The sequence below is a fragment of the Rhodococcus sp. IEGM 1351 genome (assembly GCF_030056875.1).
Classification (GTDB): Bacteria; Actinomycetota; Actinomycetes; order Mycobacteriales; family Mycobacteriaceae; genus Rhodococcus_F; species Rhodococcus_F opacus.
In genome coordinates this window covers 1-57,671 of sequence record NZ_JASHKU010000015.1, presented here as the reverse complement: position 1 = coordinate 57,671, position 57,671 = coordinate 1, and the positions used below count along the sequence as shown (strand labels likewise).

The 57,671-nt window shown below is 65.0% G+C and carries 51 protein-coding genes and 7 pseudogenes (1 of these 58 running past the window's edge); 40 read left to right on the top strand and 18 right to left on the bottom strand.

Annotated elements, in window-relative coordinates:
* Window positions 1-276, bottom strand: partial view of a primary-amine oxidase gene (locus QM806_RS24945; protein WP_120661036.1) — the start only. 1,662 nt of this gene lie to the left of the window's left edge; the window shows 276 of its 1,938 coding nt (coding positions 1-276); the start codon lies at window positions 274-276; its stop codon lies off the left edge, out of view.
* A gap of 454 nt (window positions 277-730) precedes the next feature.
* On the opposite strand from QM806_RS24945, the gene QM806_RS24940 reads away from it, so the two are divergent.
* The 6 genes and pseudogenes from QM806_RS24940 to QM806_RS24915 all read left to right on the top strand — a co-directional run.
* Window positions 731-2,203, top strand: a complete 1,473-nt coding sequence (locus QM806_RS24940) for an APC family permease (RefSeq protein ID WP_081315496.1) — start codon at window positions 731-733, stop codon at window positions 2,201-2,203.
* A complete protein-coding gene (locus tag QM806_RS24935; protein ID WP_120661035.1) occupies window positions 2,200-2,949 on the top strand; it encodes an IclR family transcriptional regulator in 750 nt (249 codons plus the stop codon). Before QM806_RS24940 ends, QM806_RS24935 begins: the two co-directional genes overlap by 4 nt.
* 114 nt (window positions 2,950-3,063) lie before the next feature.
* Complete coding sequence (locus QM806_RS24930; RefSeq protein ID WP_242322934.1) at window positions 3,064-3,564, top strand: site-specific integrase; 501 nt, start codon at window positions 3,064-3,066, stop codon at window positions 3,562-3,564.
* A gap of 9 nt (window positions 3,565-3,573) precedes the next feature.
* The gene (locus tag QM806_RS24925; RefSeq protein WP_310794471.1) at window positions 3,574-4,095 is read left to right on the top strand and encodes a site-specific integrase; all 522 of its coding nucleotides are present in this window, start codon (window positions 3,574-3,576) and stop codon (window positions 4,093-4,095) included.
* Window positions 4,096-4,347: 252 nt separating this feature from the next.
* Entirely contained in the window at window positions 4,348-4,755 is a 408-nt protein-coding gene (locus tag QM806_RS24920) for a hypothetical protein (RefSeq protein ID WP_283293174.1), read from the top strand.
* A gap of 231 nt (window positions 4,756-4,986) precedes the next feature.
* Window positions 4,987-5,223 (top strand): annotated as a pseudogene (locus tag QM806_RS24915) (alpha/beta hydrolase); the annotation flags it as partial.
* A gap of 460 nt (window positions 5,224-5,683) precedes the next feature.
* Here the strand turns inward: QM806_RS24915 and QM806_RS24910 are convergent.
* Both QM806_RS24910 and QM806_RS24905 read right to left on the bottom strand, forming a co-directional pair.
* Window positions 5,684-7,237, bottom strand: a complete 1,554-nt coding sequence (locus tag QM806_RS24910) for a serine hydrolase domain-containing protein (RefSeq protein WP_120661033.1) — start codon at window positions 7,235-7,237, stop codon at window positions 5,684-5,686.
* The gene (locus QM806_RS24905) at window positions 7,237-8,778 is read right to left on the bottom strand and encodes an alpha/beta hydrolase (RefSeq protein ID WP_218960826.1); all 1,542 of its coding nucleotides are present in this window, start codon (window positions 8,776-8,778) and stop codon (window positions 7,237-7,239) included. The genes QM806_RS24910 and QM806_RS24905 overlap by 1 nt, the downstream gene beginning before the upstream one ends.
* Before the next feature lie 1,338 nt (window positions 8,779-10,116).
* Here QM806_RS24905 and QM806_RS24900 point away from each other — a divergent pair.
* Window positions 10,117-11,370, top strand: a complete 1,254-nt coding sequence (locus tag QM806_RS24900; protein ID WP_120661031.1) for an acyl-CoA dehydrogenase family protein — start codon at window positions 10,117-10,119, stop codon at window positions 11,368-11,370.
* Here QM806_RS24900 and QM806_RS24895 read toward each other — a convergent pair.
* The gene (locus tag QM806_RS24895) at window positions 11,328-12,419 is read right to left on the bottom strand and encodes a helix-turn-helix domain-containing protein (RefSeq protein WP_240960814.1); all 1,092 of its coding nucleotides are present in this window, start codon (window positions 12,417-12,419) and stop codon (window positions 11,328-11,330) included. The genes QM806_RS24900 and QM806_RS24895 overlap by 43 nt on opposite strands.
* Before the next feature lie 179 nt (window positions 12,420-12,598).
* Here QM806_RS24895 and QM806_RS24890 point away from each other — a divergent pair, with 179 nt between their 5' ends.
* The 8 genes from QM806_RS24890 to QM806_RS41455 all read left to right on the top strand — a co-directional run bounded on the left by QM806_RS24890 (window position 12,599) and on the right by QM806_RS41455 (window position 22,699).
* On the top strand, window positions 12,599-14,293 hold the full coding sequence (locus QM806_RS24890; protein ID WP_120661030.1) for a sigma-54-dependent Fis family transcriptional regulator: 1,695 nt from the start codon (window positions 12,599-12,601) through the stop codon (window positions 14,291-14,293).
* A 166-nt stretch (window positions 14,294-14,459) separates the two neighbouring features.
* Window positions 14,460-15,953, top strand: coding sequence for an aldehyde dehydrogenase family protein (locus QM806_RS24885; protein WP_167118325.1), 1,494 nt, complete (start codon window positions 14,460-14,462; stop codon window positions 15,951-15,953).
* A gap of 909 nt (window positions 15,954-16,862) precedes the next feature.
* Window positions 16,863-18,512 carry an AMP-binding protein gene (locus tag QM806_RS24880; RefSeq protein ID WP_120661027.1) on the top strand — a complete coding sequence of 550 codons (1,650 nt, stop codon included), beginning with the start codon at window positions 16,863-16,865 and terminating at the stop codon, window positions 18,510-18,512.
* Between the two features lie 655 nt (window positions 18,513-19,167).
* The gene (locus QM806_RS24875; protein ID WP_133984288.1) at window positions 19,168-20,397 is read left to right on the top strand and encodes an IS256 family transposase; all 1,230 of its coding nucleotides are present in this window, start codon (window positions 19,168-19,170) and stop codon (window positions 20,395-20,397) included.
* 449 nt (window positions 20,398-20,846) lie between these two features.
* The gene (locus QM806_RS24870; RefSeq protein WP_120661026.1) at window positions 20,847-21,206 is read left to right on the top strand and encodes a Zn-ribbon domain-containing OB-fold protein; all 360 of its coding nucleotides are present in this window, start codon (window positions 20,847-20,849) and stop codon (window positions 21,204-21,206) included.
* A 166-nt stretch (window positions 21,207-21,372) separates the two neighbouring features.
* Window positions 21,373-21,579 (top strand): hypothetical protein, encoded by a 207-nt coding sequence (locus QM806_RS41465; RefSeq protein ID WP_167118305.1) that lies wholly within the window; start codon window positions 21,373-21,375, stop codon window positions 21,577-21,579.
* Window positions 21,580-21,728: 149 nt separating this feature from the next.
* On the top strand, window positions 21,729-22,274 hold the full coding sequence (locus QM806_RS41460; RefSeq protein WP_147437019.1) for a hypothetical protein: 546 nt from the start codon (window positions 21,729-21,731) through the stop codon (window positions 22,272-22,274).
* A gap of 110 nt (window positions 22,275-22,384) precedes the next feature.
* Window positions 22,385-22,699 carry a Mu transposase domain-containing protein gene (locus QM806_RS41455; RefSeq protein WP_349307608.1) on the top strand — a complete coding sequence of 105 codons (315 nt, stop codon included), beginning with the start codon at window positions 22,385-22,387 and terminating at the stop codon, window positions 22,697-22,699.
* A 283-nt stretch (window positions 22,700-22,982) separates the two neighbouring features.
* On the opposite strand, the gene QM806_RS24860 is transcribed toward QM806_RS41455, so the two are convergent.
* Both QM806_RS24860 and QM806_RS24855 read right to left on the bottom strand, forming a co-directional pair.
* Window positions 22,983-24,077, bottom strand: coding sequence for a HoxN/HupN/NixA family nickel/cobalt transporter (locus QM806_RS24860; protein WP_120661024.1), 1,095 nt, complete (start codon window positions 24,075-24,077; stop codon window positions 22,983-22,985).
* Between the two features lie 438 nt (window positions 24,078-24,515).
* A complete protein-coding gene (locus QM806_RS24855; protein WP_259465739.1) occupies window positions 24,516-25,430 on the bottom strand; it encodes a helix-turn-helix domain-containing protein in 915 nt (304 codons plus the stop codon).
* A 545-nt stretch (window positions 25,431-25,975) separates the two neighbouring features.
* On the opposite strand from QM806_RS24855, the gene QM806_RS24850 reads away from it, so the two are divergent.
* The 12 genes and pseudogenes from QM806_RS24850 to QM806_RS24795 form a co-directional block, all read left to right on the top strand.
* Window positions 25,976-26,431, top strand: a complete 456-nt coding sequence (locus QM806_RS24850; RefSeq protein WP_120661022.1) for a phenylacetaldoxime dehydratase family protein — start codon at window positions 25,976-25,978, stop codon at window positions 26,429-26,431.
* A gap of 19 nt (window positions 26,432-26,450) precedes the next feature.
* Window positions 26,451-28,004, top strand: coding sequence for an amidase (locus QM806_RS24845; protein WP_120661021.1), 1,554 nt, complete (start codon window positions 26,451-26,453; stop codon window positions 28,002-28,004).
* On the top strand, window positions 28,001-28,699 hold the full coding sequence (nthB, locus tag QM806_RS24840) for a nitrile hydratase subunit beta (protein WP_120661020.1): 699 nt from the start codon (window positions 28,001-28,003) through the stop codon (window positions 28,697-28,699). The genes QM806_RS24845 and nthB overlap by 4 nt, the downstream gene beginning before the upstream one ends.
* A 2-nt stretch (window positions 28,700-28,701) precedes the next feature.
* Window positions 28,702-29,313 carry a nitrile hydratase subunit alpha gene (gene nthA / locus QM806_RS24835; RefSeq protein WP_120661019.1) on the top strand — a complete coding sequence of 204 codons (612 nt, stop codon included), beginning with the start codon at window positions 28,702-28,704 and terminating at the stop codon, window positions 29,311-29,313.
* On the top strand, window positions 29,310-29,723 hold the full coding sequence (locus tag QM806_RS24830; protein WP_120661018.1) for a nitrile hydratase accessory protein: 414 nt from the start codon (window positions 29,310-29,312) through the stop codon (window positions 29,721-29,723). The genes nthA and QM806_RS24830 overlap by 4 nt, the downstream gene beginning before the upstream one ends.
* A 633-nt stretch (window positions 29,724-30,356) precedes the next feature.
* Window positions 30,357-31,406 carry an ABC transporter substrate-binding protein gene (locus tag QM806_RS24825; RefSeq protein ID WP_120661017.1) on the top strand — a complete coding sequence of 350 codons (1,050 nt, stop codon included), beginning with the start codon at window positions 30,357-30,359 and terminating at the stop codon, window positions 31,404-31,406.
* 2 nt (window positions 31,407-31,408) lie between these two features.
* The gene (locus QM806_RS24820) at window positions 31,409-32,443 is read left to right on the top strand and encodes a FecCD family ABC transporter permease (RefSeq protein ID WP_120661016.1); all 1,035 of its coding nucleotides are present in this window, start codon (window positions 31,409-31,411) and stop codon (window positions 32,441-32,443) included.
* On the top strand, window positions 32,440-33,228 hold the full coding sequence (locus QM806_RS24815; protein WP_120661015.1) for an ABC transporter ATP-binding protein: 789 nt from the start codon (window positions 32,440-32,442) through the stop codon (window positions 33,226-33,228). Before QM806_RS24820 ends, QM806_RS24815 begins: the two co-directional genes overlap by 4 nt.
* A 230-nt stretch (window positions 33,229-33,458) precedes the next feature.
* Window positions 33,459-34,556, top strand: a complete 1,098-nt coding sequence (gene oxdA, locus QM806_RS24810) for an aliphatic aldoxime dehydratase (protein WP_120661014.1) — start codon at window positions 33,459-33,461, stop codon at window positions 34,554-34,556.
* A 180-nt stretch (window positions 34,557-34,736) separates the two neighbouring features.
* Complete coding sequence (locus QM806_RS24805) at window positions 34,737-35,063, top strand: ArsR/SmtB family transcription factor (RefSeq protein ID WP_283293172.1); 327 nt, start codon at window positions 34,737-34,739, stop codon at window positions 35,061-35,063.
* Between the two features lie 51 nt (window positions 35,064-35,114).
* Complete coding sequence (locus tag QM806_RS24800) at window positions 35,115-36,506, top strand: substrate-binding protein (protein WP_283293171.1); 1,392 nt, start codon at window positions 35,115-35,117, stop codon at window positions 36,504-36,506.
* A 243-nt stretch (window positions 36,507-36,749) separates the two neighbouring features.
* Window positions 36,750-37,317: pseudogene (locus QM806_RS24795) on the top strand (IS110 family transposase); the annotation flags it as partial.
* Between the two features lie 94 nt (window positions 37,318-37,411).
* Here QM806_RS24795 and QM806_RS24790 read toward each other — a convergent pair.
* The 3 genes from QM806_RS24790 to QM806_RS24775 all read right to left on the bottom strand — a co-directional run bounded on the left by QM806_RS24790 (window position 37,412) and on the right by QM806_RS24775 (window position 39,618).
* Window positions 37,412-38,542, bottom strand: a complete 1,131-nt coding sequence (locus QM806_RS24790; RefSeq protein ID WP_259465736.1) for an FUSC family protein — start codon at window positions 38,540-38,542, stop codon at window positions 37,412-37,414.
* A 328-nt stretch (window positions 38,543-38,870) separates the two neighbouring features.
* Window positions 38,871-39,047, bottom strand: coding sequence for a hypothetical protein (locus tag QM806_RS24780; protein ID WP_240960820.1), 177 nt, complete (start codon window positions 39,045-39,047; stop codon window positions 38,871-38,873).
* 37 nt (window positions 39,048-39,084) lie between these two features.
* Window positions 39,085-39,618: an STAS domain-containing protein gene (locus QM806_RS24775; RefSeq protein ID WP_269592658.1), complete on the bottom strand. Its 534-nt coding sequence runs from the start codon at window positions 39,616-39,618 to the stop codon at window positions 39,085-39,087.
* 613 nt (window positions 39,619-40,231) lie between these two features.
* Here QM806_RS24775 and QM806_RS41760 point away from each other — a divergent pair.
* From QM806_RS41760 to QM806_RS24760, 4 genes and pseudogenes are all read left to right on the top strand, one after another.
* Window positions 40,232-40,558: pseudogene (locus QM806_RS41760) on the top strand (GAF domain-containing protein); the annotation flags it as partial.
* A gap of 518 nt (window positions 40,559-41,076) precedes the next feature.
* Window positions 41,077-41,523 (top strand): Hsp20/alpha crystallin family protein, encoded by a 447-nt coding sequence (locus QM806_RS24770; RefSeq protein WP_054247983.1) that lies wholly within the window; start codon window positions 41,077-41,079, stop codon window positions 41,521-41,523.
* 115 nt (window positions 41,524-41,638) lie between these two features.
* On the top strand, window positions 41,639-41,965 hold the full coding sequence (locus QM806_RS24765) for a hypothetical protein (protein WP_054247982.1): 327 nt from the start codon (window positions 41,639-41,641) through the stop codon (window positions 41,963-41,965).
* Between the two features lie 637 nt (window positions 41,966-42,602).
* Window positions 42,603-43,064: a CinA family protein gene (locus tag QM806_RS24760; RefSeq protein ID WP_037206929.1), complete on the top strand. Its 462-nt coding sequence runs from the start codon at window positions 42,603-42,605 to the stop codon at window positions 43,062-43,064.
* A gap of 289 nt (window positions 43,065-43,353) precedes the next feature.
* On the opposite strand, the gene QM806_RS24755 is transcribed toward QM806_RS24760, so the two are convergent.
* Window positions 43,354-43,656, bottom strand: coding sequence for a hypothetical protein (locus QM806_RS24755; protein ID WP_005263763.1), 303 nt, complete (start codon window positions 43,654-43,656; stop codon window positions 43,354-43,356).
* A 354-nt stretch (window positions 43,657-44,010) separates the two neighbouring features.
* Here QM806_RS24755 and QM806_RS24750 point away from each other — a divergent pair, with 354 nt between their 5' ends.
* The 6 genes and pseudogenes from QM806_RS24750 to QM806_RS24730 all read left to right on the top strand — a co-directional run bounded on the left by QM806_RS24750 (window position 44,011) and on the right by QM806_RS24730 (window position 47,148).
* Entirely contained in the window at window positions 44,011-44,406 is a 396-nt protein-coding gene (locus QM806_RS24750) for a hypothetical protein (RefSeq protein ID WP_054247981.1), read from the top strand.
* Window positions 44,407-44,491: 85 nt separating this feature from the next.
* A pseudogene (locus tag QM806_RS41755) lies at window positions 44,492-44,665 on the top strand (hypothetical protein); the annotation flags it as partial.
* A 104-nt stretch (window positions 44,666-44,769) separates the two neighbouring features.
* Window positions 44,770-44,997: an FAD-dependent oxidoreductase gene (locus tag QM806_RS24745; RefSeq protein ID WP_240482966.1), complete on the top strand. Its 228-nt coding sequence runs from the start codon at window positions 44,770-44,772 to the stop codon at window positions 44,995-44,997.
* 55 nt (window positions 44,998-45,052) lie between these two features.
* The gene (locus QM806_RS24740) at window positions 45,053-45,757 is read left to right on the top strand and encodes a hypothetical protein (protein ID WP_043790449.1); all 705 of its coding nucleotides are present in this window, start codon (window positions 45,053-45,055) and stop codon (window positions 45,755-45,757) included.
* A gap of 180 nt (window positions 45,758-45,937) precedes the next feature.
* Window positions 45,938-46,345, top strand: coding sequence for a YciI family protein (locus QM806_RS24735; protein WP_167118311.1), 408 nt, complete (start codon window positions 45,938-45,940; stop codon window positions 46,343-46,345).
* A 167-nt stretch (window positions 46,346-46,512) separates the two neighbouring features.
* Complete coding sequence (locus QM806_RS24730; protein ID WP_242322926.1) at window positions 46,513-47,148, top strand: GyrI-like domain-containing protein; 636 nt, start codon at window positions 46,513-46,515, stop codon at window positions 47,146-47,148.
* Between the two features lie 90 nt (window positions 47,149-47,238).
* On the opposite strand, the gene dapA is transcribed toward QM806_RS24730, so the two are convergent.
* Both dapA and QM806_RS24720 read right to left on the bottom strand, forming a co-directional pair.
* Window positions 47,239-48,144: a 4-hydroxy-tetrahydrodipicolinate synthase gene (gene dapA / locus QM806_RS24725; RefSeq protein WP_120661009.1), complete on the bottom strand. Its 906-nt coding sequence runs from the start codon at window positions 48,142-48,144 to the stop codon at window positions 47,239-47,241.
* Between the two features lie 54 nt (window positions 48,145-48,198).
* Window positions 48,199-48,351: a hypothetical protein gene (locus tag QM806_RS24720; protein WP_164709591.1), complete on the bottom strand. Its 153-nt coding sequence runs from the start codon at window positions 48,349-48,351 to the stop codon at window positions 48,199-48,201.
* A 382-nt stretch (window positions 48,352-48,733) separates the two neighbouring features.
* Here QM806_RS24720 and QM806_RS24715 point away from each other — a divergent pair, with 382 nt between their 5' ends.
* The gene (locus QM806_RS24715; RefSeq protein ID WP_242322924.1) at window positions 48,734-49,366 is read left to right on the top strand and encodes a hypothetical protein; all 633 of its coding nucleotides are present in this window, start codon (window positions 48,734-48,736) and stop codon (window positions 49,364-49,366) included.
* Between the two features lie 80 nt (window positions 49,367-49,446).
* Here the strand turns inward: QM806_RS24715 and QM806_RS24710 are convergent, their stop codons facing one another.
* The 5 genes and pseudogenes from QM806_RS24710 to QM806_RS24690 all read right to left on the bottom strand — a co-directional run bounded on the left by QM806_RS24710 (window position 49,447) and on the right by QM806_RS24690 (window position 54,623).
* Window positions 49,447-51,687: an NADP-dependent isocitrate dehydrogenase gene (locus tag QM806_RS24710; protein ID WP_283293170.1), complete on the bottom strand. Its 2,241-nt coding sequence runs from the start codon at window positions 51,685-51,687 to the stop codon at window positions 49,447-49,449.
* Between the two features lie 325 nt (window positions 51,688-52,012).
* A complete protein-coding gene (locus tag QM806_RS24705; protein WP_133984100.1) occupies window positions 52,013-52,885 on the bottom strand; it encodes an LLM class F420-dependent oxidoreductase in 873 nt (290 codons plus the stop codon).
* 57 nt (window positions 52,886-52,942) lie between these two features.
* Window positions 52,943-53,151 (bottom strand): annotated as a pseudogene (locus QM806_RS24700) (MmgE/PrpD family protein); the annotation flags it as partial.
* Between the two features lie 472 nt (window positions 53,152-53,623).
* Complete coding sequence (locus tag QM806_RS24695; RefSeq protein WP_120661007.1) at window positions 53,624-53,965, bottom strand: YciI family protein; 342 nt, start codon at window positions 53,963-53,965, stop codon at window positions 53,624-53,626.
* 277 nt (window positions 53,966-54,242) lie between these two features.
* Window positions 54,243-54,623 (bottom strand): CPBP family intramembrane glutamic endopeptidase, encoded by a 381-nt coding sequence (locus QM806_RS24690; RefSeq protein ID WP_133984102.1) that lies wholly within the window; start codon window positions 54,621-54,623, stop codon window positions 54,243-54,245.
* A gap of 508 nt (window positions 54,624-55,131) precedes the next feature.
* Between QM806_RS24690 and QM806_RS24685 the strand changes: the two are divergent.
* Both QM806_RS24685 and QM806_RS24680 read left to right on the top strand, forming a co-directional pair.
* Window positions 55,132-55,927: pseudogene (locus QM806_RS24685) on the top strand (acetyl-CoA C-acyltransferase); the annotation flags it as partial.
* Between the two features lie 64 nt (window positions 55,928-55,991).
* A pseudogene (locus QM806_RS24680) lies at window positions 55,992-56,399 on the top strand (transposase); the annotation flags it as partial.
* Here QM806_RS24680 and QM806_RS24675 read toward each other — a convergent pair.
* Window positions 56,381-57,415: an IS110 family RNA-guided transposase gene (locus QM806_RS24675; protein WP_095870785.1), complete on the bottom strand. Its 1,035-nt coding sequence runs from the start codon at window positions 57,413-57,415 to the stop codon at window positions 56,381-56,383. The pseudogene QM806_RS24680 and the gene QM806_RS24675 sit on opposite strands and share 19 nt — an antisense overlap.
* Window positions 57,416-57,671 lie beyond the last annotated feature (256 nt).

Here is a 57,671-nt window from a genome sequence, read left to right as displayed (position 1 = left end):
GCTCTCCTTCTCGAGGTCGACGGTGGCCTCGTAGCCGTATCCAGTGGACCGGTCGATCAGCACGGCGCTGGCCTCGCGGCGGATCTGCGAGAGGTCACCCCGCAGTGCCTTCTTCGACGGTTCCTTCAACTCCACCTGCACGAACCGGAAGCTGTCCGCCTGTGCCTGCGTGCTCTTCAGCACCGACACTGCCTTCGAGATTTCGTCCCGGCTGAGGGGGTCGAGGGGATGTGTTCCCGGGGCGGCGACCGTGCGATCGATTTCCTGAATGGACATGGGTGTCTCGCTCCTTGGGCATGGTTCTGCCACGCGTCGACGTCACGAAGAGGCGCCCTCGATGGTGGGCATTTTCCGGGTGGCACGGTGGCCGGGTCGGTTCATGAATCGATCGGTGGAGATGTCTGCGTAGATCACGGGCTTTCGCTTAGCGATGTGATCGGTCGCCGACGCCTTCGAGGTGTCCCTGAAGAGAAGCCTGCCAGGGTGCGGTCAACCGTTCACAGCAAGAACCGTAACGCTGCTTTGTGATTGGGAGCACACGTCGGAGAGAACGAAGGTGAGAACTTCGTGCCGGAAAATTCTCTACCTGGTTAACATGGATGAAACATTCTCGTCATGTATCGGAAATGGATGGATTCGACGCTGGGCGTGACATCGATCACCACCCAGGGCCGCGTGCAGCTGCTGACCAGGCGACTTCGCTGCTTCTTCAGAGATGAGCGTGCGGAACATGACGACTTCACCGCACAAGCGGGCGCTGGTCGCGGCGCAGTCCCCCGTGCAGGGGTTGCCGCGCCGTCAGCTGCCCTTCATACCGGTATTTGCCCAGTCCGTCGCGGCGGTCGCGCCGTCGGGTGCGGCGGCAGTGATCCCGGTGCTGGTGATCGGCACCGCCGGCGGGGGCGGCGCGCTCGCCGCTTTCGTGTGCGCGGCCGTGGTCATCCTGCTCGTCTCGGCGTGCCTACGGCCGATGGCCCAGCGGATGGCCTCGGTCGGCGGAATCTACAGCTATACCGCCCGCGGCCTCGGTCCGACCGCCGCCGTGCCGACCGGCTGGTCCGCGATCGTCGGATATGCGACGGTCGGCATGGCCGGCCTCCTCGCCGTCGGCACCTACCTCTCGCACATCGCCGTCACCACCGGGTTGGCGCGGGGCACCCCCACCGGTGCGATCGTCGCCGTCACGGTGGTGGCCGCCGTGGTGGCCACCCTGGTGATGATCCGCGGCATCCGGATCTCGGCCCGGATCACCCTGCTCGTCGAGTGCGTCTCCATCGGCCTCGTCGGCGCCCTGCTGATCTTGCTGCTGGTCACCACGACTCGCACCGGCGCCCCGGTCGCCGCCGCCATGAGCTGGGAGGGCAACGCGCAGAGCATGGCACTGTCCGTCGTCGTCGCCGTCAGCGCCTTCGTCGGCTTCGAAAGTTCCACGACACTGAGCGGCGAGGCTCGCCACCCATTCCTGTCGGTGCCTCGCGTGATCCGGTGGACCCCGGTCGCCGCCGCCGCGTTGTATCTGATCGCCCTGCCGGTGCAGGCGATCGCCCTCGCCAACGCCCCCGACTCGGTGCGCGAGAGCGCGACACCCCTGGTGGCACTGCTGGTCTCGGAGGGCTCGACCGGTTTGTCGGCGATCCTCGACCTGGGTATCGCGGCCTCGTTCTTCGCCTGCACCCTGGCGTCGGTCAATGCGCTCGTACGAGTGCTGTTCTGCATGGGCCGCGAGGGCGTCGCCCCGTCCGCCCTCGGCCACACGCACCCGCGTTTCCAGACGCCCGCCCCTGCCATTGCCGCGTCGATGGTCGCGGTGACCGCTGTGCCGATCGCGGCTTTACTCGCCGGTGTCTCGCCCGATCAGGGTTTGCGCATCTTCCTCACCCTCAGCGCCTGCGGCTATATCGGCAGTTATCTCGCCGGGTGCTTGTCCGCGCCGATCCTGTTGCGGCGCATCGGAGAGTCGACCCCCGCGGTCTGGGTGCTCGGCACCGTGACCACCGTCATCCTGTTGTTCCTGGTCGTCAACGCCGTGGTCTTCGCCATCCAGGACGGGATTGTGCTCATCGCGGTCTATGCCGTGATCATGGCCGCGGCGGTGCTCTACACCCTTGCGCTTCGGCGTCTGGCTCCGCACCGGCTCGCCTCGGTCGGTATCTACGACGAGACCCAGCGCACCGACCTGCTGCCCACGGCCGCGTTCCGATGAGCCCACGCACCGACCCGTCCCGACACCACCCCAGTACCGTCTCGAACTCTCTCGACATCCTCGAGGTGGTCGCCACCCTCGGCCTCGGGGTCACCGCCAAGGAGATCGCCGGCGCCCTGCACCTCCCGCAAGCCACTGCCTACCGGCTCATCAACTCCCTCGTCGCCGAGGAGTATCTGGTGCGGACCTCGGATCTGCGCGGCTTCGGGCTCGGCGCGCGCCTCAACGGGCTCGTCACCGCCGCCGCCTCCCCCACCATCTCCACCGCCGCGCGTCGGCAACTCGACGACCTCCGCGACAGCGTGCGGTTCGCCGTCCACGTCATGGCCTTCCACAACACCACGCTGCGGGTCCTCGACTCCGACCCAGACCACCCCGTGCGCGCTGAACGCGAACTGGTGCGTTACCTGCACGCCTCGGCCGCCGGAAAACTCTTACTCGCCGACCGCACCATCTGGCAGGCAGCGTTGCCCTCGACTCCGCTGCGGCAGCTGACCTCGGCCACCGTCATTGATCTCGCGGCTCTCGACACAGAGCTGCGCACCATCCGCGATCAGCAGTTCGCTGTTCAGGTCGACCAACTCGAACAGGACCTGGCCTGTCTGGCGGTGCCGCTGCGCGACCCGGACGGCGACACCGCCGGTGCCCTCTGCCTCGCCGGCCCGTCCACCCGCATCGACGCGCTCCTCGGTCGCGCCGACTCGCTGCAACAGTGCGCGCGTGTGCTCGCGCCCTTGCTCTTCTGAGAGAAGCCTAATCGCCCTCACCCACCACCGTATGAGGACATCCACCGTGCACCGAGCCATCCCAGCGGCGCGACCGCCCACGAGGAGCTCACACTCCTGCGGTGGGTCCCGGCCGTGGCCGGATCACCTGGTGGTTCGAATGCGCGGAGCTGCTGTGGGGCCGCGTCCGGAGCGATCACCATTGCCGCGCACGCACTCGGTGGGGGGCTTGCCGAGTACCTGGAGATGTGCGAGCGGGAGGGTGTCGACCCGCTCACCGCCAGCCGTGCCCATATCGGTACTTATGTGCGGAAGTTGACCGAACGGCCCAGCCGCCGTGGTGCGAATGTGGTGTCGCTCGATTCCGGGTCCGGTCTGGCGAATGCCACGATTCAGCAACGGCTGGTGCCGGTGCCGCTGTTCTACGACCACCTCATGGAGGAGGGGTTGCGCGAGTCCAATCCCGTTGGTCGGGGCCGTTTCACGCCCGGCCGACGCGGTGGCGGGCATCAGCGCGAGTTGGTGCCCCGGTTGACGAAGCTGCCCTGGATCCCCACCGAGCGGCAGTGGGCGGACATCCTGACCGTCGCCGCCGTGGAGCCTGTCCGCAACCGAGTGATGCTCGCCCTGGCCTAAGATGCCGCGCTGCGCCGTGAGGAGCTGTGCGCGCTGCGCACCGGCGATCTCGCCCCTACCCACCGCACCCTGCGGATTCGGGCGGAGACGACGAAGAACCGGCTCGAGCGGGTCGTGCCCTACTCGGCAGCGACCGGCGTGCTGCTGTCGGACTATCTCGCGCACCGGGCGAGACTCAGCAGGGCACGTGGACCGCTGTTCCTGTCGGAGTCCCGCCGCAATCACGCCCAGCCATTGAGTCTGGGGACGTGGTCGAAGGTGGTGCGACGGATTGCCCCTGCCGCCGATGTTCTGCGGTTCTCCACGCACACCACACGGCACCTGTGTCTGACCGATCTGGCCCGGATGGGCTGGGAGCTGCACACGATCGCGACCTTCGCCGGGCATCGCCACACGGACTCGACGCGGCGATATATCCACCTGTCCGGGCGGGACTGGCCGAATGGTTCGGCCGCGGCATGGACCATCCACGCGTGGCGCATCTCGATGCTCACTGGCTTGGACGCCGCGGCGGCAGGCATGCCGCGGTGACCGCGCCCGTGTCGGGGCTGTCAACCCCGTCTTCGATCGCGTGGTGCTCACCGCTCGTCGGGCATCACTTCGACAGCGCGATCGAGGTACGAGGCGAGGGCCATCGGTGAGCTCGGCGTGCGCAACCTGCGGCGGCTGCAGTATCACGATCCGCAGGCGCCGGGCTGGCGTGTGATCGGACGACTGCTGCGACCGCTGGAGACGGTCAACGCGGGACTGGATTCGCCTGCCACCGCGCATCGGCGGCGCGCCATGGCCGACGCCGTCGCGGTGCTGCTGGTGCGCTGCGCCGAGATCGGGCGGACCTTCTGGGGCTGGAGCACGGAGGAATGGGTCCATCTGCTCGGCGGTGACCGGGCCGAGTTCCGCCGGAACGCACCCGCCTGGGCCGGCGACGAGGTCCGCCCCTACCTCGCCGCGCACGCCTACCTGCTGGGCTCCTTCGCCGAGTTCCATCTGCTCGGCAGCTTCCAACGCCTGACCTTGTCGCGGAGGATCTTCGGGCAGATCGAGTCAACGGCGAGATCGCAGCTCATCCCGCCCGATTCGCTGCCAACGATCGCTCCGAACGTGCTCATCACTCCTGTTCTGACTTCGCCTGAATCAGTGCCTGACGGGCCCGGCGAACGCGGTTCTCGAACGAACCATCGTCTTCATTGATCTCTCCGTGGTCCTCTGGCAGTTCTACGATCAGAGGCTCCCAACCGCATCGGCGAAACCTACCGTGACGCGGACGAGACCTTTGCCAAGCTGGGCTTTGCGCCGAACCGCAAGCCCGGTCAGGTCGGCTTCACCCGGCACGCCTGACCTGAACCGCTGACCGAGGTCGGGGTCCGACGTGAACGTCGGGCCCCGCCGGTCATTCTGTGAGAGAACATCTTTGGTAGAGCGATGAACAGCAACGGCGGACCGACCGTGGTCATCGCGCCCGGCCTGCGTGACCACGTCGCCGAGCACTCGCAGACTCTGCTCGCCGATCGACTCGACAGGGTGCGCGTCGTTCCGCCGCTCGCGCACGACAAGCTGAGGCCGGCGGCCCGGATCGCCGCTCTCGACGCGGCTTTCGCCCAGGTCGAGGTGCCGGTGGTCCTGGTGACGCACAGCGCCGGTGTCCTGATCGCCGTGCACCTGCGAACACCACGAGCAGGCCGGAGACCGGAATACGTACCAAATATCCTGTCAGGCAGTCATTATCGAAATTCCGATAATGGACCTTATCCAATCCACCGCCCCGGCACTGCATCAGATGACCGATCCGGCCCCCACGATTGGTTCCTTGGTGGGTGGCTGCGTTTCCGAGGGAATGATCGCGATGGCCAACCGTATAGTCGGACCATTTGCCTTTGTGCGGTTTACCGGCACGACCAGCTCTCCGCAGCGAGGGTTGGCCAGCAATGGCACCGGTTCCGGTGTCTTCGCGCAGGGCCCCTCGACAAACTGCGCCGGCGGATGGTCCACGGTGGTCGGCGGCGAGCTGGACGGCGAACTCGAACATGCCCCGCTGGCGAGAACCACAGCAAAACCCAGGACTGTGAACTGATTCAAAATTCGCATTGCGCCACCGGCTTCCCCGGGGTAGATCGGCTATTTACTGCAGGTGCCGGTAGAGCCGTCCGTGGTTGCTGAACCAGGCGACATTCCCATCGGACCCCCGAACGAAGTTGGATCGGGTGCCGGTGGGTTTGAGGTCGGGACCAAGGTCGAGCCCATAGTCGGTCTTGTAAAGCGCAAGACCGAGATTCGGGACTGTCTGCTCATCCGGCAGGTAGATGCCATCCGGGGCGTCGCTCATGTTGCCGACGAGCTGGCCATCTTTGCCGCGGAAGTTGATCACGACGGTCCCTAGGGTGCCCGATTGATCGATGTCGTCAGTGGCATACGCCCCCTCGTACGGCGCCAACTCGGCCGTGCTCAACTTCTGGGGCGTCGCGGGCAGGTTATTGATTCCGGCGAAGCGGCGAAGCGACCAGTCCTCGGCGAACAGTTCGTTGAGCAGTTTCCCTCCACCCTCGGAATTGGTGAGCACGGTCATGGCGAAGTTACGGCTGGGCACCATGAAGAACCCGGATCGTTGACCCGCCCAGGTCCCGCCATGTTGGACGATCGTCTCGTTCTCCGCGGACGGCCGCAGCATCCATGACACTCCCATGCCGGTGAGTTCGACCTGAAGCGTGCCGCCGACGCCTGGATTGGAACGCATGGCGATGAGCGAGTCTTTGCTCATCAACCGATCTCCCTTGGGTGTAGTGCCGTCGCCGAGGTGGAAGCGCGCGTAGCGCACCTGATCCCGCACGCTGGAAATCAACGATCCGGTCGGGTTGCAACTGCGCGAGAAGAACCAGAAACCCGGATCCACAACGGCTTTTCCGTCGTCGACGTTGTGTGAGGCGGCGATATTCCGGCCGATTATCTGGTCCGAGAAGAAGTGGGTGTGACTTAACTCGAGCGGGTCCAGCAGCATCTTCTGGACGGCGTCCTCGTAGACCGATCCGGTCACGACCTCGACAATCCGCCCCGCCACAACCAGCCCCGCATTGTTGTAAGCGAAGACCGTGCCCGGCGGGGTCTTTTGTGGGAGCCGGGTCATCGACGCCACAAACTTGGTTATCGCGTCGTCGCCTCGACCGAAGTCCTGGAGATCGTCACCGAGCCAACCCGACGTGTGGTTGAGCAGTTGTCGCACCGTCGCCGTGGCGCTGGCTTCTGGATCGGCGACCGCGAAATCGGGCAGATACTGGCGTATCGGTGCCTCCAGATCGACCTTGCCCTCGTCGACGAGGCGTATCACGGTCGTTCCGGTGAACGTCTTCGTCGTGGAGCCGATCCGGAACAGGGTGTCGCCGTCCACCGGTGTCGGGTGGTCGACATTGGTGACCCCGTACCCCTTGATGTACTCCTCACCGTCGGCAATGACGCCAACCGCAACCCCGGGGATCGCGTAGTCCTTCATCGCCTTGTCGATCTTGGCGTCGAGCTCGGTGAACGCTTCCTTCGCGTTCGTCGGGACGCTCGTAGCTGTGATGGTCGACTCCTTCGACGAACATGCCGGCAATACGAGCACCGCCAACCCGGCGACCGCCCCGCCAAGCACCGCCCGGCGCGACAACTCAGGGCCACCGACGGCGAACACCTCGGTCGTCATCAGCGTGGCGGGAGAATGTCGTATGCCGGCAGTTGCGTCGTGTCCGTGCAGGATGTGTCCGGCTTCTCCGGATTGTCGAAAAACGACGCGATTATCTCGGCTCCGCACGGTGGCTCTGCATACACACCGTGTGCAGCTCCGGGCACTACCGCGACTATGGAGTGCGAGAGATCCTTCGCGATGTAGTCGCCCCACACCGCTCCGGTCTGCCCGTCGTAGGTTCCCGACAGCACAAGCGAAGGGATGTCACTCACGGTGATGTCTCGGATCGAGTCAGGGGCCTTCGGCACGTCCCACACTTCGCAGGCGTCGCGCAGGAACGGCAGCTGCGGCGCTTGGGCCCGAACGGACTCCGGCAGTTCAGGGAATTCCTTTTCCGCCTGTTGCATTGACTGCTCGGCGGTCTCGAACGGGATCCATTCACGGCACCAAATGCTCAGGGTGAGGCCCCAATGGAGGACGCCCCTCTCCGGATGCCCCCAAACCTCGGCCCAACGCGACGCAATGGGCTGTGCATTCCCGTTTGCGAGCTCATGGACCGTTGATGGGAACTCTTTCGGTAGATGGGTAGCCACGGGGACAAACCAGTTCAGCAGCATTCCGCCGTCGACGACAACCTTCGTGTCTCCTACACCCTCAACGTTGACCGTCGTGGTGATGGGCTTCGCTTCAAGCTCATTGACCAGCCGGATAAACGTTGCCCCCACGTCGGGATAGCGCTCTTTGCATGCTGGCTGGCCCTCGCACGCCTTGACCATGTTGTCGAATGCTTGGCGAGCGCTGGCCCAGGTCCACCCCAGGGCACCAACCGATGGAGGCGTCACTCCGTCGAACACGATCGACTCGATAGCGTCGGCGTCTTGACGCATGTAGATCAGCGCAAGGTCGGTACCGTACGAGTGGGAGAACACATTCCACTTCTCGAGGCCGAGTGCCTTGCGTAAATCAATCAGGTCATCGGTGCTCTCGGTCGAATTGAACGCCGAGAGGTCAACGGTGGGAGCCAGGCGGTCGTGGCACTCCTTCACCGCTTCTACGTACGCATCCCGTGTGGACTCAGCGTTCCACGCCATTCCGATCCTTTGGGCGAAGAACTCGAAAATCTCCGGGCAGGGCAACGGCGAGCTGGACGTCACGTTGCCGCGCTGTCCCATCAGGATCAGATCGCGATCACGGTTCAGCGGGACGTCCGGGTTGATCGGGGGATCCGTGACCCCATCCTGACCGGGCCCGCCCATGAGAAAGACGATCGGAGCCTTGGTCGGCGGCTGCGTTTCCGACGGAACGATCGCTACTGCCAAGCGCAAAGTTCCGCTGTCTTCTTTGGTGCGGTTCACCGGTACCAACAATTCCCCGCAGCGAGCATTCTCCAGCAGTGGGACCGGATTCGGCGTCTTCGCGCACGGGCCTTTGACAAACTCCGCCGGCGGATGAGCCACAGTCGTCGGTGGCGAACTGGACGGATCGGAATTGTTGCTACACGCCGAGCTGACGAGAATCGAGACAAACGCAATCGCCGTTATCTGGTTCACAAACCGCATGTCGACCACCCTGAATGCCCGAACCTTGTGTTCGGGCTCGGCCCGAGTATCTACCCAGATAAATCCTGGCACACCCATAGCAATACCGGAAGTTTGAGAACCGATGAAATCCGGCGATCCTTATGCAGACGCTCGGTGATGAATCGAATCGTGCGGTCGGCCAGCTCGGTTGAGAACGCATTCCACAGGCGGCGCGAGATCACCGCCGCAAAACGAGATAGTCGGTGCGATAGATTCCCCGATTGGCGTCAGGGACGGGCCAGTTGCCCGCTGTGGTCATGATGAAAGGAAGCCCGTCCAGCACATCACAACAGTGTCGTCCATTGATTCTCCTCTGGGGCGGTAGCACCAGAAAAGCACCAGGTGTTGCGAAGGTCAACAGGTGAGCCCCGCGCGGCGTGTGTTTTCCCAGTTCCGGGCTATTCCTCCGAACGTCGCATGGCACGAGCGAGGGAGTCGAGCTTGCGCAGGGCGGACTCGAGCGCTGCGGACTCCTCATCGGTGAGGCACACACGGAATGCCTCATCGCGCTTTCATGCTCAGCTGGGGCGCGGTCACCATCGCGACGATGTTCGTCTGGGACGAAACATCGTTCTACGTCATGCGTTTCCTGCTCGGCATCACCGAGGCCGACTCTCATTCGGGAACACACCGGCAGCCTCTCGTTGGGACTGCAGATCAGCGCTTCCCTCGTGGTGACCGCTGGCGCAGTGCTCGTCGTCGGTATCCCGGCGCGCGCCTTGAAGGAGAAGAGATGATGCGCCCCGGACCCTCGACCGCGGCCTCAGGCTGGGTGTTCAGATGAGAAGCCTGGCGAAGTGGGTTCCGGTGGTCCTCCCCCAGCGGCTCGCCCTCGAGGCGGCGGCCAGGGGTGACGTGCGGCGAAAGCAAACAACAACGGTGCACCCCAGTGCTCCTGCGTGCGTTCGGTCACGGCAGAGTCCCACGGCCGCAACCCCGAGGCGGGCGCTTTCGCCTTCGAACTGAACTGGCCACCGCGATGGGAATGAACGACGGTGTTGTCCGGGTCACTGAGCGCGAATAGCATCTCGCAGCGCCGAACACGCCTCCCACGCCGCGCGTCCGCGACCGGATCGCCCGTGTTGCTGCATCGATCACTATCCGATTCCAGACGGGCATTGCCGGTGGGCAGGTGTCGGCGCAGAGCGCGCCGTCAGCGTAGGGAGTTGGCTTGGCCTACCTGGCGCAATCATCCAAGTTAGTTGGCGCGGGGATCCAAGCGTGGTAGCCCGCGACGGGACACCATTGTTGTCGAGGGCCCGGTGTGGCTGGGCTCACACGTTCGTAATAATTCAAGCAACGGAGGATCTGATCGCAATGGCCATCAACTTTGATCTGAGCCCGGAACAAGCCGGTCTACAGAAGGCGGCACGATCGTTCGCGGACGACCGGCTCAGTCTCGTCGAGGGCGTAATAGCGCCTCTGCCGACCCCAGAGGCCCGGTTTGCGGCGATCAAGCCGTTCTATCAGGACATGGTGGATGCGGGTTTCATGAAGGCGCTGGTGCCCGTCGAATACGGCGGAACAGCCATGCCTTCACTCGACTTCGCCTTAGCTGCCGAGGAACTCACGCGCGTCGATATCAATGTTCCGACTGCGCTCCTCGGCACCGGTTTGGGACTCCAGCCGATCATTCACTTCGGAACCGCGGAACAGAAGGCCCAGTTCTTGCCCCCCTTCGCCGGGAGCGAACCACTCCTCGCGGCGTGGGCCTTCACCGAGACGTCCGGCGGCGCGAACTTCGACTCCAGCGACCCCTCCACCGGTGTACAGACCTTCGCCCGACTGGACGGAGACGAATGGGTCATCAACGGTGACAAGCACTTCACCACCAACGGATGCGGATTCGATGGAAACGGCGCCGCGCTGATCAGCGTCCTGTGCCGCACCGACCTCACCCTGCCCCCTCGAGAGTCGTTGGCGGTGATTGTCGTCCCGGGCGATACTCCGGGTATCAAGGTCGAGTCATACATCGACACGATGGGCCACCGGGCGACCATCTCTCCCCGTATCACGTTCACCGATGTGCGCGTACCCGCAGGTAACCTGATCGGAGCCCCCGGGGACGGCATCGAAATCTCCCGGAAGACCTTCAACTGGACGTCGTCCCTCATCGGAGCGGCCTGTGTCGGCCGGATGCGAGCCGCATTCGACTACGCATTCGAGTTCGCCAAGACCGACAAGCGGTCCGGTCCGGTGCCGATCATCGACTACCAGAATGTCGGCTACATGCTCGTCGACATCAAGACTCGGATCGAGGCGGCCAGATACTTCACCTGGAAGGCCTGCGATCTCTACGACAAGACCAACGGCGCGGACGAAGAACTCGGCCACATGGTCAAGGTTTTCGCGTCCGAGCTGTCCGTTCAGGTGGTCTACGACACGATGCGGGTGGTGGGGGTGAACTCGTACGGCGACCAGACACCGATCGCTGCGATCATGGAGGACGTCCTGTGCTTCCCCGTCTACGACGGAGGCAACATGGGTGTACGGCGCCGCCAGCTGCACGCGTTGCTCAAGAGCGCGGACTACGACCCGATGGAGTCCTCAGCAGGCATCGCAGCTATCTGAGCCGACACGGCCGCGATCCGGTGAGTTTCCCGGTACTGGGTGGGCGTGCACTCGAGATGACGCTGGAATGTGCGGGTCAGATGGGAGCTGTCGCAAAATCCCCAGCGGGTGGCGATCTCACTCAACATCACCGAATCCGGTGCCACCTCGAGGTCGCTCATCGCTCCTCGGAGCCGCTCGTCTCGGACACACGCCGAGAATGTGGTGCCGACCGCCTGAAACAACCGGTGCAGGGTTCGCACCGAGATCGCGGCCTCCCGTGCGGCTCCCTCAGCACTGACCCGTCCGAGGGGGACGGCGGCGCGAATGTAGTGCCGCACAATCCGGCGCAACGCCGCATCACGTCGTTCGTCGTCGGATGTCGCGAATGCACCAACCCGGGACGAGGTTGCCGCGGTGAGAACGTCGGTAAACGACCGCTCGAGCGTCTTCAGCGCGATGTCATCAATGTTCGACTGTTCGCTCCACAGGGCTGACATCATCGCTCCCACAACATGGCCGGGACCGGTGTTCGTGTCGATGGCGCACGAGGTTGCGTCATCGACACGAACCGTCGAGCGCCAATGATCACGGGGAATCCGGAAAGACAAGACTCGCCAGTTTGGTTCGTTCGACGGCTCCCGGAACTCGAGCGTGTAGGGACGCGTGGTGTCGAAGATGGCGAAGCTGCCCGGACGGACGATGCATCGGCGGCCATCCTGCTCGCCGAAGCAGGTCCCGGACAGCTGCAAATTGACAAAGAGCACCTCCTGCGGTGCTCGCCGGACCTCCGCCGCTCCGTGCGTCAGGAGCTGAGTGCAGGAGGCGATTTCGGCGCCGTTGGTACTTGCCAGTGGTTCCGACCGCACCCACCCCGGTATCCCCTCGGCGGTGGCACTGTGATCGATATGTACCCGCCCGCGCCGCGGGGAGAGCGGCGTGAAGGCCTCACAGACGACATCACCCCAATATCTGGCCTGATCCTGCACACTCAAGCCAGAGGTGGACCAGTAAGGCACGGGTATCCCTCCTGTTCCGGGCGCGACCAGCGTGCCGAGCACGTATGCCATCAGATTCTGCGCACTCGGACATCCCTGTCAAGTGGAGGGATCGTCCAGGACATCGGGCACAGACGCCGACAGGGAGACGCCCGCAGCAGTTCGACGACAAGCGCAGGCACAAAACAGCCTGAAGGTCCGGCGTCATCTCGGGTGGGCCGAGATGTCACGTCGAACGAAGGAGAGGAACCATGACGGACTCGTCCGGAGTCCACGACAAGCTGCTGCGTCCGGAGATAGCTGCGTCGTGGAAGCGATCGGAGCTCGCGGGACTCACGCACGAGATGGTCCTCGAGCGCCTGCAGATCGGCGACTTCGAGTCGTCGAGTCGTTTGTTGACCGCGGCCGTACCGGTGCTCGATGGCGTGGCCCGTGACCTGACGGGTCTGACGTACAGCCTGCTTCTCGCCGATGCGGACTGTCGAATCGTCGGACGCTGGTGCGACCGGCCGACGATCGACAGCACACTCCAGCGCGCCGGCGCAGTGACAGGTTCGAGGTGGAAGGAATCCGATGTCGGAACCAACGGGCTGGGGACTCCCGCCGAAGTTCGAAGCGGGATGTGGGTGCACGGCGCCGAGCACTTTGCGGCCGTCCTGAGCGGCTTCACCTGCTACGGCCTGCCGATCCTGCACCCCCTCACCCGAAGGGTCGAGGGTGTTCTCAACATCACGGTGCATCCGGACGATGCCCACCCCCTGTTTCCGCCGACCCTCGCCCGGGCCGTCGATGACATCGAACAGCGATTGATCGACACGTCGCGGCCGGCCGATTCGCGGCTGTTCCGGGCCTTCCGAGAGGCCTGCAGGACCGGGCGGGCCATTGTCGCGCTCAATGACCACGTCATGCTGACCAGCACCGCCGCGTTGGCGATGGTCGAAGACCTCGACCTCGACCTCGAGGCGATGCGCGAGATTGCCCGCTCTACTGCCCACCGAGGGGCGTCAACAGTCGAGTCGGTGGTCCTGTTGTCCGGAGCAATGGTCACGGCCCGGATAGACAGGCTCCAGGACGTAGCGCACGGCGCAGTGTTCCGGCTTCGAACGCGCTCCGTACCGAGAGATGCATCGGGTGCAGAGCCTGCGAATCGCGGTCACTTCGTGGGCGCCGAGCCAGCGGCGGCCACAGCGACCGCCAGCGTGTACGTCGAAGGTGAACCCGGCAGCGGCAGAAGCACGGTAGCCCGCTCTCTCCTCGACGGGACATCGGTTACTGTGATCGACGCACTCGACTGCCTCGTCGGGGATTCCACGGCGTGGGCCGAGCGGCTTGCGGCCGCGCTAGACCGGCACGCAAACGGACTTGTCATCGACAATGTCCATGTCCTGCCCGGGGATCTGGTCGACCTTCTGGCTCGGACGATCAGCGCCGGTCATCACAGCGTGCCGATTGTTCTCACTGGAAATCCGCAGACGTGGCTTCCCGCTCACGTTCAGTCCTTGGTCCGGCGCTGTCGCCGAATTGTCGCGCTGAAGCCGTTACGCGAGCGGCGCACCGAAATTCCGCTGCTGGCACAGTCGGTGATCGACGCTCTTCAGCCGGGTCGGACCCATCGATTGGCTCCCGCAACGACCCGCCTGCTGACGGCCCAACCCTGGCCGGGAAATATCCCAGAACTGCGTGAGGTCCTGCGTCACGCTCTCGCCAACAGACCATTCGGTGCGATCGAGATCGTTGATCTGCCCGCGGCCTATCGTTTGCGGCCGGTGCCCTCCCTCGCCGGCCGGGAAGAGGCCGAGCGGCACGCGATCATCGAAGCGCTGCGCCGCTTCGACGGCAACAAGACGCGGGCGGCACAGTCCCTCGGGGTCACCCGCACCACCCTCTACAACCGGCTACGCGCGCTGAAAATCACCGATGACACCGTCCATTTTTTACACAGTTGACGCATCGCTGCCGGAACTACCGTTCGACTACACACCCAAAGCTAGGAGCAGCCGGACCGTCGACCCTGGAAAAAGATGCCCTCGGAGACGCGAAGCGCCCGACCCCGGCAATACCGGCAATCACGACTCAATCCATCAGGACAAGAACAACTTCAAGGAGCACGCAATGACGATTACTACAGTTGCACCCTCGACCCAGGTCTCGGCTTTCCTGAGCAATCCGGTCCTGCATCTGATCGACGGCAAACAGGTTCCGGCAGCGTCGGGCGAAACATTCGCCTCGTTCAACCCGAGCAACGGTGAATCCCTTGCCCAGGTTGCATTTGGCGGCGCGGAGGACGTCGACAGTGCGGTCGCGGCGGCCCGTCGCGCCCTCGACGGGCCCTGGGGCCGTATGACTCCTGCCCAGCGCAGCAAAATCTTGTGGCGGGTCGGCGATCTCCTGGAAGAACGCGTCGAAGAGTTCGCCCTCCTCGAGGCACTCGACAACGGAAAGCCGCTGACCTACGCGCGCCTGGTCGACGTGCCGCTGTCCGCTGACTGGTTCCGGTACATGGCCGGCTGGCCCACCAAGCTCGAGGGCAGCACGATCCCCGTCACCTCCACGGCAGCGCCCGGCGACTACTTCGCCTACACCGTGCGCGAGCCGGTCGGTGTCGTCGCGGCGATCGTCGCCTGGAACTTCCCGTTGCTGCTGGCCGCCTGGAAGCTCAGTCCCGCGCTCGCCACCGGTAACACCGTCATTCTCAAGCCTGCCGAGCAGACCCCGCTCAGTGCGGCCTTGCTCGGTGAGGTGCTTCGTGACGCCGGAGTGCCCGACGGTGTGGTGAACATTGTGCAAGGCGACGGGAAGAACGTCGGCGCCGCCCTCACCGCCCACCCCGGAGTCGACAAGGTCTCCTTCACCGGGTCCACCGCGGTGGGACGCGAGATCATCTCCTCGGCCGGCGGCAACCTGAAGAGGGTGACCCTCGAACTCGGCGGCAAATCCCCCAATATCGTCTTCGACGACGCCGACGTCGACGCAGCCATCGAGGGGGCAGCTATGGCCATCTTCTTCAATCAGGGTGAGGCCTGTGAGGCGGGGTCCCGGCTGTTCGTGCAGTCGAAAATCTACGACCGAGTCGTCGAAGGGGTCGCCAAGATCGCGTCCACCCTGAAGGTGGGTGACAGCCTCGATCCCGAAAGTCAGATGGGCCCGCTGGTGTCGCAGAAGCAACTCGACACCGTCCTCGGATACCTCGACAGCGGCAGGGAGGAGGGGGCCACCGCATTGACCGGTGGCGGCCGCAAGGGCGACGTCGGCTACTTCGTCGAACCGACCGTCCTGGTCGACACCACACCGACCATGCGAGTGGTCAAGGAGGAGATCTTCGGACCCGTGGTCACCGTGTCGCCGTTCGACGAGGTCGACGACATCGTCCGCACCGCGAACGACACCGACTACGGGCTCGCCGCCGGTGTCTGGACCTCGGATGTGTCCAAGGCGCACAACGTCGCCGCACAACTCAAGGCCGGCACCGTGTGGATCAACAGCTACCACGTCCTCGACCCGGCACTGCCGTTCGGCGGTTACAAGCAGTCCGGTTGGGGCCGCGAACACGGCGCCGCGGTCCTCGATGCATACACCGAAACCAAGACCGTGATCCTCAAGAAGTAGCCATCCGGGCAGATGCCGCGCGTCCTCGACCACGGCATCTGCCTGGCGGACTCAGCCGAACGCGAGGAGATGGATCGGGGCAGCAGCGCCACCGTTCGACGCTCGGCTGCGCAGCATGTCGGGAGTTCGCCGGAAGTTCATGGTTCTCATAGCCACACGTGTCGCTCGATGCAAAAACGTCTGTCGCTGTGCGTCAAGACACGCTGATAGCGCGCTGGAAGAATCGTCATTGCACGGATAACACACTCCGGGGTAGCGCCCCGGGGAACGATCGCAGCTACCGAGACTCCCTTCTTTGCGGAGGGAACGTGGGACGAGAGGAAACTAATGGACAACACCACGGCCGCGGTTTCCGCCCTCGTCGTTTCGGATGAGATCAGCGTGCCCACCGATACGGCGGAGCCCCGGTGGCAGGGGCCGACCAACCCGCGTGCAGGCGTTGCCTCAGCAGAGCCACACATTCGGCACCGGCGCTCACGCACCGGAGAGGCGTTCGGGCCGGGGACGCTGGCACGATGCCGCGAGCTATACGAGATTCTGCTGAAGGCGGAGACGTTGACAGCCGAGGACAGTTGGCTGATCGACTTCGCGATACGGTGGTCGCCATACGGCGGTTCCAGTGCCACGGAATTGCTCGAACACTTCGGAGTCACACGCCCCAGATATCTCGAACTGCTTCGGAATGCGCTGGGGCCTGGACCAGCGGATCTGCCCCGTATCCGGGACCTCGAACGAGAGTTGCACATTCACCTGGGACGTGCGTGGACGCAGGTGCCGCGCTGAACTGCGTCCACGCACGGTTGGCCCCGGAACGGCGCTCGCCGTGGCCCAGTCCGACCTGGTGCCGCGAGGTTACGGCGCCGGCTCTTCTCAGTACCGAAGTAGCGGGCTCGGACCTGACCGCAACGCATGAATTATCAAGGAGAGAAGATCATTTCCAGCGATATCGATGAACGCATCCGGCAACTGCTGGCGCAGTACGACACGCCTCAGGCGTGCGCCGCTGAGCTGCTGTGTGACCGTCATCCCGACGACACGGTGGCCTTCACCGTCGTCGAGAGCGACCTGTCGACAACTGATCTGACGTACGGTGACTTGAGGCGGAAGTCGGCCCAGTTCGCTGCCGCACTGGCCGAACTGGGCATCGAGCCGGGCGATCGCGTCGCAACGTTGATGAGCAAGTCCGCGCAGCTGGTGGTCGTCCTGCTCGGCATCTGGCGCCGAGGTGCGGTGCACGTTCCTCTGTTCACCGCGTTCGCACCGCCCGCCATCGGGTTCCGATTGGAATCGAGCGACGCGAAGATCGTCGTCAGCGACGCCAACCAGCTCGACAAACTCCAACCCGGCGAGGACATTCCGGCCGACGCACCATGGTTGGTGATCGCTGCCGACAGCACCGAGAATCCGGCGCAGTTACGCCTGGACGACCTTCTGGCCGGATACACCCCGGACGACCCCCGAGGCAACGCCGTCGCCGTGGGCGGCCGGGGGCTGCTCGTGCAACTGTTTACCAGCGGAACCACGGGCACCCCGAAGGCCGTGCCGGTCCCGGTGCGCGCCCTGGCATCGTTCCACGCCTACCTGGAGTTCGGGCTGGATGCGCGACCGGACGACGTCTTCTGGAACGCCGCCGACCCCGGCTGGGCCTACGGCTTGTACTACGCGATCCTGGCGCCCCTGGCATCCGGAACGCGCAGCATCCTGCTGCACGCCGGCTTCTCCGCACCGCTGACCTGGCAGATCATCGAACGACTCGGCGTGACGAACTTCGCGGCCGCGCCCACCGTGTACCGCAGCCTTCGCGCCGACCCGACGCCGGTACCCGCCGGAATCAGTCTGCGGCGCGCGTCCTCCGCGGGCGAACCACTCACCCCCGACGTGGTGGGCTGGTCGAAGCATGCTCTCGGAGTCGAGGTACACGATCATTACGGGCAAACCGAACACGGCATGTTCATCTCCAACGCCTGGCACGATGCGCTCGCCACCGATGTGCCGGCCGGTTCGATGGGCAAGCCATTGCCGGGTTTCGTTTGTGCGGTGCTCGCTGACGACACCGACGAATTCGCCGCCGCGGGGACGATGGGACGCGTGGTAGTAGACACCGTCAACAGCCCGCTGCTGTGGTTCCCCGGCTACATCGACGCCCCGGAAAAGACTGCACAGCGTTACACAGAAGATGGGCGTTGGTACCTGACCGGTGACGCGGGGATGGTCGACGCCGACGGGAACTACTTCTTCTCCGCCCGCGACGACGACGTCATCATCATGGCCGGCTACCGAATCGGACCGTTCGACGTCGAAAGCGTACTGGTACTTCACGACGACGTCATCGAAGCAGCCGTGGTGGGACTGCCCGACGAGCTTCGTGGCGAGGTGCTCGAAGCGTTCGTGGTCCTCCGCCATGGAGTGGTCGGCGGCGACGAACTCGAGGCCGATCTGCAGACGCTCGTCAAACGAAAGTTCGCCGCGCACGCCTACCCCCGCCGGGTGCACTTCGTGCAGAGCCTCCCCAAGACACCCAGCGGAAAAGTACAACGTTTCCTACTCCGTAAACAGTGATGCGCACAGATATAGCCACGAAGATCTGACGCCACGCCCGGCCACCGACCACTTGAACATCGATACGACGAGACCCCCGCATTTCGGGATCTCGCTGAAATTATCCGCGAACTCGAGGCCCGAAATTGCCCACCCTTCTCGTATATGCGTTCCTCGCAGTACTCCGCATCCTCATGCCCCGTGTAGGTAAGCGGGCACTGGGCCACTTCCTTCTCACAACAGCGCTCACCCGCTCCTACCTAGGGTGGTCGCACGCCACACACGATGCGGCCCTGTCATGGACAGACCCAGTGATGGAAGAGCCGCTCACTGACGACCGGGTTTCGTGATGGGCGGGCAACTCGAGGTGAGTCGATGCTCCGCCCCTGCACAACGAGTAGTTCATCGCCGATCCGTTGTGTTGCCGGCCGTTCTACCGGTGGAAGCAATGATCTCAGGCACGTGAACGGCCATCTCTATAACGCGTCAGCCACTCCAGCCACCAGCAATTCAAACGGGACCAAACGAAAGGGACACTTAGATAAAGCGTTTCGTGTAGGCGTCCCGTGGAGTGGTGGGGTTTGGGGCTGAGCGGCGCGGCTCCGACGTAGAGAGGGCCATCGGCGGGATCTTCGGTGTGTACGGCCAAGCACGCATCGAAGAAAGAGGTCCACCGATGGCCCTGTCCCAGTCTGCCCTGTCCGAGCTACTCGACGCATTCCGTACCGGAGATGGAGTGAATCTGATCCGTGAATCGGTCCGGATGGTTATGCAAGAACTGATCGAAACCGAAGCGACCGAACAGATCGGCGCCGGCCGCTATGAACGCACCGAGGCCCGCACGACCGAACGCAACGGAGCCCGGTCCCGGCTGGTGGCCACCCAAGCCGGCGACGTCCAATTGCGGATCCCGAAACTGCGCAAGGGCTCGTTCTACCCCTCGATCCTCGAACCCCGCCGACGGATCGACCAGGCACTGTACGCGGTGGTGATGGAGGCCTACGTACACGGAGTTTCCACCCGCAGCGTGGACGACCTCGTAGCGGCTCTGGGAATCGATTCGGGAATTTCCAAGTCCGAGGTGTCGCGGATCTGCGCCGGCCTCGACGAGGTCGTCGGCGCATTTCGCACCCGCTCGCTCGACCACACCGCGTTTCCTTACGTCTACCTCGACGCGACCTACCTGCACGTACGCAACTCCTCTTCGCAGGTGACATCGATGGCGGTCGTGGTCGCCACGGGGATCACCGCCGAGGGTGCGCGTGAGGTCCTCGGCCTCGATGTCGGGGACAGTGAGGACGAGGTGTTCTGGCGCGGCTTCCTCGCTTCGCTGAAGAAACGCGGCCTGTCCGGTGTCCGACTGGTCATCAGCGATCAGCATGCCGGCCTGGTCGCGGCCTTGCGGCGCTCGTTCCAGGGGTCGGGGCACCAGCGGTGTCGAGTGCATTTCGCGCGAAACCTGTTGGCGCATGTCCCCAAGTCGCACGCCGACATGGTCGCCGCGGTGTTTCGCACGATCTTCGCCCAGCCCGATCCCGCCACCGCGGCCTCGACGTGGGACGAGGTCCGCGATCAGTTGGCTGGCCGGTTCCCCAAGATCGGTCCCTTGATGGACCAGGCGAAGGCAGAGGTCCTGGCGTTCAGCACATTTCCGCGGGCACATTGGTCGAAGATCTGGTCGACCAATCCGTTGGAGCGGGTAAACAAGGAGATCAAGCGCAGAGCCCGTGTCGTGGGCATCTTCCCGAACGAGGCGGCCGTGATCCGACTCGTCGGTGCGGTCCTGGCCGACATGCACGATGAGTGGCAGTCCGGCGAGCGCCGCTACCTCTCCGAGGGGTCGATGGCGTTGCTAGATCCCAGCGGCGATACTGGGACCATCGCCGCGATCAACCGTGGCGAGTAGGCACCGAGGATTCGAGCTCAAAGCCCACCACCCCACGGGGCTCTATCCGTTTCGTGCAGAATGCCAGCTGAATCTCACCACGCGCCGCGGCATATCCACGGGGGGAATGCCGCAACAACCGACGACCGAATGACGTACTGATCGGCTGATCGAGCAGTCCTGCCACGTCTTCACCAGCGGGACACCCCACTATCACCATCGCAATGTAGGCGTCCGATGTCCCCCACCACCAGAACACTCCCCAGTCCGACAACTTCGCCGTCTGAAGCGTCACATCCGGTAAAACTGCTCCGCTTCAGAACAGCATCAGCGCCGCCCCTCAACGCCCGCTCGAACAACCCGTCGTCTCGATACACTGTGGCGGATTCTGGCAGCTGGCCTCCCGACGATCCCGTCCATACCGGGCCAATGAGGACTGTGCGCAACGGCCTCAGCGGAGGGCGGGCAGGATGAACCCCCGCGAAGGCTCCCTGGTGATCCAACGATGCAGAGCCTGTGGCACACTGCTGGCGCCCTTGATTGCCACGTGTTCGGCGTGCCACGGCGTCGATCTCGAATCGGTGTCCTCCAGCGGCATCGGCTCCATCGTGTCGTCGAAGGTGATGCATCGCGAGCGTTACGGAACCCAGGACGATCCCGTCTCGCGCACAATCGCGATCGTTGCACTCGACGACGGCCCCTGGGTGTACTCGTGGATCGCCGGGAATGTTCCGACCCATTCCGGGCAGCCGGCACGCGTCGAGTTCCAACCGTCGGCAATGGTCGAACGACTGCCCCTGTTCTCTGTTCAGACCTACCAGGGGCCGTGATTCTCCTGCGCAGCGCCGACGGCGACGGCACTTTTCTGGCGTGGACTGGATATCCCCATTTCGGTGCGGCGATTGCGTGGACACCGCAGGTTGTCGCCTGCCATGAGCATGTCACCGTTTCGACCTGATTCCTGCCACCCACATGGGAACACTCGGATTGCCAGTTATGGGACCACCCGGCGCTCCGGATCTGGCTCGGCGTGCCCGGGTCCCGCCACCGGGATTTCGCACCAACGCGGCGCACTGCGGGGTGGACCGCAAAACGGCCCACCGCTACGTGCAGGCCGCCCAGGCAGCGGGCCTTGCAGCGCACCGACGGGTCGAGGCCCTCGACGACGGGCTGATCGGTGCGGTGATTGAGGCGGTGCGGTGATCGAGGCAGTGCGCCCGAACGGACACCGGCCCGCCCGGACCGGCTGCTGCGGATCGAGGACAGATCACCGCGTGGGTCGCCGACGGCGGGAACCATCCGCCACTGACGATCACCAAGATCGAAACCCGCTGGCCCGGCAGGGCTGTGTGGTGCCGTATCGGACGTTGCACCGATTCGCCACCGAGCGGTGCGGTTTCGGCCGCAGGGACACCCCCGTCCGCATCGTCGACGGCGATCCGGGCAGCGAATGCCAGATCGACTTCGGCTACCTCGGCTATCTGACCGATCCGGACACCGGGCGGTGCCGCAAGGTGCACGCGTTGATCTTCACCGCCGTGTACTCGCGGCACATGTTCGTGTGGCTGACGTACTCGCAGACCCTGGCGGCGGTGATCGCCGGCTGCGCAGCGGCGTGGACCTCTTCGGAGGTGCTTTCAGGGTCCCGATCCGAAGACAACATGAAGGCGGTGGTGACCGAGGCGGACGCGGTCAACCCACGGCTGTCGCAGGGCTGGTTGGACTACGCCCAGTTCGTCACCGACCCGGCCCGGATCCGGTCCCCAATAGATCAGCCCTGGACCGAAAGGGTAGTTCGATATGCGCAGAAACTACTGGGCCGGTGTGGACTTCGCAAATCTAGGCGAGGCGAAACAGCGTGCCGAAGCACGGTGCCGAAGCACGGTGCCGCGACATAGCCCGGGAGGCGGACCCACGCCCGCGGCCGCCATCCGCCCGCTCGAGGTGTTCGACGAGAGGACGAGCCGCCGCTGCTGCCGGTTCGCCGGTCTACGACGTGCCGATCTTCATGCAGGTCAAGGTGCACCGCAACTGTCATGCCGAGGTGGCCAGAGCGCTGTATTCGATACCGGGACAGTGGATCGGCAGTGTGCTCGAGGTGCGGGCGGACAGTGCGCTGGTGAAGTTCTACGCCCGCGGAAACCTGGTGAAGGTGCATCCGCGCCAGCCCGCCGGTGGGCGCCGCACCGACCCAGAGGATCTGCCCACCGAGAAGGTCGGATATGCGATGCCTAACTGGTACCGGCTCGCTGACACCTGCGCCGGGCAAGTCCGCGCCTCGGGATCTACGTACCGAAAGGCAACAGCCGCGCCGGTGGGATAGAGGTCCTCGCGAGCTCGGCATTTGCCATTGGTGGTCGATCGCCTGCCGAAGCAGTTCACGGTACTCGACGAGGCGCGCCCCGGCTAACGCCAAGATGTCCCGGCGGGTGGTTAACTCCGAATAGGGAGAAGGACCGCGGGGCCGGGGAACTCGCTGTCCTAGAACTAGTTTTGCGGTCGATTCCTTCCTTTGCGGTTTGTCCGCCAGGCGCCGCGGGTGGTTGGCCGGATGGGTGGTCATCGTGCGGTCAGCGGCACCTCGTGGTGGTCCTGCACTCTGTTGGTCAGAAGGCTGACATGGCTGTATCGGGAGCGCGCTCGGCCTCGGCTTTGTGGTAGTGCAGCTTCCAGAGCAGCATCGCGCCGAGCCAGGATGCAACGAAGAGTCCGACGATGACGTATCCGAACAGTTCGAAGTGATCGGCGAGGGCGCCGTACCAGCCGATCCAGCCGGTGGTTACTCCGAAGTGGTCGGTGAGTGCTCCGGCAAGGTAGACCGATGCCACGAACAGTCCGATAACCACGGTCATCGCGGTGGTCGCCAGGTTGTAATACAGGCGGCGACCAGGGCTGCGGTAGGCCCATGAATACGCCCGAGTCATGAGCAGACTATCGGCTGTGTCCATCATCGACATGCCGGCCGCGAACAGCAGCGGCAGGGTCAGGACAGCGGCAAACGACATACCGCCGTTGACCGCGGTCGTCGCCGACAGCGCCAGCAAGGTGACTTCGCTGGCAGTCTCGAGACCGAGACCGAAGAGGAAGCCGAGTGGCGCCATGTGCCAGGAAGACTTGATCAGGTTGCGGGCGCGCGAGCCGAGAACGCGGTTGACCAGCCCTCGGTTCAGCAGTTGCAGGTCGATCTGTTCGGCGCGGAGAGTGCCGACGCGATATTGGCGCCACAGTCGGGTCAGCCCGGTCAACACGACGGCGTTGAGCGCGGCGACGAGGGCGATGAAGCCGATCGCGACCAGGATTGATATGGTGCCGCCGACACCGCGTATCCCGTCCAGGCTGGTGTCGCTGAGGTTGGCGCCGGCGAAGGCGACGAGAACGGCGAGTACCAGCACGACGGCGCTGTGGCCCATCGCGAAGAAGAAACCGACACCGACCGGCCGTCGTCCGCGCACGAGCATCAGCCGTGTGGTGTCGTCGATGGCGGCGATGTGGTCGGCGTCGAAGGCATGACGCATGCCGAGGATGTAGGCGAGGGTCCCCGCTCCAGCGAAGCCACTGGCGGCCGCGAGATTTTCGCTCTGCCACAGGTAGAGACTCCACCCGAGGACGTGCAAGGCGGCGATGGCCGCGACGATTGCGGCGAGGCGCGATCGCTCGGCGCTGGTCCATCGGGTGGTGAACGAGTGGGCTACGGACGCCATGGTTGTCCTTTGTGTCTACAGCGATAGTTCGCTGGCCTCGAGGGGTGGAAACAGCTGTCGGGCGTGCTGTTCAGCCTGAATCGCTCCGTCGGTCGGATATGTTGTGGCGCTTCGAACTACTGTGTATCGGCAGGTGATTCACGCAGACGATGAACCATTTCGATCTTCGGTCGTCTTCGAAGGATAGGAGCCGTCGATGGGTAGCGCTTGACCCTCAGTGACAGTCACTTTTGCTTTCCGTGCCATCGTCCGATTCACGGGTGGTCAGAGACCGGGACGGCCGCCGTCCGGCACCACGTGTCGTGGTCCGCGAACCGTGTACGGATCGCCCAGGTCTCGATCTGCGAGCGTCGAGGTCGTCAACGTGCAGCGCTCATCAGGAGCGCCGGTGGCACTGCTGACGTGCCGACGCTCGGCGTATCGACTATCGGTCCTCGATCATCGGTGTTGTTCGCGGTACCGGCTCGGACTGGTGCCGTAAGTCGCCGTGAAGGCTCTGCTGAAGACTGACAGATCGGCAAATCCGAACTGGGTTGCGATGTCGGTCAAGGATCGGGGGGTGTTGCGTGGGGCCACCATCGCCTGACGGCAGGCCTCGAGTCGGTGTTCACGAATCGTGGCGGCCGCGGTTGCGTCGAAGCGCGCGAACACTCGGTGCACGGTTCTGGTGGAGACGAAGAACGCCTGGGCGATGTTGGTCGGGGACAGATCCGGGTCGTCGAGGTGCTGTCCGATATACCGCACCATGTTCACGTACAGGTCCCGCACCCCAGCATCCGGGTCCTCGGGCTGACAACATTCTTCCTGCGCCGCTGTGATGGCGAGGTCCGCCAGGCCCCCGGCGAGTCCGATCGCTCCCCCGGAGGACACCTCCCCGTCTGCAGCCAGGAGGCTCGACAGCATCGGCGACAGTAGCTGTCCCACAGGCGATGTGGACCTGACGGTTCGTGCTGTCAACTCCTGCGACTGGCTTTCGGTGAGCGACACCGCCGCGCGCGGCCAAGTAAACACGCGCAGGTGCCATTCCGGATGCAGGTTCCAGGTGAACGGTCGCGAACTCTCGTAGAGGGCAAAGTCTCCGGGGCCGAGGGTGCAGGTGCGTCCGTCCTGGATGAGTTGCCCCTCACCGGCGACCACCATGCCGATCTGCATCAACTCGCGTGGGTGGAGGTTGGTGAGCCTCGGCGTTCTGCGGAAGGTCTGGGATGTGGCTGTGACGTCGGCCGCCATCAGATGCGCGAATTGACGGGTATGCACCGTACCGGTGAAGTGCGTGGGTTCGGCGGCGACGTCCAGTGCCACGAACGTGTCGCGGATCGTGTCGATCCAGGTGTCGAGCGCGGTGGTTCGCACTACCTCGCGGCGACGGCGAGGTGTCGACGCCGCCGGCGGAGGGAAAGGCACCAGCGCGGACTTTTCCGCAGAACGCCGATCCGGACAGGTACTGTCCACGAGGTCGCCATCAGACGGCGGCAACATTGACATGAACAGCTCCTTCTCCTCGTGTGAACCCCACGCTAGGAGGGCGGAAACAACATGTCAATGCACGCTGACTTATTTACGTGGGCGAAACACGATTCAACCCGTGGTGGGCTAACCGGACTCACGCGGACCGGACTCGGCGGGAACCGGGGACACACAATCTGCGGCGCTCTGCGCGGGGCCTGTGACGGGGGTCGACTGCGATTGTCCTCACGCCTCACACCCGCTGTTCTTCTGGCACATCAAGTGATGGCTCCGACCGTGCGATAGCGGTGTCGCAGAGTGCAAAGGAAGCTGTCGCTGAGCGTCAAACATCTCGCCGCACAAGCGCCTACCGTTCGAGTACGCCGGAATCCCCGGATGGTTCAGGGGACCTCCTGGACTGATTGACGATCTGTGCTGGAGGTTGCGCAGCGATGCCACGTGAAATCCGCATCATCGACAACGCACCACGGTTCGATAGGTGGTCGACCACCTTTCCTGAGGACGTGACGGAGGTGCTGTTCGCCCACTTCGGGGTGCAGGCAGCGAATCTGGAACAGGCGAACGCGGCGATCGACGACATGGTGGGACTGTTCGACAACGATCCGCGGCCCACGGTTTTCCAGCGAGGCCACTTCATCGATACCTCCGGATACGCCAACGCCACGCTGAAGGCGTACTGGTTCTGTCCGGACGACTATCACCGGTGGGCGGCACAGGAGAGCGTCGAAATATTCTGGGCGTCGCGGCTGTCGACCGGGCCGGTCGGCTATTACCGCGAGACGGCGGTGATTCCCCGGGACCGGGCCACCGCCGAGTACATCAACTGCCACAACCGCACTGGGTTCTTGACCATCCTCGACCACGTCCCCGTGGGCGCCGCGGTCTAACCGAAGGAGACACCGGTTCATGTCTACATTGCCCCCACCTGACTCCGCACGCCTGGCCGCGCTGGACCAGCATTTCCGGTTCGGCCTGTCCGCTGTGGATCTCGAGGAATTCGCCCCTGCGGTCGAGGCCTCCCTCGATGCCTCGACCGCCGTCGAGCGCCTCTACCGGCGTTCCGCCCCGACGACGCCGCAGCGAGAGTGGGTCCCGCCCACCCCGGAGCGCAACCAACTCGGCGCCTGGTACGTCACCACCGTGCTTACCGGCGCATCGGAAGGCCCGCTGACCGGCAAGACGGTGGCGGTCAAGGACAACGTCGCCGTCGCCGGCGTGCCGATGATGAACGGATCGAGGACGGTGGAGGGTTTCGTCCCTCGCCACGACGCGACAGTGGTGCACCGTCTGCTCGATGCCGGAGCGACGATCGCCGGCAAGTCCGTGTGTGAGGACCTGTGTTTCTCCGGGGCGAGCTTCACGTCGCAGCCGGGGCCGGTCCGTAACCCGTGGGACCCCACACGCAATGCCGGCGGGTCCTCCAGCGGCAGTGGAGCACTCGTCGCCAGCGGCGAAGTCGATCTGGCGGTCGGTGGCGATCAGGGCGGCTCCATCCGGATCCCTGCGGCGTTCTGCGGCATCGTCGGGCACAAGCCGACACATGGGCTGGTGCCCTACACCGGAGCGTTCCCCATCGAGCGAACCATCGATCATCTCGGCCCGATCACCCGCACCGTTGCCGATGCGGCCCTCATGCTGGGTGTGTTGGCCGGCCCCGACGGGGCCGACCCCCGACAGCCCACCGTGATCGAGGCCGTGGACTACGTGTCCGCGATCGCCGACCCGGCCGCCGGGCTGCGGGTCGGTGTCGTGACCGAAGGCTTCGGCACACCTGGGTCCGATCCGGACGTCGACGCGGCCGTGCGGGCGGCGGTCGATGTCCTGTGCGGCGCCGGACTCGCGGCAGAGGAGGTGTCGATTCCCTGGCATCTCGACGCCATGCACGTGTGGAACGTGATCGCCACCGAGGGCGCCGCGTACCAGATGCTCGACGGCAACGCCTACGGGATGAACACCGACGGCTTCTACGACCCGGAATTGGTCGCGCACTTCGCCGCCCAGCGCCTCGACCGCGGCCACGAGCTGTCCAAGACCGTCAAGTTGGTCGGGTTGTCGGGCCGGTACACCTTCGAGGTCGGCGGCGGCAAGTACTACGCCATGGCCCGCCAACTCGCGCCAGAGTTGCGCGCCGCCTACGACGCCGCGTTGACCCGCTACGACGTACTGGTCATGCCCACCGTCCCCTACACCGCCCAACAGATCCCCCCGGCCGATGCCAGTCTGGGCGACTACCTGCACGTTGCGCTGTCGATGGTGGGCAACACCGCCCCCTTCGACGTCACCGGGCACCCGGCGTGCTCGGTCCCTGCCGGCCTGGTCGGCGGCCTGCCAACCGGCCTGATGATCGTCGGCAAGCGATTCGACGACGCCACGGTTCTGCGCGTGGCACACACCTATGAACAGGCGGTCGGCGCGTTCCCCGCGCCACCGGCCGCCGCGACCGCAAGGAGTTTCGCATGAACGGAGTATTCGACCTCGGGGGCACGGACGGGCTCGGCCCGGTGGTGACAGAGGACGACGAACCGGTCTTCCGCGCCGAATGGGAGAAGATCGCGTTCTCCCTGTTCGCCAGCTGCTTCCGTGCCGGACTGTTCAACATCGACAGTTTCCGGCACGGCATCGAGCAGATGGACCCGGCCGAGTACCTGCTGTCCAACTACTACGAGCACTGGGCGCACGTCGCCGAGCACTCCGGGGAGAAGGCCGGCGTCATCGACCCGGCCGAACTCGACCGGCTGACCCAGTTCTACCTGGACAACCCGGACGCCCCCCTGCCGCAGCGGGAGGACCCCGAGCTGCTCGCGTTCGTCGACGCCGCCGTCACCGGCGGGGCACCGGCCGCCCGGGAATCGGACAAGGTCGCGGTGTTCTCGGTCGGTGACACCGTCACCGTCGCCGCCGACAGCCCGACGGGCCACACCCGCCGGGCCCGCTACGTCCGTGGCCGCACCGGTGTGATCACCGGCGCGCACGGCACCTTCATCTATCCCGACAGCGCCGGCAACGGCGGCCCCGACGCCCCCGAACACCTCTACACCGTGCGCTTTACCGCCCGTGAACTGTGGGGCGAGGAGACCGGTGATCCCAACAGCGTCGTCTACTTCGATGTCTGGGAGCCATACCTGACCCTCGTCACCACCGAAACCAAGGAGTGAACATGGCCGCAACCGACACCCGTCTGCGCACGCAGGAGGAGATCACCGCCCGGGTCAAGGCCCTCGAAGCGGTGCTGATCGAGAAGGGCGTCCTGACCACCGCCGCGGTGGACCGGCTGGCCGAGGTCTACGAGAACGAGGTCGGGCCGCAACTCGGCGCCAAGGTCGTGGCACGGGCATGGTCCGACCCCGAGTTCAAGTCCCGCCTTCTCGCCGACGCCACCGCTGCCTGCAGCGAACTGGGCATCGGTGGCCTGCAGGGCGAGGACATGACCGTCGTCGAGAACACCGACACCGTGCACAACGTGATCGTGTGCACCCTCTGCTCCTGCTACCCGTGGCCGGTACTCGGCCTGCCGCCCAACTGGTACAAGGCACCGCCATTCCGGGCGCGCATCGTGCGCGAGCCCCGCAAGCTCCTCGCCGAGGACTTCGGATTCACGGTGCCGGACTCGGTGGAGATCCGGGTGTGGGACTCGAGCTCGGAGCTTCGGTACTGGGTGCTGCCGCAGCGCCCGGCCGGCACCGACGGACTGAGTGTCGAGCAGCTCGCGGCATTGGTGACCCGGGACTCGATGATCGGCGTCGGCCCCGTCGCCGCCCCAGCCTCATGAGCGCCCCGCTACACCAGGACACCGCTGAACTCGACGCGGCTCGGCGCCGCATCGAGGACCTGGTCTGTGGTCTGCCCGACGCGGGTGATCAGCCGTTCGAGCAGCCCTGGGAGTTGCGGGCCTTCGCGATGGCCGTGGCTGCCTACGACAATGGGCACTACGCCTGGTCCGAATTCCAGCTCTCGCTGGTCGAGTCGATCAGGCGATGGGAAAACGGCCGAGGTTCCGAACCGTGGAGCTACTACGAACACTGGCTCGTAGCGCTCGAGGCCGTGCTCGCTGACAAAGGTGCACTCTCGGACAACGCTCTCGATGAACGGACGAGAACAGTACTGGCCACACCTCGCAACGCCAACCACCACGAGGCACACCGGGAACCGGTCGCGATTGCACCCGCGCTGACCAGCTAACCCACACTGCCGGTCGAGCAGCCTCGACAATCACGGTTCGGCCCGCGCCGATCAAACATCGGCGCGGGCCGAACCGGCCTCGAACCAGTCCTGCCTCTCGATTCCTCTTGGCAAGCAACTACTTTCCATCCCACTGGTGGCGATTTTCGCGGTCCATCGCCATGGTCGGATTTATCCGTCTGGGGCCCGATGCGGAGATCTGACATGCCGCTTTGTTGCAACACGCTGTCGTCGCTCTTCGCGGTCTTCTACTGCGCCCCACCGCTTGCCGGCCGATTTGAAGGGGATTGTCAGCAGAATCGCCGCGGCACGGGCGGAAATGCGGTCATCGGACCTGGTCGCACCGTCGGCGGATACACACCACCACGACAGCTGGTACGCCGAGGATCACGCCGGCAGAGCGACCTCGTACAGATAGCCCAGGATCAATACCCCGTCCCGTCAGAAGCATCGAATCAATCACCATCGACGGCCGTACCGTGGACCCCGCGGACGCAGGCTTGGCGAATCGCTCGAGTTTGATGACCAACTGTGGGTCTGATCCACTCGGCGGACTTCCCGCTGCACCGCAACGCGTGCCCTCCGGGCCTGGCGACCCACCCCACTGGGCCCTGATGAAGGAGTTCTCGCGCCATGCGCATCTCGTTCCGGCAGACTGCTGCCGTTCTCTCCGCGGCGTCCGTGCTGCTCGTCTCCGGTTGCTCGTCGGCCGGCGACTCCCCCGCCACCGAGGAGACCGCCGCCTCGAATTCCCCCGGCTACCCGATGACCGTGGAGAACTGCGGGCACACGGTCACCGTGGACGCCCAGCCCCGGCGGGCGGTGTCGCTCAATCAGGGCTCCACCGAGATCCTGCTGTCCCTCGGTCTGGCGGACCGCCTGGTGGGAACCGCCACCTGGACCGACCCCGTCCGCGACAACCTGGCCGCCGACAACGCGAAGGTTCCGCGGCTCGCCGACAACAAGCCGTCGTTCGAGGTGGTACTCGATACCGAACCCGATTTCGTGACGGCGTCGTTCGGCGGCACCCTCGGGCCGGGCGGTGTGGCCGATCGCGACCAGTTCGACCGACTGGGTGTCCCCAGCTACCTGTCGCCGACCGATTGCGAAGGCAAGGCGGACGAGAGCGTCAACGCCGACGGGGCGCGGACCGAGCCGCTGCGCATCGACACGGTCTACGAGGAGATCCGCGAACTCGCCGCCATCTTCGACGTCCGCGACCGCGGTGAGCAGTTCGTCGCGGAATTGCGGCAGCGGTTCGACGCCGCCTCGCGTGAGGTCGAGGCCTCCGGGGTGTCGCTGGCGTACTGGTTCGCCGACACCGAGACCCCGTACATGGCGGGCTGCTGCGGATCCTCGGGCATCATCACCAACTCGGTGGGAGCGCAGAACATGTTCTCCGACACCACAAACGAGTGGCCGCAGGTGAGTTGGGAGAGCGTGCTCGACCGTGACCCCACCGCCCTCGTCCTGGCCGACCTCAGCCGCCGGAGCATCGACGGCGACGCTCTCGACAGCAAGATCGCGTTCCTCGAGTCGAACCCGGTGACACAGCGGCTCACCGCAGTCCGGGACAAGCGGTACATCGTCGTGAACGGTGCCGACATGAATCCGTCGATCCGCACCGTCGACGGTGTGGAGAAGACGGCGGCCGCACTGAAACAGTGGGGACTGGCGAACTGACTTTGGCGGCAACACGGTTCGACTCCAGGCCGCTGCTCGTCGCGCTCCTCCTCGGCGGTGTTCTGGTGCTCGCGGCGTCGATCGCGGTCGTCATCACCCTCGGCCCGGCGAGCCTGTCGGTGGGCGACGTGTACGCGGTGGTCCTCGAGCACTTCGGTCTGGGCAGTTCGGGGGTGAGCAGGATCAAGGACGGCATCGTGTGGGAGTTGCGCCTGCCGCGGACCCTCCTCGCGGCGGTGTGCGGCGCGGGGCTGGCGTTGTGCGGAGCGATCATGCAGTCGCTGCTGCGCAATCCTCTCGCCGACCCGTTCGTGCTCGGCATCTCGTCGGGCGCGTCCACCGGGGCGGTGCTCGTCGTCGTCCTCGGTCTCGGCGCCGGGGCGGTGTCGTTGTCGGCGGGTGCCTTCGCGGGGGCGGTGATCTCGTTTGCCCTGGTGATGCTGCTGGCGACCGGTGCAGGCGGCGGCACGTCGCGGGTGGTGCTCGCGGGAGTGGCGGGCACGCAACTCTTCTCCGCGTTGACGTCGTTCATCGTGATCTCGTCCGCCGACGCCGAACAGACCCGCGGGGTGCTGTTCTGGCTGCTCGGTTCGCTGTCCGGGGTCGACTGGGCGGACGTGGCGCTCTGCGGGGCCGTCACCGCGATCGGCATCGGCGTCTGTCTCCTCACGTCCTCGGCGCTGGAGGCCTTCACGTTCGGGAACACCGCGGCCGCCTCACTCGGAGTGTCCGTGCGGTGGGTCCGCCTGCTGCTGCTCACCGTGACGGCGCTCGTCACGGCGGCGCTCGTCAGCGCGGCAGGCGCGATCGGGTTCGTGGGGCTGGTCCTGCCGCACGCCGCACGGTTCCTCGTCGGCCCCAGGCACAGCCGACTGCTGCCCACCACCGCCGTCGTCGGCTCGATCTTCATGGTGTGGGTGGACGCGATCGCCCGCACGGTGTTCGCGCCCCAGGAAGTTCCGGTCGGCGTCGTCACCGCCCTCATCGGCGTCCCGGCCTTCGCCGTCATTCTCTTCCGCATGAGGACGAGCCCATGACGCTGCGCGCCGCGAACCTCGGCTGGAGCCGCGGCGGACACCTCGTGCTCGACGGGGTGTCCGTCGACCCCGCAGCCGGCGAGACCGTCGGACTTCTCGGCCCCAACGGGTCGGGCAAGTCCTCGCTACTGCGACTGCTCAGCGGGATCGGCGAGCCCCACACCGGCAGGGTCCTCCTCGACGACACCGACATCAGGCACCTCCGGCGACGGCTGATCGCCCGCCGGGTGGCGATGGTCGACCAGCATTCCGACACCGAGGTCGACATCACCGTCCTCGACGTGGTCCGGCTCGGCCGCATCCCCCACCGCAGAGTGTTCGGCGGCGACGAGTCGGCGGACGCCGCGGCCGTCGAGCGCGCCCTCGCGCACACCGGCATGACGTCGAGATCGCACCGCCTGTGGCACACACTGTCCGGCGGTGAACGGCAGCGCACCCAGATCGCGCGGGCCCTCGCGCAGGAGCCGGACGAACTGCTGCTGGACGAACCGACCAACCACCTGGACATCCAGCATCAGCTCGACATCCTGTCCCTGGTCGCCGAATTGCCCCTCACCAGCTACATCGCCCTGCACGATCTCAATCTGGCCGCGATGTTCTGCGATCGCGTGGTGGTGCTGGACGGCGGCCGCATCGTCGCCGCGGGCCGTCCCGCCGACGTGATCACCGAGGCCCTCGTCGAGCAGGTGTACCGGGTGCGGGCGGGGGTCGCCGTCGATCCCGTCACCGGCTACCCCACCGTCACGTACCGGCCGCGGTCTTCGCGGCACCTCTCGCTCCGCTGACGCCGTTTCCCCTTCCCGTCGAACGGGACGCGGAACACCTGAGTAGTTCGGGTATCGCTCCCTCGGCGCGCTCGCGGCCGGGCCCACGGGCTCCCTCGTTGACTGTCGCTTATCGTCGAACTATCTGTCGCGCGCAGTCAAATGCACACGCGTACAGGACGGTAGCTTCTGATCTATCCGAGTTGCCGAACGTTTTCGGCAAGCCCCAACTCGATGAATCAGGAGTCCTCATGGAATCTGCAATCAGCAGCCACCTCACATGCCCACGGACGTTGACCCGGCGTGTGCCCGACGACTACCAACCTCCATTTCCCATGTGGGTAGGACGTGCTGACGAGAGCTTGCAGCAGGTAGTCATGGCCTACTTTGGCGTGCAGTTCCGCGACGACGAACAGCGTCCGGCCGCACTCGCGGCTATGCGCGAGATCGTGGCCAGCTTCGATCTGGACGACGGCCCACTGCACTACGACCTGACCCATCATGCGGACAATCAGGGCTACGAGAATCTGATGATCGTGGGATACTGGAAAGACATTGCTTCCCATAACCGTTGGCTCCAAGGACCGGCCGTGGCCGACTGGTGGCAATCGGACGAACGGCTGTCCGAGGGCCTTGGCTATTTCCGTGAGATCGTGGCCCCGCGGGCCGAGCAGTTCGAAACGCTGTACGCCTTCCAGGACCGCCTCCCCGGTGTCGGTGCCGTCATGGACGGGACCAGCGGCGAGATCAACGAACATGGGTACTGGGGTTCAATGCGTGAACGTTTCCCGATTTCCCAGACCGACTGGATGCAGCCCTCGGGCGAACTGCGGGTGATCAGCGGCGATCCTGCCGCAGGTGGCCGCGTGGTGGTCAAGGGCCACGACAACATCGCCCTGATTCGCTCCGGACAGGATTGGAAGGATGCCGAATCCGAGGAACGTTCCCTGTATCTCGACGAAATTCTCCCAACTTTGCAGCAGGGCATGGATTTTCTTCGCGACAACGGCGACTCGTTAGGCTGCTACAGCAATAGGTTCGTGCGCAACATCGACCTGGACGGGAACTTCCTCGATCTGAGCTACAACATCGGCCACTGGAGTTCGCTCGACAAACTCGAGCGCTGGGCAGAATCCCATCCCACCCACCTGCGCATCTTCACCACCTTTTTCCGCGTCGCCGCCGGCCTGTCAAAACTTCGGCTCTATCACGAGGTCTCGGTGTTCGACGCCCACGACCAGCTGTACGAGTACATCAACTGCCACCCCCAGACCGGCATGCTGCGCGACGCCCAACCAGTTGAAAGGGCTAAGACCGCTGGACGCGCCTCCGGTCGTTCATCCTCCTGAGTCGCTGGAACGCTGGATGCGGTGTCGATCGGCGGTAAACGGTCGACACCGCGGCAAGGCTTTGCTTTCCGGAACACGTACGATATGTTGACCTCTGTTGACATATTAGCTTTTGGGTTGCAGGGAAGCGTGGTCCAGAGGGCAGTGACTACTCAGCGAAACGAAGAGTTGGCGTTTGCAGTGCTGGCCGATCAGGTTCGGCGTCAGATCTTGGACACGCTCGCCTCGCATGGGGAGTGCAGCGCCGGCTTCATCAGCGACCAGATTTCGACAGTGGGACGCACCACGGTGTCTACGCATTTGAGAGCGCTGCGCTTATCCGGTGTCGTGCTCGAGCGGCGCCAGGGACGGCATCGCCTGTATTCGATCGACCCGATGGGGCCGGCCAACGATGCTCTGCAGTTCCTTCGTGGTCTGCTCGAACGCGCCCTGGGAGCGAAGACCAGTGACTCTCCGATGTCGCCGGCGGTCGATCCGGACGGCGGCTCCGTACGTCGCCGGGCATGAGCCGACCTGCGACCTCTATCTCAGGTGGGAAAGCACGTGGCCGGTTTCTCTGTGACCGCCCAGATCGCCGTCCCCGAACCGCCTGCGAGGGCTTTTGAAAGGTTCGAGGCGGGACAGCTGCTCGAGCTCGAATGTGATCACCTCGTGGTCGGGGCGGCGATGTCGATCTCGTTGCCGGTCGGCGACGGAGCACAGATGGGCCTTGCGGGATCGCCGATCACCTTGTTAGGCCATGTCGCCGGTGTCAAGCGCGATCGTTCGGTTCTGATTGTCCACCATCAGCCATGGCGCGGGCGACTCGCGGTTCGGTTTATTCCTGACGGAGTCGGATCCCGGATCGTTGTCGAGTCGAGTCTGGATCAAGATGGCTTGACTTGGCTCGCGCACAAGCGCGGGTATGTACCACCGGAACCGCCGCGTGCTGATCGGCACCGGATCGGACTGCTCGTGAGCAAGTCGGGCTCGGCGGCGGTCTTCGCCCAGGCAACCGAGTCGCTGGCAACCCTTGCGATCGAGGAAGTCAACGCCGACGGCGGTATCGGTGGGGTCCTTGTGGACCTGGTCGTGGGTGACGACGCATCCGATTCGGCCACCGGTGCCGCTGCTGCGATGCGGTTGATGCGCAGCGGTTGCCGCGTGGTGTTCGCGTGCGTGACCTCCGCGACGTTCAACGCTGCCGCATCTGCATTGCACGGTACGGGCGTGATGCTGGTCCACACGGTCCTCAACGAAGGCGGCCGGCCGAGCCCCGGTGTCGTCCGACTCGGGGAACGACCGCTCGCGCAGGTCCGCGCGGGGGTGCCTGTCTTGATGGCCGAGACAGGTTGCCGTAACTGGTTTTTCGTGGGACAGCGCTATTCGTGGTCATACGGGGCGCATTGGGCCGCACGGCGAGTGGTCGCCGAAGCCGGTGGCTCGGTCCTCGGCGAGACCTACCATATTCTGGGGACCACGGACTTTACTCGAGTCGTCGACACTATCGGGCGCTCGGGTGCCGAGTTGATCCTGTCCTCACTTGTCGGACACGACGAGGTGTTCTTCGAACGGCAATGCTCCCAGCACGGATTGCGTTCCACCACTCGCACATTCGCACTCGTACTCGATGAGGCCACCCAACAACTCATCGGCAACTCCGATGCCGACGGGGTATGGGCCGCGTTCGGCTACTTCCAAGGGTTCGGGGACAACACCGACCTCGAGACGCGTTATCGCGCAAGTGCAAAAGGGATCCTGCCGCCCCTGAGTTCACTGTCGGAAACGACCTACAATGCGATCCTGGCGTACGCTCGCGCCGCAACGATCGCCTCCCCCGACGACCGGGCCTCGATACGCCGACAGCTCCTCGCGCACACCGAATTCGATACGGCCTCCCCTAGAACCATGCACCGGCCGATCCTGCTGGCGGAGTCCCGCGGCGGACGCCTGCACCCACGCGCCGGCTAAAGGCGTATTTATACCCGCACTATTCTCCCTCGGCCGTCGACGACAGAGAGAGGTACGAAGCGAGCGATCCCGGTCGGTGCCTAGGAGATCATGACTGCAGACCGCGATTCCCTGCAGCAATTCAACAAGTTGGTATGAGTGCCTGCGTTGTGGGGCCGAGGGCCTCGTTCTGCAAAGCCTCGTGGGTTGCCAGGTGAAAGATCACTGCTGGTAGAGCCACATTTGCAGGCCAGGAGGCCCGCGGTGAGAGTTCAGCGTACGAGTGTCGGCTTGGATGTGCACGCATTGTCGGTCGTGGCATGCGGGATCGACGAAGATACTGGCGAAGTGTTCAGAAGGCGGCTGAGTCCCGACTACGGCGAGGTCCTTGCCTGGCTACGAACGCTCCCGAGCCCGGTGAAGGTGGTGTACGAGGCCGGCCCGACAGGGTTCGGGCTGTGTCGGGCACTGACCGCGGCCGCTGTGGAGTGCGTGGTGGTGGCCCCGTCGAAGCTGCAACGCCCTGCCGGGGACCGGATCGAGACCGATGCCCGTGACGCCCTGCATCTGGCTCGACTCCTGCAGTTGGGTGAGATCGTCGAAGTGAGCGTGCCCTCGGTGGAACAAGAAGCGGCCCGCGATCTCGTCCGTACCCGTGAGGACGCCCGGGGGGGACTTGATGCGGTGCCGGCATCGGTTGTCGAAGCTACTGCTGCGGCAGAGCCTCGTCTATTCCGGTGGAGCGGCGCGGACCGCTGCTCACGACGTACGGCTGCGCGGACAAAATTTCGACCAACCGGCACTTCAAGCGGCATTCGACTCGGACTACGAGGCGGCTTCGGTGAGACGACCGTCAGCGACTCCCATCCGCTGATCCGCCGCTGCGGTTGAAGTGACAGATCTGCACCTGGATACTCATGACGCTCTCAGCGCTCGTCGAAATTGTCCAGCACGGTCAGTGCGGCCCACAATCCATCCGCCGCCAACGAGATGGCCTGCAACGCACCGGATGAGGGTTGATGCCGTTGGACTGTCTCCCTGAAGGACTCGAGGCGCGAGCGGGCATCAGGCAGAGCGGTATGCACGACGTGAAGATAGGGCTCTCGATGGTGGGCAGGGTCCCACGTGAGTTTGTCGAATGCGGCGGAAAACGCTTCGATCAGCCCCGCTGCTTCGCACCGAAGCTGATCGGGATCTTCCAACCGATCGTCCGAGGCGGTGAGTGCCTCGACTGCGATCTCCAGCACTGACACCTGCAGCAATGTGTCGTCGAGAATCGTAGCTATCGGCTGGTACACCCGAGATCCGCCGACTCTGGCCCAGCCGACGCTGCGCATGTTGCCTCGCAAGCTTTCCCGACCCTCGCTCAGAGCAGCGCCGGCGCCGGTCGACTTGTGCAGATCCCACAGCCGTTGCCGCCCTCGATCACTATCGTGGCGCCCGGACCGTAGTCCGTGGGCAAGATCGGCGAGCAGGGCGGAGAGTTCCTCGGCACGTTGCAGAATCAGATCACGCGCCGTGGAGAGCCTGTCGGGAGGCAGGACGAGAGCGTTGACCGCCACACCGACCAGCACACCCACTGTGACATCGAGGACACGATGAAACACCAGGGTGGGATTTGTTGCCGTGCCGTACAGCAGCACCAGCAGCGCGGTGATCGCCACCCACATTCCGTCCGGTGCCAACCACCGGCTGCGGCCGAGGATCGTACCGACTGCGACCGCACCTGCGATGGCGGCGAGTTCGGGCAAGGTTCGTGCCGCCAGCGCGGCCACAAGCACACCGAGCACTACGACCGTGACCTGACGTGCGGCAGCGGTGACCGAGCTGCGGACCGTGGTGCCGATGATGAACAGGGCGGCGTAGGGCGCGAGGAAGGCCTCGGGACTCTGCAGCACTCGATCGGCCACCCACCACGCGATAAGCACTGCCACAGTGCACTTGACGGTCGACACCAAGCCCGGCGGCTGCAGGACACTGCGCAACCACCTAGCCCAGCCGCCCGCACTTGGTCGCTTCGTCTGAATATCGGTCTGCGCGGAAAGAAACCATCTCATGTCGAACACTCAGCAGGTTCAGAAGTCATCGGCTCGGTGTCACTCATTTCGGTTCGGTCCTGCGCGGCAGACGTGCCACTTGTGATTACGGGTGGCCTGGAAGACTCGTTGGGCGTGCGTTTCGTGCCGCGCCCGGTCCCGGCCACGCGCCCTCTCCGGGGAGAGGAACGACGACTCGACCTCCCGGCAGGACCCCACGATGCGCCACATCTCCGCGATGACGGTCGGTGGGTCTGGTCCGCGGCGAGTCCTTGCGCCGGAGACTGGACACAATGCTCGGCGCACAACACAACCAACATAAAATCCCAATCGGTCTACTCTTGCTTGGTCAGGTGCCCAGCCAGAGCCGTCGACGGGCGACGAGCGACGTCCGATCGACCAGATCCGGCCGCAGGGGTGCCGGCGCAGCGATCTCGAGGTATGCGACCAGCTTCCGGAGAAACGCCACATTGTCCATCCCGAAATCGGCCGTGATGACCCCGGCAGGGCCACTGCTATGGCGCACCACCGCAATCCGAAGGCCACCATCCGGCTCAGCGCTGTCAACTCCGTCGCTTCCGCTGCCATCGCCGCCCTGGTGGTCCCGCGCACCGGTTGCCACACAACGGGTCCGGACCCTTGGGCTGACGCAAAGTCGGTTGCCCGCCGCCGGCGGTACCGCCGGCGACAGTCACCGGGCCGATGACCATCCGGCGGCAGACACAGTGCATCGACACGGCGCTGTCATCGGGCAACGCTCTGCCCTCCGGGACAACCGGGACCCACGGCGTGGACTCCGCGAGAGCAGTTCGCTGGCCCGAGCGGTCGAGGATCGTGAAGGTCGGATCCTCGCTGCCGGCGGAGGTCTGGGGTGAGCGGGCGGCGTGGACTGCGTTGGCGACGGTGCCGAAGCAGGGCACCGCTGCACCGATGCCGATCCGGTCCAGAATCGAGCGCACATCGGCGGATGCGGCAACGGTCAGGCGGCACCGCTGCGCCGACAGATCGGTGACGGTGTGGTGCAATGCGGCGAACCCGGGGCACCCGAGAAAAGGAACATGTAGCAGGTCGACGACAACATTGTGACCGGTCAGCACCGATTCGCCGAGCGACCGGGCCGCCGGGGGGCTCGTCGATCTCGATCCGGAACTCGGTGGCCCCGGCGGCGGTGGTGTTCCATCGGCAGGTGTCCGCTAACCAGGCCTGCACCTGTTCCGGAGAGTCGACAACGGCACGGAAATAGGTCATGAGGTTCCTCCGGGGTGGGACCGGCCCGAAAGACCTCAAAAAGAAAAAGGCCGAGAATCGTAGCCGGTGACGGACACTGTCTGCCGGGCTGTGAACTCAACCTCTGCTCCACGGTAACGCGCATCTCCCAGGAAGCAAACCCACCGCCACGCCCACCGTCGGACTCACGGGATGATCCCACCCCCTCGAAGCCGCACACGCTAACCCCGCCAGAAGAGCCGATCGGGTCACCGAGAGTCTCGGCTGAACCCGGGGCGCAACACCCCCTTCGGTAGGCAACTCGCGTGGGGCGCACCGTCTGCGTGAGGAACCAGGTGAGAGCCCTCACTCCAGCCCAAATCTGCTCCAGGAGAAGGTCTCGCCTGGCACCGGAGGGTGTAGTTGTTGCCCGGCCGGCTCCCGCGCGTCACCGGACGCTTCCCTCCCCGCCGAAGACCAGCGATTCCGGTGCCCGGGATCTCAGCCTCCGGCAAGAGGTTCGAGACCGTCGCGCCCACACCTCCCCACTATTAAAGAAATTTGACCATGCACAGCATCAACTCGGAAAGGGACCGTGTGTGTGGCGGCGGCGTTCAACAATCTCGTGGTGCGAAGCGACGATCTTCGTTCGGAACCGCGTTGGCCGCAGTTCGCGGCGGCCGCAGTCGATCTGGGGATTCTCAGTTCGATGTCCTTTCAGCTGTATACCGCCGACGGAAAGATGGTGCACTCAACCTATCTGCTTTCTCTGCGCACGCGTTCGGCTCCGAAGAGGAGGCCGCGGGCGAAGTTCTCGCCACCCACGCCGCGTGAGTGCGATCGCTCAGCAGGTGATCGACCGACGATAAGAATCGGTCACGCTCCCGAGAGGGCCAGGTTCGACCGCGCGACATACCGGTCGGCGAGGAACGTGCCGCCGATCCACCAAGGGTCAGTACACCTAGAGCCCACGGTTTACACCGTCGATGCTGTCGAGGCCGGATCGAGGCACCCGGCCTCGATCCGGGCACCGCGTGGCCCCAATTTGACGAGGCCGGACGGCACCGACGCGGCCGCGAGCTTGGCTCGATAAACCCACCACGGCCGAGGGACGCCCCTCCCCTCGCCGAAGCATGACCCCCATTCGAAACGGCCGTCCCGCCACCCCGCCGACGACCCCTCCTCGTCGGTAACCACCGAGTAGCGGGGGTACGACTAAGAGGAGGAGGACGAAACACCACCATCAGTTCTGGCACTCGGAGTGACTGAGTGCTAAATTGCTTTCGCACAGTGATGGAGGCTTCGCCGAGGTGGCGGACCACTTAACTGATCATGGGAGGTGTGTTGCTGTGCTGCGTTTCGATCCCTTCACCGACATCGACTCGATGACCCAGTCGTTGCTGGACGCTCATACCGGATCGTCGCGTCGTCCGCGGTTCATGCCGATGGACCTGTACAAAGTCGACGACCACTACGTCCTGCACGCCGATCTGCCCGGTATGGACCCCGGCTCGATCGACATCGATGTCGATGCCGGGGTATTGACCCTGACCGCCCATCGAAGCCAGCCAGACGATGGTGTGCAGTGGTTGACATCGGAGCGATTCAGCGGCCGCTACCGGCGCCAGGTGTCGCTCGGAGAGAACATCGACGTCGACCGTATTTCGGCCAGTTACGACAACGGTGTTCTCAGCGTGATGCTGCCGGTCACCGAACGAGCGAAGCCGCGGCGCATCGAGATCACCCGCGGCGGCTCACCCGTGGCGTGCGGTGACCGCACCCCCATCGAAGCCTGACCCGCGCACCACGCACGCCGGTTCGGTTCAGCGGTGCACCGCCACCGCTGGACCGGACCTGGTGCAAGACAAACATATCCGATCCCCCACTGCATACACTCTGAGGACCTGAAAGATGACGGCCACCACGACCGGGTTCCGACACGATCCCCACAAATCCGTGCCACGCTCATCCTGGCCCGGGCCGCCCCGTCTTCTCGGTGAATACTGCACCGACCTCTCGTTCATGCTGGGCTCGCTGTCGATCGTGATGTTCTGGATGTTCGGGTTCGGCATACTGCTCGGTGCCGGCGCCATCGCGGCCGGAATCGCCGCCTACCGGCACCCCGCCGTCGAAGGGAACGAGCCCAAGGGACTGGAAGCGCTCCTCGGCATCCTCACCGGGGCTTTCGGAATCGCCGCCGGCCTCGTCTTCCTCGCCGCGGCTCTTCCCAACCTCTGACCTGTACATGCCCGCCCCGGAGGTCGACACCCAGTGAGGCCCTGCGCTCCTGGTCGGTGGGTAAGAGTGAGCACGCGCGGTGTGTTGACCGGATTGGTAGCACCCCTTGGTGGCTGTCGCGGCTTTGAGGGGTACCTCGCGTCCAGTCCGTGAACGCGCCGGCCCGAATTCCTTTCTGCACGTCGCGCCGAGCCGGGACTCCGCGAGTCGTCGTCGACACGAGCTCGTGGAGTCCCAGTCCGCACCCCGCGCTCGCTCATCGTCGGGTGTCGCGGTAGCGGTTCTCCCGAATTGGCACTCGCGTGTAGGGCGATTGCGATCCGGGGATTACGCCCACTCCTCGTGGGGTATTTCGGTACCCAGGTCGTCGTGTCCGGACGCGACGACGACCAGGCTCCCCGGTTCAGCCCGTAGCTGGCGGCGCCGCCGAGAATTACCGGCGCCGGTTCATCTGTCGAAGGCGAGCGGTGCACCACTCGCGGGAATTACAGGTCCGGAAGAGTCGGCAACGAGTTCTACTCGAAGCACGAGATGGAGGCCAGATGATCAATGTGATGTTGTTGGTGATTGTGCTCGCGGCGGCAATGGCGAGTGTCTGTGGACCCCGCCGCATCGGCCGGGGTGCGGTGCGCGGCGTATGAGTAGGTGTGACGAGCGTGCGGAACGGATCTCTGTGGCTGCGCGCGATCGGCAACTCACCATTGCCACAGCGGAATCCTTGACTGGCGGGAGAATTTCCGCCGTTCTCGGTGCCGCGCCGTCGTCGTCAGAGTGGTATCGAGGCAGCATCGTGGCCTATGCCAGCTCGGTGAAACATGGATTGCTGCAGGTTCCCGACGGCCCGGTTGTCAGCGAACCCAGTGCCCGCGCGATGGTGACATCAGTAGCCGAGTTGCTCGGCGCGGATCTCGCGGTGGCTGTCACCGGTGCCGGCGGGCCCCAATCTCAGGACGGACAACCACCGGGGACAGTGTGGTTCGGGGTCTTCGCCGACGGTTCCGCTCGCACCGAGCTGCGGCACTTCGATGGAGATCCCGGCGACGTGGTGGAGGCGACTACCGCCCATGCCCTGTTCCTGCTCGAGGACGCACTGCGCTGATAGATGCGGGCGCCCATGTGGTTTCGGTCCGGATGCCCTCTGCGTAAGACCGGATCCAGCTCCGCCGAGGCGCGGGCCTGGGATGCCGCATCGAGGCACCCGACATCCTTGCACCTGGCGATTCTGCATTCAGAATCCGTGAATTCGTCGCCGTGGACCCCGGCCGGAGCGTTCGTCTTGGTTGGGACGGAAGATCCTTACCACCGTCCGACGCGCGACCACCAATGCGCGGCACCAGCCCACGTGCATCGCAATCAGCGCGGAGGAGTGCGGCGAGCGGATCGATGTCCTACCGATGTCGGCTTTCAGCAATCCGCGCCTGCGCAAGCGCGGTCATCACCCGCTCGGTCATCTCCGGCCATGGAGGACGCCGCAAAACCGCGATCGTACCGATTACGGCCGCCGCGAAACCCGTGCAGACCCCGATCAACGCGTGCCAGCTCGCATCGACGGCGGGCGTCCAAGTAACACCCTCCGCACCGACTGTGTAGATGCCAACCGGGCGCTCAGCCCGATGACCCCAGCCTGTCCGCGACACAGTAATGATCACCATGCCGTTACTCGCCTCGTACGGCTCGCCGAAGATCAGCAATCGGACCCTCCTCGTCGGGGACCGTCAGTCTACTGCGCGAACCACGGCGATTCCCCCGATCCGTGATTCCCGCCGCCGACCGTGACGGCGTACTCGCACGGGCATTCGCCGCATTTTAGAACCAGTCGTTCATCAAAACCAATCGTCAACCACCAGCACCGACCAGAACCATCGAGGGCACGAGATATGGAGTCGCCCAATGGCCCTGACCCCTCAGTGGATCACTCCTCCTCGCGGACCAGCGCCTTCCGGGCGCGCGGCCCATACCATCGACACCGCCGCGGTAGCCACCACCGCGGCCTTCGCCGGCGGCGCCCTGCTCAGCCAAACCGTGATCGTCCCGACCTGGCTGCCATGGAACCAGCGGAATTCCTGCACCACTTCGCGGTCTACGGCCCCGTCACCGGAGCGGCGGTGTTCCCCTTCGACCTCGCCTCGACAGTGATGGTCGCCATCACCACTTACTCCGCCGTCGAGAGTCATCGACCCGGGCGCCGCGCCTGGACTCTGGCGACCGTAGGCATGGTCGGGACCCCGTTGGTCCTCCCGATCTACTTCGTGGACGCGAACCTCGCCATGCACGACCCTGCTTTCCCACCCGAGGCGGTGCACACAACCCTGACCGACTGGTATCGCTGGAATTGGGTACGCGCGGGTCTGGGCCCAGCCTCGGCCGCCTCAGCATGCATCGCGCTCATCGTCGGCCGCGGCGAGAGCGGCTCCGTACCCGAGACCATCACGCCGAAGTGAGGCGACAGGACTGGGCTTCCCGGGCAGCATCGAATAGCTGTCCGGTGACGAAGCACGTCAACGCGGTACTGCCGTCGGCCCCGGGGTGCAGGTCGCCGCCCACACCTCGATCGACCGACACGTCAACCGGGAATCCCTGCTCCAAGGTCTGCTCGAGAAGGTCACCGACATGGGCGTCACCGTCCTCCAGCACACTGCCGTGGAGACCGTCACTCCCGCAGGCGCGAAGTGGTCGACACAAACGCCGGACCACTCCTTGGACAACGACCACGCGGTCATCGCGCTCGGTGCCGCGACAAACGCGCTTCTCACTCCCCTGGGCATCCAATTGCCGATCATCGGAGCTACTGAGCCCGTACCGGTTTGCGACCGGCCACGCCCGACAGCCTGCCGTCCATCGGCCCGGTTCCCGGTCACCGCGGCCTCTACATTGCCGCCGGTCACTGCATGTTGGGGGTCACCCTGGCACCTGCCACAGCTGAGGGGATCGCCGAAATGGTCACCAGCATCCGGAATCGATGCTTCCTTTCCAGTTGGCAGGACGCATCTGATGACAGAATCAGGTGCACCACTGTTCGTTGCGGACCCTGATCCCGCCCGGGGACGCACGGACGACCGTAGGGATCGCGAGGGAGGACATATTCGAATGCGACGCGTCGTGCGGGCCTTCTGGGGACCGCGGCGGGAGCCGGTCGAAACGCTGGCAGGACAGTGGCGGCAGACGTTGGAGCACGTCACGGAACTGCTGCCGGCGGCTGCGCCACCGGCGCGAGGCGAGTGGCGGCAGGTTCACGCGTCGGGCCCGGACACCGCCTGTGCGCCGGACGAGTTGACAGCGGTACTCCTGGACGCTCAGGGCGCGGAAGCGTGGTCGGACCTGACGGGGACCGGATTGCGACTGATGCACGCGGGTGCGGACGGGTGGGCAGTGGAACTGTCCGGCGTGGCGGGTGGTGCCCCGCAGTTTCTCCTGCAATCACTGGTGATGACGGTCGATGCGCCCGACGGCGCCGTCGTCCCCGAATCCGAACTGCTCGCAACGCTTGCGTCGGTGTGGGAACCGGATTTCGGTGACGTGAGCGACGACGACATTCTCGATGCCCTCGAAGACGACGCCGGCTTCACCGTCGGCGATCCGGTCGTCGGCCGGTTCGGCTATCTGTCCGCGGCCCGCGCAGTCCTGGTGCCCGACGGCCCGGAGGCGGTCCGTCAGGACACGCTGAGCAGCGGCCGGCTTCTGCACATTGCAGCACCGGGCGACGTCGACACGGTTGTTCGCGTATACGGCCGGCTACGGGACGCCGGCGCGCTCGATCCCCTGCGACGTCCGCTCGATCGGCCGACACTGTGAGGTGCTGCGTCGCGCAGCGCTGTGCACAACGCGCCCGGACACCGCAACTACCAGTGCCCGCACCCGGTTCGGACGAGACCCCAAAAAATTCTTCGGCGGCGTGTCGAGAAATCCTGACTGGCTCCGTCTCCACAATGAACGCGACCACAATGGGCCGCACCATCACCGAGGAGAACCACAATGGCCAAGTATCTTCTGCTCAAGCACTACCGCGGCGCCCCTGCTGCGGTCAACGACGTGCCGATGGACCAGTGGACGCCGGAAGAGATCTCGGCCCACGTCCAGTACATGCAAGACTTCGCAGACCGACTCGAAGGCACCGGCGAGTTCGTCGACGGTCAAGCGCTCGCCCCCGACGGGGTGTTCGTCCGCTACGACGGCGAGGGTCGCCCACCGGTCACCGACGGCCCCTTTGCCGAGACCAAGGACCTCATCGCCGGCTGGATGATGATCGACGTCGACAGCTACGACCGCGCCATCGAGCTGGCAGGTGAGCTCTCCGCCGCTCCGGGGGCGGGAGGGAAACCGATCCATGAGTGGCTCGAAGTGCGCCCGTTCCTCACTGCGCCGCCCACCCTCACTGACTGACCTCGAGATCCTCCTCCGGCCCGTACCCCGAAGGTGCTCGCGGATCCTCGGCCGCCGCGGACTCCACCTCGTGGCGGCCGAGACGGAACCGCACCCCACAGTTCTCATAATCGTCGAGCCTCGTGGAGGCAGAAAGGTGTGGCTCGCTACGCGAGTCCAGGTGCCCGATGACGGACAAGACCGACTTCAAGAAAACCCTCGCCGCCTACCAGGCCCCACGAGGCGAGTTCAGGATCGTCGATGTGCCCGACATGCAGTATCTCATGATCGACGGTCACGGCGACCCCAACACCTCACCCGCATTCAGCGACGCCGTCGAAGCGCTCTACCCCCTCGCGTACAAATTGAAGTTCGCCAGCAAGCGTGACCTCGGCCGCGACTATGTCGTTCCTCCGCTGGAGGGCTTGTGGTGGGCAGACGACATGGACTCCTTCACAACGGTGCGGGACAAGTCGCGATGGGACTGGACGATGATGATCATGACCCCGAACTGGGTCGACCAGGCCATGTTCACCACCGCGGTCGAAGAGGCCGGTGCCAAGAACCGCCCGATACGTCTGGACGACGTCCGACTCGAGGCGCTGAGCGAAGGGCGGTGCGTGCAGACACTGCACACCGGCTCTTTCGACGACGAAGCAGGCGTGCTCGCACAACTGCACGACGAGTTCATCCCCGGCAACAGACTATGTGTGTCCGGCAAGCACCACGAGATCTACCTCAACGACTTCCGCAGGATCACGCCCGAGAAGCAACGCACGATCCTCAGGCAACCAATCACCACCGGTGCTGCCTCCGGCACCTGACAACCATGGCGACCCGTGCGCTGGGGCCGGGTAGCAGCATGTGTGGCGGGAACGTCGGCGTCGACAGCTTTGAGTGCATGCTCAGCTCGGTCAGTGCAGCAACCCCGAGGCGAGCAGCCCCGTCCGCAACGCCTCGTACTCGCCGTCGTCGAGGGCAAGTAGCGGGGACCGCACAGTTCTGTTCTGCAGCACTCCGAGCAACTGCAGTGCCCCCTTGACCGTCGTCGCGCCGTAATTGGGGACACCCATGACCGCATGCAACGCCGGCTGCAGGCGGGCATTGATCTCCCGTGCGGTTTCCACATCCCCCGACAAGAAGGCGTCAATCATGGTGCGGATCTCGTCGCCTGCCACGTGACCGAGAACAGAGACAACCCCGCACGCCCCATACGCCAGGAAACCCAGAGTGAGGCTGTCGTCTCCCGAGTAGACCGCATAGCCCAATTCGCGCAACATGATCGCCTGAGTGGGATCTCCGGCGGCATCCTTCACCGCCACCACGGACGGCCACTCCGCCATCGTCTCGAACGTCGACGGCGCCAGCTTGGTACCGGCCCGGCCGGGAATGTCGTAGACCATGACTGGAGCATCGACTGCCTCCACGACGTACCGAAAGTGCTGCAGTACACCCCCCTGGCTCGGCTTGTTGTAATACGGCGTCACGAGCAGCAACCCGTCAGCTCCGAGCATGACAGCCTGCCTCGCCAATTCGAGTGTGTGCCGCGTGTCATTCGTTCCCACCCCGGCAACGATCTTCGCGCGGTTGCCCACCGCATCCTTGACCACTCGCAAGATCCGACCGTCCTCGGCGGTGGTAGTCGTGGCCGCCTCACCGGTCGTCCCCGAGACGACAAGCCCGTCGTGCCCATGATCGACCAGATGTACGGCGATCCGAGCAGTCGCCTCCTCATCGATCTCACCATCCACGGTGAACGCCGTAGCCATCGCTGTGAGAACGCGCCCGAACGGAGCCACCGGCGCTGACGAATCGGTCATCGCCCTAGTGTATGCGCGACGAACCGGCGACAACCCTGACCAGACATCCCCCGGTCACTCGCCGGGAGGGGTTCGGCTTTCGAGCAGCTCAGCAAGCTCGGCGATGGTGATCTCGACGGTACCGAACAGGGGATCACCATCCATGGCGGCACGGGCGACCGCCCGGCCGAGACGTTCTGTGAGGTCGGCATGCAGCTGATCGGTCATAACTCATCAGTCTCCAGGAAAACCCGCGCTGTGTGACCCCATTCCTGCCTCCCGCGGGCCGTCCCGATTCCAGCACCATCGGGTATCTCCGAATTGTACAGAGCCAATGAGACATTGACGCCGCCAGCACGTCTATCGCGGCTGCGCAGACCGACGGCGGTCAGTCGACTACACCGGAGTCCACCATTTCGATGAGACCGCCAAAACAATGCCCATCGGTCGGTTTCTGCTGCAAGAGTCACCACGGGCGAAGACACGCTGGCAGACCCGTACTCGGCGCCCCTGACGAAGGTCCCTCGATCAACCGCCTGTGGCCGCACTCCGTGAAGCGAGATCGCCCATCGCACGGTTGAGGTCCGCACACGCCGGGTACCCACCGGTCATGACCACCGAGCACCTGCCGCGCCATTGCTCTCCGCGGACGGAGGATTACCCCACCGTTCGAATAGTCGCGGCCCGCGAAGCCCAGCTGATGCGGACGCTGGGTCGGGCAGTGACCATCCTCTCGGCCGCTGACGTGCCGTTCGCGGTCGGCGGGGACTGCGCCGTCTACGCCCGCGGCGGACCGCCAGCCGAGCACCAGGTGACCATCATCGCCTCGGACGAACACCTGACCGAGGCACGGACCGCGTTGGCTGCGGGTGGGATGCGGTCCATCGCTTCCTCCCGCCTCGGGTCACGGCAGGTCGTCGGCGGTGATCTCCGGGTCACCCTGCTGTATCCGGCCGGTACCACCGGGACCGGGGAGGGACTCCTCGAGCGGGCCGAGACGATGCGGATCGGGCAGATCTGGGCGCCTGTCCTCAGCGGAACCGATCTGATGATCGACAAACTCCGTCGTCTCGGTTCCCATCGGTGTGATTTCGTGCCGATGCTGCCGGTCGCCCGCGCTTTGCGCGAGCAGGTCGACTGGCCCACCGTGGCGGGGGCCACTGCCGACCTCCCCTGTGCCCGGGCATTTTTGGGGCTGCTCGACGACCTGGCGGTCACAGGGGCGCTGGAGGGGCGGCCCTGACCCACAAGGGCCAGGACCCTGCCCCGCACCAGTGTTCGACCCGTGCACAGTTCACGAACCGGCGGTTCAGTGGTTCGGGCTCACTGTTGCGCGGCCGCCAGCGTGGTGTTCAAAGTCTTGCTCGGCCTCATCACGGCGTCGGCCTTCTCGCTGTCCGGCTGGTAGTAGCCGCCGATGTCGACCGGTGAGCCCTGAACCTCGATGAGCTCCCGCACGATGGTCTCCTCGTTTTCGGTCAACGTCTCGGCAAGGGTGGCGAAACGTTCCGCCAATTCCTTGTCCTCGGTCTGCGCGGCGAGTTCCTGTGCCCAGTACAACGCGAGGTAGAACTGGCTGCCCCGGTTGTCGAGCTCGCCGGTCTTGCGCGACGGGTTCTTGTTCTCGTCCAGCAGCTTGCCGGTCGCCGCGTCGAGCGTCTTGGCCAGGATCTTGGCGTGCTCGTTGCCGGTCTTGATGCCGAGATCTTCCAGGCTGACGGCCAATGCCAGGAACTCACCGAGCGAATCCCATCGCAGGTGATTCTCCTCCACCAGCTGCTTGACGTGCTTGGGCGCCGACCCACCGGCGCCCGTCTCGTACATGCCACCGCCGGCCATCAGCGGCACGATCGACAGCATCTTGGCGCTGGTGCCGAGTTCCAGGATCGGGAACAGGTCGGTGAGGTAGTCACGCAGGATGTTGCCGGTCGCGGCGATGGTGTCCATGCCGCGGATCAGCCGCTCCAGCGTGTAACGCATCGAGCGCACCTGCGACATGATCTGGATGTCGAGGCCCTCGGTGTCATGATCCTGCAGGTACAGCTCGACCTTCTTGATCAGCTCGTTCTCGTGCGGGCGGTACGGGTCCAGCCAGAACAGCACCGGCATGCCGGAGTTGCGTGCCCGGGTGACCGCGAGCTTGACCCAGTCGCGGATCGGCGCGTCCTTGACGGTGCACATGCGCCAGATGTCACCAGCCTCGACGTGCTGGGTGAGCAGCACCTCACCGGTCTCGACATCCACGAAGTTGGCGTCGCCGTCCTCCGGAATCTCGAAGGTCTTGTCGTGCGAGCCGTACTCCTCGGCCTTCTGCGCCATGAGCCCGACGTTGGGGACAGTGCCCATGGTCGTCGGGTCGAACGCGCCGTTGGTCTTACAGAAGTTGATGATCTCCTGGTAGATGCGCGCGAAAGTGGATTCCGGCATCACCGCCTTGGCGTCCTTGAGTCGCCCGTCGGCGCCGTACATCATGCCGCCAGAGCGGATCATCGCGGGCATCGAGGCGTCCACTATGACGTCGCTGGGCGAATGGAAGTTCGAGATGCCGCGGGCGGAGTCGACCATGGCCAACTCGGGACGGTGCTCATGGCAGTCGTGCAGGTCCTGAATGATCTCCTCGCGCTGCGTGCTCGGCAGCGTCTCGATCTTGTCGTAGAGGTCGACGAGGCCGTTGTTGACGTTGACGCCCAGTTCGTCGAACAGCTTCTGGTGCTTGGCGAAGGCGTCCTTGTAGAAGGTCTTCACCGCGTGGCCGAAGACGATGGGGTGCGAGACCTTCATCATCGTCGCCTTGACGTGGAGGGAGAACATCACGCCCGTCTTGCGCGCATCCTCCATCTGCTCCTCGTAGAAGTCGAGCAAGGCCTTCTTGCTCATGAACATGCTGTCCATGATGTCGCCCTCGCCCAGGGTCAGCCCCTCCTTGAGGACGATCGTCTCGCCGCCGTCGGTCACCAACTCCATCCGGACCGTGCGCTGCCGGTCCAGTGTCATCGACTTCTCGCCGTGGTAGAAGTCGCCGTGCCGCATGTGCGCGACGTGACTGCGCGAGGCCATCGACCACTCACCCATGCTGTGCGGGTGCTTGCGGACGTACTCCTTCACCGCCCGGGGTGCGCGACGGTCGGAGTTGCCCTCACGCAGGACCGGGTTGACCGCACTGCCGAGGATCCTGCCGTAGCGCTGCCGGATATCGCGTTCCTCGTCGGTGTTGGGGGCTTCCGGAAAGTCCGGAATCCGGTAGCCCTTGCCCTGCAGTTCCTTGATGGCGGCCAGGAGCTGCGGCACAGACGCGCTGATGTTCGGCAGCTTGATGATGTTGGTCTCGGGCAGTTGCGTCAGCCGACCCAGCTCGGCCAAGTTGTCCGGGACGCGCTGCTCTTCGGTGAGGCGGTCGGGGAACTCGGCCAGGATCCGCGCCGGTACCGAAATGTCGCTGGACTCGACCTCGATGCCCGCGGCACCGGCGAAGGTGCGCACGATCGGCAGGAACGCGTAGGTGGCGAGTAACGGCGCCTCGTCGGTCAGCGTGTAGATGATGGTTGGATGCTTATCGGCGCTCATGATTGTTCTCCCGCGTCAGTTCGTTCCGAGGTCGATAGGCTCCTCGTGAGGCTATCGGTCTCGCGTCGAGTCCAGGTTAGGTGCGACATCATCAGAGCATATTCAAGCGCCCGATTTTGATTCACTTCGACCACTTTGGTTCACCATGCGAACACTCCGCGGTTCACGTGCGCATCGGTCGCGTTCACCGGGACCAGGCTGCGCCCCTCGCCGTCCAGTTTCCGTCCACCATCGGCCTCGCCGAAGCTTCGCCACCATGCACTCCACCGAGGCCTGGCGGGCGCTACCGCGGGCGACCGATCAGGCGATCCGTGCGTCGGAGAGATCACCAGTCCGCGATCACCGGAACCACGCGCTCGCCCAAGATCTCGAGGGGCGTGATCGACGCGACTTGTGGCACCCATCCGTGAACGTGAGTGACTCCCAGCTTCGACAAGTCCTCGAGTTGACCCAGAAGGCTGTCCACGTTCTGTCCACCCGCACCCGGGTCGAGTGGGAACATCACGGTCTTCTCGATGGCGTCGTAGTCGGTTCCGAGAGCGTCGCAGTGGCTCTTCAACACGTCCAGCTTGTGCTCGACCTCGGGTCCGCCGAACAGGTTGCAGGCCTGCGCGTACTGCGCGACCAGCCGAAGCGTCTTCTTCTCACCCCCACCGCCGATCAGAATTGGCGGGTGTGGGCGCCGGAGCGACTGCGGCACGTTCATCGTGCGGCCGAGCTGGTAGTGCGTCCCCTCGAACGGTCCGTCGTTCTCGCTCCACATCTGCAGGCAGATCTGCAGTGTTTCCTCCAACCGTTCGAAGCGTTCGGCCGTGGGCGGGAAGTGGAGCCCGAGTCCCACACTCTCGTCCTCGTTCCAGGCGGCGCCGATTCCCAGGTAGGCACGACCCTTGGACAGGACGTCGAGCGTGGTCACGGCCTTGGCAAGAAGGCCCGGCTCGCGGTAGACAGTCGCGGTGACCCAGGCCAGCAAGTCCACCTTCTTCGTGACGGCAGCGAGATAACCGAGAGTGGTGTAGGCCTCGAGCATCTCGGTGTCGATCGGTCCAACCGGTTCGATCTGCCAGAGATGATCCATGACGCTGATCTTGGCGAAACCCACGTCCTCGGCGGTGACGGCAATGCGAGACAAGTCGTGCGCGAGGGTCGACGGGCCGTCCGGAAAGGTGAAGTCGGCGATGTGCAGTCCAAGTTCCATAGCTCCACGTTAGGCTTGTCGCCGACGACTACCCAGGGATCGTCAGTACCACCTTGGCCTCCCGACAGCCTGATCGATGGTCTCGGTGTCGAGTCCGAGTAGGGTTGCGATTCCAGTGACTGCGGACGGTCCGAGGTGTGCGACGTGGTCGATCCTGTACTCGCGCAGCCAGTTGCACGAATGAGGGCAATCTGGATCTCCCATCCAGTGGCCGGCCCGTGAATCAGATCCCGGCCGACGCGTCCTGGGTGCCGCGCGACGGCGAGGAAAGTCGAGGTCGAGGATCTCCTGCTCGGTAGCATCCCCCCGAATGGCGCTCACCTGCAGGCGAATTCGATGAGCGTTCCGCCGAGAGTTCAGCATGTTTGCGCTTGCGGTCGACTTCGATCCGGACGACGACGCCCGAGAACGCGCCCGCATCGGGTGCTCGCGGACAAGGGAGACCCGTCGAGAGGAACCGGATGTGGCCGCGACGCTCCCCGAGCGTGACGACCAGATCGCTCACCCCCGCAGGAATCCACAGCCGGCCGATCGAGTTCGGCCACGAGCAATAGGAGCGCTACACGGCTCACGGCGAGTGATGGACCTGGCCCCGGAAGTCGACGTGAACGGATTGAACGCCCCGAGCGAGCCGGTCGCGGTGCACGTGGCGGCGGTGCGGGTCTTGCCCCGGTGGATGGTGGGGCGGGAAGGGGATCTAGCCGAAGCCGAATGCGATTGCTGGGAGGTCGAACCCCGTCAGCTGGCGGGATCGTAATGAAACGTGCGCACCTCCTGCGCACACCGGCAGGCAACCGCGATCTTCGCAGCCCATTCCAGTGCCGACTCGCGGGAGGGCAACTCCAATATCGTGTAGCCGCCTTCGAGCTGCTTCGTCTGCGGGTACGTGCCCTCCGTCACCGTGCCATCCCCATCGACCAGGACAGGCGGAACGCTCTCGTCGATTCCACCGCCGAATACCCAGACGCCGGCGTCCTTCGCCTCCTCCACCACCGCATGCGACGCATCCGACGCTGCCTGCAGATCCTCGTCGGGAAAATCCATGGCACCACTCGGGAACGAGATCAGGTACTTCGTCATCGCGCCGACTCCTTCTTCGCACGTCAGGGATCGGACCCATCCTCGCCGACACGGGCCGGCGCGCACAAGACTCGCCCGCCCACCCCGACGGGCGGAACACGCCGTCTCCACGACCGCGCTCACCACACACATCGCACCGCACCGTCCAACCACGCCTGCCTGTGGAACGCACCAACGTATGAACAGTCATGTCACCCCTCACGACTTCGACACTGTGCCCGCAGCATGGCACAACCCGTCCGGGAGTGGTGGCCCTCGCAGACCAGGGCCCCGGCCGTCACATCCGAATCCTCACCCAGAAGACGAACAGGTCATAGATGCCGTGCGCCATGATCGCCGGCCACAACGAGCGGGTGGAAAGGGCCAGGCCCATGTAGACGACACCACCGACCAGTGCCGTAAGGACGTTCGCGGTGCCGTATTCGACGTGGCCCCAGGAGAACCACGCCGTGGAGGCGACGGCGATGGCCGCAACGAGGAAGTGGGCGCCGGGCCGCCAGCGTTGCACGATCAACGGCAGCAGCCGCGCTGCAAGTTCTTCGAGCATGCCAGCGCGGATGAAGGCGTAGACGAAAATCCCGTACACCCCGCTCGACAGAACCAGATCCGCCCGGCCCACGCGCGCCGCTCGGATCCCGGGATCGGTGACCGGAAACACCTCCCCGACCCACCTGTTGATGAATGCGAACTGAAAGAACGCAAGTACCCCCGGAATGAGCAGACACCAGACCGCGATCTTGATGAGTTTCCGCCGGCGCGAGTTCGGGCGAGGACGCCCCAGTCCCAACCATTCAGTGAGATCCCTAGCTCCGAGCGCACCGTCGACGTCGCGGTCGGCCGCAGGACTCCCACCGCGAGGACCCCGTAGAGGAGCGGGCACCCTGCCAGGCCGCCGAGCGCCCACCCCACGTGGGTGGGCGCGTTCCACGCGAAAAGGACCACACCCAGCAACAGCAGGCCGGCCAGCGCGAACCGGCGGACGGTTCGTCGCCGAGATACCTCCGGCCGCGCGTGCTGACCAACTGCCACTGCCCCATAAGCCCTGCCCCTGAGTTACTCCGACCGTATCCGGCTTCGCCGCGCATCCTCGGGGCACCGGCGAGTTCAACCCCAACGACCCGCCGCAGCACCGGGTCAGGTCCACGCCGGGCAGCGCGCCCAGATAGCGGTGCGGAGGTGGACTGCAGTCGATCGCCACCGCCGCGATGATGATTCAGAGCGGGGCAGCCGATGTCGTCATGGCCGGTGGCGTCGAGAGTATGAGCAATGTGGAGTTCTACACGACCGACATGCGCTGGGGCTCAAGGCAAGGCTAGGTCAAACTCCACGATCGGCTCGACCGTGGTCGCGAACGGGCGCAGCCCGTCGAGAGGTTCGGTTACATCTCCGGGATGATCGAGACCGCCGAAAACCTGGCGGCCAAGTACGCCATCTCCCGCGAGGCCGCCGACGCTTTCGCGGTGCAGAGCCAACATCGGGCCGCGGCCGCCTGGGCCGAGGGTCGGTTCGACAACGAGGTTGTCCCCGTCAAAGTTCCGCAACGAAAAGGCGAAACGATCGTCTTCGACCACGACGAGGGCATCCGCGGTGACACCACTCCCGAAAAGCTCGCGCGGCTCCGCACCGTCATACCCGATGGCACCGTCACCGCTGGCAACGCCTGTCAGCAGAACGACGCCGCCGCCGCATGCCTCGTCGTCGCCGAAGACCAACTCGACAGACTCGGGCTCGAGCCGCTCGGCTTCCTACATGGGTGGGCGACTGTGGTTGCGACCCGGCGGAGATGGGCATCGGCCCGGTCCCCGCCGTCCAAAAATTGTTCCGCAAGCATGGGCTGAGCTCGACGATATCGACCTCATCGAGATCAATGAGGCCTTCGCCGTCCAGGTCCTCGCTGTCCTCCAAGGGCTGGGACACGAGGACCAATCCAACGTCAACGTCAACGGCTCCGGCATCTCACTAGTAGTACTTTGTTAGCTCGGCGTGTCGGCTCGAGTTTTCGTGGCCTTCTCGAGAGCATGCGGGCATGGATACAGCCGCTCTCGACCGGGTCGGGGAACAGTTGGATGCGTTTGTCGGTGAGGTGTTCTCGTCGCTGGCGCGTAAGGATCAACGGGAGAAGGCGGGACTGTATGCGCGGGGGTTGATGCTCGACGGGCGGCGGAAGTCGATGCAGCCGATGGCGCAGCGGTTGCGGGTCGATCATCAACAGTTGCAGCAGTTCGTGACCACCTCGCCGTGGGATGTGGTTCCGGTGCGGAAAACGCTGTCCCGCCGGGCGTGTGGTCTGATCGACCCGGATGCCTGGGTCATCGATGACACCGGGTTCATCAAGGACGGACCCGCTTCGCCGGGCGTGGCCCGCCAGTACTCGGGCACCCTCGGCAAGGTCGGCAACTGTCACTTGCTCCTCTGTCAAGCAGCGGTAGCGGAGCCCATCAATGGTCGGTCTGCGAGCATGGCGCGATAGACGACATCGGAAAGCCTGCGCTTGAGGATGCGCAGAGCTTCCATGCCACCGTCGCCGTTGGCCTTACGCCGGGACATGAGTGCACGAGCATCGTCGTGGCAATGAGCCTGGGTGAGTGCGATGATATGGATTGCTGCATTGAGCCGCCGATTTCCCGTACGCGAGAGACGATGTCGTGCGCGGTTCGACGACCACACCGGCAGCGGTGCGGTTCCGTTATGGCGGGCGAAGGCATCCTTGGACCGGAAGCGATCAACGCCGGCGGTCTCACCGATCAGCTTGGCCGCCGTCAGCGGCGCGCATCCGGGGATGGCCAGCAATGACGGTGCCAGCACCGTGATTCGGGTGGTGATCTCGGTGGCGAGTTCCTTGATCTCGACGGTGAGGCGCCGGAGATGGTCGACGAGGCGCGTCGCCAAGTCCGACACGAGCCCCGACAACTCCGACAGGAAGGCCTCGATCTTGTCGTAGGCGCTGGCCCGATCCAACCTCTTCGGCGGTGTCCAGCCAGGATCGAGTTCGTGCAGGTGCCAGCGCAACCGCCCGATGATGCGAGTCCGTTCGGCGACGAGATCGTCCCTGTGATCGACCAGCAGCCGGACTTCTCGCTCCATACCGTCGAGACGGGCTTCCGGTAGGTTTGGCTCCCGAAGTGCGGCACGAGCCACCGCGAGCGCGTCGATCGGATCAGACTTTCCGTAGGTACGGGCACCGTCGCGCACATTCGCCATCAGCTTCGGCGGCACCCGCACGACCCGTTCTCCGGCGGCCAACAGGTCCCGCTCCAGGCGGCGGCTCAGGTGCCGGCAGTCCTCGACCGCCCACATGCGATCGTCGCATTGTTCCGCGCCCCAACGCAGCAGCGCCAGATGGTCCTTGCTGGTGGTCCGAATGGTTCTCGTCGACAGCTGGCTTCCGTTCTGATCGGCGACAACGGCCGTATGGGTGCGCTTGTGCGCATCGATCCCGATGACGATCATGGTGGTATGTCTCCTGCCCTGCTAGTGGGTGGGATGGCATGGACCGGTCGATCGGCATATCCCAGTCGGGGCGACGCCACGCTCCTCTCAAGCCAGGTCGGCCGGTCCTTGTCGTGTCGACCGGCCGCAGAACTGACAGAAGCCACGAAGGCAGATCGCGCGGTAGAGCGAACCGGTCAACACCTTCAATGGTGACACTGGGATCGCGGTCAGCGTGCACGCGGCCACCGATGCGGCGTCCGCCCCGCTGGACTGG

Coding starts and splice junctions, on each gene's coding strand:
- QM806_RS24825 (WP_120661017.1), top strand. CDS start 30,357: ATGCGCATCTCGTTCCGGCAGACTGCTGCCGTTCTCTCCGCGGCGTCC.
- QM806_RS24675 (WP_095870785.1), bottom strand. CDS start 57,415: ATGATCGTCATCGGGATCGATGCGCACAAGCGCACCCATACGGCCGTT.
- QM806_RS24720 (WP_164709591.1), bottom strand. CDS start 48,351: ATGACCGATCAGCTGCATGCCGACCTCACAGAACGTCTCGGCCGGGCG.
- QM806_RS24935 (WP_120661035.1), top strand. CDS start 2,200: ATGAGCCCACGCACCGACCCGTCCCGACACCACCCCAGTACCGTCTCG.
- oxdA (WP_120661014.1), top strand. CDS start 33,459: ATGGAATCTGCAATCAGCAGCCACCTCACATGCCCACGGACGTTGACC.
- QM806_RS24710 (WP_283293170.1), bottom strand. CDS start 51,687: ATGAGCGCCGATAAGCATCCAACCATCATCTACACGCTGACCGACGAG.
- QM806_RS24705 (WP_133984100.1), bottom strand. CDS start 52,885: ATGGAACTTGGACTGCACATCGCCGACTTCACCTTTCCGGACGGCCCG.
- QM806_RS24905 (WP_218960826.1), bottom strand. CDS start 8,778: ATGCGGTTTGTGAACCAGATAACGGCGATTGCGTTTGTCTCGATTCTC.
- QM806_RS24850 (WP_120661022.1), top strand. CDS start 25,976: ATGCCACGTGAAATCCGCATCATCGACAACGCACCACGGTTCGATAGG.
- QM806_RS24910 (WP_120661033.1), bottom strand. CDS start 7,237: ATGACGACCGAGGTGTTCGCCGTCGGTGGCCCTGAGTTGTCGCGCCGG.
- QM806_RS41465 (WP_167118305.1), top strand. CDS start 21,373: ATGGGACCACCCGGCGCTCCGGATCTGGCTCGGCGTGCCCGGGTCCCG.
- QM806_RS24730 (WP_242322926.1), top strand. CDS start 46,513: ATGACGGACAAGACCGACTTCAAGAAAACCCTCGCCGCCTACCAGGCC.
- QM806_RS24735 (WP_167118311.1), top strand. CDS start 45,938: ATGGCCAAGTATCTTCTGCTCAAGCACTACCGCGGCGCCCCTGCTGCG.
- QM806_RS24900 (WP_120661031.1), top strand. CDS start 10,117: ATGGCCATCAACTTTGATCTGAGCCCGGAACAAGCCGGTCTACAGAAG.
- QM806_RS24765 (WP_054247982.1), top strand. CDS start 41,639: ATGACGGCCACCACGACCGGGTTCCGACACGATCCCCACAAATCCGTG.
- QM806_RS24880 (WP_120661027.1), top strand. CDS start 16,863: ATGAATTATCAAGGAGAGAAGATCATTTCCAGCGATATCGATGAACGC.
- QM806_RS24875 (WP_133984288.1), top strand. CDS start 19,168: ATGGCCCTGTCCCAGTCTGCCCTGTCCGAGCTACTCGACGCATTCCGT.
- QM806_RS24870 (WP_120661026.1), top strand. CDS start 20,847: ATGAACCCCCGCGAAGGCTCCCTGGTGATCCAACGATGCAGAGCCTGT.
- QM806_RS24920 (WP_283293174.1), top strand. CDS start 4,348: ATGGCCGACGCCGTCGCGGTGCTGCTGGTGCGCTGCGCCGAGATCGGG.
- QM806_RS24940 (WP_081315496.1), top strand. CDS start 731: ATGACGACTTCACCGCACAAGCGGGCGCTGGTCGCGGCGCAGTCCCCC.
- QM806_RS24715 (WP_242322924.1), top strand. CDS start 48,734: ATGACCACCGAGCACCTGCCGCGCCATTGCTCTCCGCGGACGGAGGAT.
- nthA (WP_120661019.1), top strand. CDS start 28,702: ATGGCCGCAACCGACACCCGTCTGCGCACGCAGGAGGAGATCACCGCC.
- nthB (WP_120661020.1), top strand. CDS start 28,001: ATGAACGGAGTATTCGACCTCGGGGGCACGGACGGGCTCGGCCCGGTG.
- QM806_RS24895 (WP_240960814.1), bottom strand. CDS start 12,419: ATGGCATACGTGCTCGGCACGCTGGTCGCGCCCGGAACAGGAGGGATA.
- QM806_RS24815 (WP_120661015.1), top strand. CDS start 32,440: ATGACGCTGCGCGCCGCGAACCTCGGCTGGAGCCGCGGCGGACACCTC.
- QM806_RS24890 (WP_120661030.1), top strand. CDS start 12,599: ATGACGGACTCGTCCGGAGTCCACGACAAGCTGCTGCGTCCGGAGATA.
- QM806_RS24695 (WP_120661007.1), bottom strand. CDS start 53,965: ATGACGAAGTACCTGATCTCGTTCCCGAGTGGTGCCATGGATTTTCCC.
- QM806_RS41455 (WP_349307608.1), top strand. CDS start 22,385: ATGCAGGTCAAGGTGCACCGCAACTGTCATGCCGAGGTGGCCAGAGCG.
- QM806_RS24760 (WP_037206929.1), top strand. CDS start 42,603: ATGAGTAGGTGTGACGAGCGTGCGGAACGGATCTCTGTGGCTGCGCGC.
- QM806_RS24740 (WP_043790449.1), top strand. CDS start 45,053: ATGCGACGCGTCGTGCGGGCCTTCTGGGGACCGCGGCGGGAGCCGGTC.
- QM806_RS24790 (WP_259465736.1), bottom strand. CDS start 38,542: ATGAGATGGTTTCTTTCCGCGCAGACCGATATTCAGACGAAGCGACCA.
- dapA (WP_120661009.1), bottom strand. CDS start 48,144: ATGACCGATTCGTCAGCGCCGGTGGCTCCGTTCGGGCGCGTTCTCACA.
- QM806_RS24830 (WP_120661018.1), top strand. CDS start 29,310: ATGAGCGCCCCGCTACACCAGGACACCGCTGAACTCGACGCGGCTCGG.
- QM806_RS24885 (WP_167118325.1), top strand. CDS start 14,460: ATGACGATTACTACAGTTGCACCCTCGACCCAGGTCTCGGCTTTCCTG.
- QM806_RS24750 (WP_054247981.1), top strand. CDS start 44,011: ATGGAACCAGCGGAATTCCTGCACCACTTCGCGGTCTACGGCCCCGTC.
- QM806_RS24860 (WP_120661024.1), bottom strand. CDS start 24,077: ATGGCGTCCGTAGCCCACTCGTTCACCACCCGATGGACCAGCGCCGAG.
- QM806_RS24845 (WP_120661021.1), top strand. CDS start 26,451: ATGTCTACATTGCCCCCACCTGACTCCGCACGCCTGGCCGCGCTGGAC.